Source organism: Puniceicoccus vermicola (genome assembly GCF_014230055.1).
GTDB lineage: Bacteria > Verrucomicrobiota > Verrucomicrobiia > Opitutales > Puniceicoccaceae > Puniceicoccus > Puniceicoccus vermicola.
This window is the reverse complement of sequence record NZ_JACHVA010000018.1, coordinates 1-41,805: the sequence shown is the minus strand read 5'-3', so window position 1 is coordinate 41,805 and position 41,805 is coordinate 1. Positions and strand designations below refer to the sequence as shown.

Sequence of the window (41,805 nt, the reverse complement as noted above, 5' to 3'; positions counted from 1 at the left end):
TCGATGCTTCTATGGTGATTTATGGGTCAAGTCATAATCGCGATAATGTTATGTTTATTTTGAGCGATTGATCTTAGTGGTTTCCGCATTTGAGTATCCGGGGCTATGTAGCCCTCGGGACCAACTTCTATCCGTGCCGGTCTAGCCGGTCACCTGATGCCAAATACGCCTGATCGCAGGCTTGAATATGCGGTTTCATGATGACGCCAATCTACAAGAACGAGTGGGATTTACCATCTCCAGCATCGAAACGGGCCATCAATCCACCAAAGTCAGATAAAGCTCAGATAGTTTGATTGGTAAAAGTTCTCAGGCAGTCTCTTTGAGGAGAGCCCCAGCGGGGAGTTCGTCTTTTTCCAAGTACTTCCACAGAGCCACCAGTAGCTTGCGCGCCAGAGCGACGATGCCGATTCTTCGGCTGCGTTTTCCCCTGGCGAAGTTGTTGTCGAACCATTTGGCCAGATCCGACTGGGGTTGGTTCCTCAGCCACGACCAGGCCAGCTCGATCATCAGGGCCCGGACCTTGGCATTGCCGGCTTTACTGATGCCTTGTTCGTTCTTGCTGTCGCCGCTGTCGTAGGGGGAGCCATCCAGACCGGCGCAGGCGCCGACTTGCCGGACGTTGCGGAACTCTCGCCAGCTGAAGAACTCCTCGCTTAAGGTCATGGCGCTGATGACGCCAACGGCCTTGAGCCGGGTGAGCTTGTGGGCCTGTCGCTCGGCCTTTGTTTGGGGCTTTGCGATTCGGGCAGTCCGCGCACGTTCCAGAGCCTTGAGTTGGGTGCGGGCAAACTCCACGCGTTCGTATTCGCGGGCGATCTCGCTGCGTATATGTTCCGGGAGGGGGCGGTTGTCCCAACCGAGCAGCGAATCGAGCCGTGTATCGAGCTTGCTAAGTGAATCGAGGCGAAGTCCATGCAAAACAAGCAGGCTTTTGATCCGGGCTGTGCCCGCACCGATCTCCTTCTTCAGTCGCTTGATCTCTCGCTCGCGCCGACGCAGGTCTTCCTGCTCCACGCTCGGCACGCGCACGACAGACCAGAGCGTATGCTCACCGCCGTGGTAGCGAATCAGCTGACGCAGCAAGGCCTTGGCGTCCAGGCGGTCAGTCTTGGCTCGGCGTTTGCGGCGGTTCACCTCAATGCTGGCGGGATCAACGATGACGTTGTTGATCCCCAACCCCTCCAGCCAGCGGTGGATCCAGAAACCGTCCCGGCCCGCTTCGTAGACACTGAAAACCTCAATGTCTTCGCCTAGCTGCCACTTGTCCCGAGTCGCCTTCAGGGCCGATTGAAAGGCCAACTGATCACGAGCCTCGATCGTGATCAGCCGTATCTTCTCTCCCGTCGAGAAGGCCAGCTTCCATTTAGTATTGCTCAGTTCCAGCGCCATGTATAACTTCATTTTTTGAATCTTTCTTTCAGGTTCATTTTTTCAGGTCCGGGTCCTCTTAACCCGGGCCTGTTTAGTATCCGAAAGAAGAGGCCCCAAGAAAAGCAGATCCCTCGGATCCGCTCATAGCATCTACGGAGGGGGATTGATCCTCTTACCGAACCTCAACCGGGAGGGGAGTCAGGTCGCTGCTTCTGGAGCTGCTTCCGACATGGGCGATGAACTCGCCTGGCTCGACCACCCACTGCATTTCCGAGTTGAGGATTGCCAGCGATTTGTAGGGCACTTCCAGTTCGACGGTCGCTTTTTCGCCGGGTTGTAGGAAGACTTGGCGGTAGGCCTTCAGCTCGTAGGGTGGGCGCACGACCGAAGCGACTTTGTCTTCGATGTACAGTTGGACGATCTCACGACAGGCGACGTTGCCGGTATTTGTGATGTCGACACGAACCTTTAGTGTTTCATCGGTGTCCAGAGTCGGGTTCACGACTTCTGGATGGGTGTAAGAGAATTGGGTGTAGCTGAGGCCGAATCCGAATGGATAGAGCGGATCTTTTGTCTCCGGAGGCAGGTCGATGTAGTGATCGGGGCCATGCCAGCCGCGCGTTTGGTTGTAATTTACGGGGAGCTGGCTTGCTGACTCGGCGAAGGTGAGGCTGAGTTTGCCGCTGGGGCTATGGTCCCCGAAAAGCTGTTCGGCAATAGCGACTCCACCTCTAGTGCCGGGAGTCCAGGCGCAGAGGATCGCGTCTGCGTGCTGACTCGCCCAGTGAAGAGACGGTGGTTTGGCGCAGACGAGAACGAGGACGAGCGGTTTGCCCGTAGCTTTGAGGGCTTTGAGGAGTTCTTGTTGACGACCGGGAAGATCGAGGGTGGCGCGATCGGCCTGTTCGCCGGCGAAGAAGCGGTTGTCTCCAACCACAGCGATGACGACCTCTGCGTCCTCAGCAGCTTTGACGGCGGCTTCGATCTCATTGAGCTCATCATCCTCGATGTTGCAGCCTTGGACGTGATCGACCGTAACTGCATCTCCGCCGCGCTCGCGGATCGCCTCGAGGATGGTGACCTCGGCCGGGATGGGATTTTCCAATCGCAATTCGGGCTTCGAATCCTTCATCCAGCTGTAGGTCCAGCAACCCAATTGAGCGAAAATATCGTTGGCGTTTGGACCGACGACGGCGACCCGCCGGGTCTTGGGAGAAAGGGGTAGCGTTTGATTTTCGTTTTTGAGGAGGACCGTGGAGTCACGAGCGACCTGAAGAGCCTTCTCCATGTGCTCTTCACTCCCGAAATGGGTGGCGCGTTTTGCGAGGTCCGGATAACGCTTCTCGTCAAAGAGGCCCAGCGCGAATTTCATTTTGAGAATTCGTGCGCACGAAATATCAATAGCCTCCTCCGAGAGCGTTCCATTTCGCACGGCTTTGAGTACGGCCTCGGGAAACTCGCGGGTGTGCATCGGCATGTCGTTTCCGGCCTTGAAGGATTCCACGCAGGCAGTCTCCATGTCCTCGCAGACCTTCTGGAGTTTGACCGCTTTCTCGATGTTGTTGAAGTCGGAGACGACGAAGCCTTCAAACCCAAGTTCATCGCGAAGGAGATGACGCAATAACCAATGATTGAGAGAGCAGGGAGTTCCGTCGATGGCCTGATAGCCAGCCATGACCGTGGGGCATCCCTCTGCAAAAGCCCGTTCGTAGGGAGGAAGGAAATCGCGCCGAAGTTGCCGTTGCGAAAGTTGAGTTTCCGTCGAATCGCGTCCGCCGATGGTCTGGGAGTAGCCGATGAAATGCTTCAGGCAACTCATGACGCTTTCCGGATCGGATAGGTTTTTCCCTTGGAATCCGCGAATCATGGCCGCGGCCATTTCGCCGACGAGGAAACCGTCTTCTCCGAAGGTTTCTTCGACTCGGCCCCAGCGGAGATCGCGGACGACGTCGACTACCGGGGCGAAGGACCAGTGGATCCCGGTATAGGTCATCTCGGTGGCGGTGACACGTCCCACAGTTTCGAGATGGTCTTCGCTCCAAGAGCAGGATAGCGCGAGGGGCCCGGGGAAGACCGTGGCCCCTTTGGAACTGAGGAGACCGTGACCGTGCGGGCAGTCCAAGCTGAAAAGAACCGGGATGCGCAGACGGTGTCCATCACCCAGCTTCTTTTGCAACCGCAAAGAGTTTTCCTCGTAGACGTTAATCATGGTGCCTACGTGTTTTTCAACAAGCCATTCCTCATCCACATTACCGGCCATCATGCAGAGCTGGCCGATCTTTTCTTCCAACGTCATGCGAGGGAGTAGATCGTCTAAACGGGCTTGTGTGGAAAGATTTGGATCTTCGTATGGATGCATGAAATAGGGATGGAAGATGGTTTGAAGCGGGACAATTCAAAGTCGCCTTAAGGACCGAGGGTCCTTTCGGTCTGTTTTTTTATCAGATCGCGATACGACTAGGCGCTAGTGGGGGATCTCGGGTAGGAGGGAGTCGAAATCACTTCCGAAAATGAGATCAGAAAGTGATCTCCAATTGGTTCTCCGCTTCCCAAAGATCTTTCGTCGTCAGGGGACCGCTTTCGCATTCGACTCCGTTGAGAGTCCGGGATGCGGTGCCGGTCCGCTTCCATTGAATCCGGACCTTCCGTCCCCGATAGTGGCGGACAACGGAAGCACTGTCCCAATCCGCGACTGGAAGAGCGTCAGCGATCTCTAGGCCCTTCATGGTCGCGGTGACACCCATAATTCCCTCGACTGCGCAACGAAGCGCCCAGCCGGCAGCACCGGTTCTCCAAGAAAAATAGGAGCGGCCTGACATTTTGCCTGACTCAGGGGCGGCGTAGGAATTGGTAATCGAGTAGGGCTCCTGACGGGAGATCGACGGGGGATTGTCCGGATTGATCGGCAGCGTGCTCATAAGTGCCTCCAAGGATTTCTCACGCTGGTCTGCAAGGCTCAATGCATAGGTCATGAACATGGTGCCATGGCAGTAGTTGCCGCCGTTCTCAAGATAGCCAGGTTGAGTCGCACTGAGGTGGCCAATGCTCGGGTCGAACTGGCGGTAGGGCGGGGTGAGAAGCCGGAATCCATGGGTGGTCTGCAGTTTGGATTCGACCGCTTCAATCAGGCTCGGGAACTGATCCGGTGTGGCGATGCCGGCGATGATGCTCCAAGCTTGCGGCAGGAGGTAGATGGAGCCTTCGCTGTTTTCCGGAGCGCCCACGGGCTTCCCAAAATCGTTGAAGGCGCGGGAATACCACTCGCCGTTCCACGCCTCGCGACGAAGGGTCTCGGTGATCTCTTCTCTCTTGGTCTTGTATTCGAGAGCATCCTCTTGGTACCCACATTGCTCGGCAATCTCGACCATTTTGCGGAGTGACTCGGCGAGGGCCATTGTAGTCCAAACGCTCTGTCCCTTTCCTTCCTTGCCGGGTCCGGTCAGGCGATCGTTCCAGTCTCCGTAAGGCATTAAGCAGAGTCCTTTGTCGCCTCGGTTGTTCCAGAGGTAGTCGACGCAGCGTCTCAAGTGTTCGTAGCAAGTTCCGCGGTCCTCGGATTCAAAGAACGGCGACTCCATTTGGAGGAGATCGAAGTCTCCGGTTTCGGCCAGATAGGCGTGGCTGGCAAAGATCAACCAGGTGCCTCCGTCGTTGTAGGCATCCCGATCGACCGGTCCCCACTTGCGAACCGTTCGACCGTCGGCGTACTGGTAGGGGAGGCAATCGAGAATCATTTGTCTCGATCGCTCTGGCTTGAGCAGGGCAAAGGCCCACGCATCCTGATTGCTGTCACGGAATCCCTTTTCCCAGCCACGGTTCCAGAAAGCGCAGTAGTGGAGCTGGTGTTTGAACCAGGTGTTGACGAAAAGGTCGAATTCTGTATTCGGAGTTTGAAGGTTCAGCGACTCGTAGGTGCTGGTGAAGCGTGACTCTTGTTGATCCTTCGATTGTTGGATTTGTTCACGAGTCGTGAGTTCCATGGTGGAAAGATCATAACCCTGAGCGTCCGGAAGGCCGAGGGTGAAGAAGCTCTTTTCGGACTCTCCGGCCGGAATGGTGCAATCGATATGAGCGGCGAGAATTGGTGCCTGGACCGGATTCAAATGAGTGGGCCATTCTTCCAAAACGGCGTCGGGGCGAGCGAGCGAGCCAGTCAGTCCGGTGAAGTCTTCCGTCTCGAAGGCGTAGCCGTCGAAGGGAACGCTGGCTTCGAGGAAGGCGGCATGGTCATTGCGAGGATCCGACAGGTTGCGGGTGATGATGCGGCGGTGGTCCGAGAGGACTTCTCCTTCAAAGCGGTCTGCCGACCCGAACTTATTGTCGACGCACCGCAAGTTGATATCACAGAAGAAAACCAAGCGCCATGGCTGTGCGGTGTCGCGCAGGTTCTTGAGACTCAGTTCGAAATACTCGCGGGGCAGGGTGGAGTCGACAGAATGCACCACGCTGACTTCGAGGCCGCACTGGGTAATCTTGGTGGTGCTGTAGGAGAGTCCCGTCGTGTGCTCGTAAGCCTCGAATCCCTTATTCGACAGCGGCGCGATACTCGGGCTGAAGGTCTCTCCCGTTTCCAGATTCTTCAGGTAGAAGTATTTGTGCCCGGACCAGTTCAAGAGAAGAATCGTTCCATCCTCGTACCGTTTGTAGCTAATTCCTCCCGATAGCTGAGTCGGCTGAGCATTGTATGTTTCGTTCCAGAGGATGTTTTTCCAGGGACGAGGCGTGTGAGGGGTATCCAAAACGAACTCGTTGGCGGATACATTGAAGTATCCCCATGGCTTGACCGGAATGCGTGGGTTCCGGGCGGTTTCGGAACGAGATTCTTCAGCGACTTGAAGCATAGGAAATGGTCTTATTGTCTGTGACGTTGAATTAATTGGATGAGCGTTCCGAGCCTTCCAGTAGGGCAGGCTCAGTCGATCGCTCTTCGGATAGGATGGTTGTTCGAGAAGAAGACTCTCTATTCCTGGACTTCGACCAGGGAGAGCCAGCTTAGGTCCATGTAGCCATTACAGTGAATGCGTACGGGACCCTGTTTGACGGTGAAAACGCCTCCGATGTTGGGTAAGATCCCTTCTGGTTTGCCGATCTGGTAACCTTCGGTCTTACCGCTGGCGTCGGTGATTTGGAGGAGAAGCTCGCCCTTGCTGACTTGCTTGGCGCGGCCCTCGACTTCGTAGGTGCCGGGATCCAGGTCTACAGTGAACTCGGTGTTCGCATCGAAGCGAGTGTAGTCGGAGAAAAGAGGGTAGCGCGCGAGATGTCCGACCGTTCCATCCTGACGGGCTGGTTTGCTAAACCCGTTTTGAGCCCCGGCTTCGTAGGTGTCTTCCGAGGTGTAGGTCTCAAAGGGACGAATGATCCCATGCCCCCGCAAGAGGCCCGGTGAATCTTGGGAACCGAAATCGAGGAGTGCGTAGTTCATGTCTTTGGACGCTTCGATCATTCGCATCTCGGCGGTTTTCAACTGAACGGCTTGGTCTTTGAGCTCGAGCAATCTGCCGGAAAGCTCAATGCCACTCAGGTAGATCGGGAAGTCGTTGACCTCCCAAGGCGAATCGAGAGTCACCTCCGACTTGTAGCCGAAGGCATCGGTCTGCGTGACTTTACCCAAGGGCAGGTCAACCGTGCCTCCATTCTGGATCGCCCATGCAGTGAGAACGGGGCCTTGGTCTGTCTTCCACAGGTAGAGGCGGATGTTCTCATCCGGATAGGGAAGCTGCAGGCAGTCGTTCCGGTCGGCTCCGTGGAGCTCTCGGATCAGAGTTGCAAAAGTCAACCAAGAGGGTTGCGGGAGCTCGTCGTTCGCGAGCAATCCAGCGCCGCCATGCATGCTTGGGTCGGAACCTTTCTCACGATACCAGAAGATTTTGTCCACACCATTGGCCATCGACATCATCAGGGCTCGCGGCAGTTTGGCCGCCTGCATTCGTAAGGTTCCGCCAATCGGGCCGCCTACGTCGTAGCCTGTTTCGGTCAACCAGATTTCCGTCCCAGGCTTGAACTGATTGCGCCAGATGTTCAGCGCCGCAAGGTCGGATTCGATCCGAGGGGTGCCTTTCATGCTTTTACCGGTGCGCTGAGCATTGGGATCCTGGGCGGCGAGCTCAGGCAGTTGTTTGCCCGTGTAGAAGTGAACGTTGATGATGTCGGTATAATCGAGAGGGTGGCTGCCATCCTCGTAGGTATAGGTGCGTAGTTGATCCACAAGGTCCAATCCGAGTCCAGCGTAGCTGGAGTGGGAAATCATGGTGTCAGGATCCGCTTTCTTGGCCGCTTCCGCTGCCGGACGGAACATTTCGAAGTATTCCGGCTGCGTGCCAACCCAGAATCCCCATTTCGGGTTGTTGAGGTTTACCTCGTTCCAAAGCTCCAACATGTTGAGGGTGCCTAAGCCGGATTTCTTGTTTTTCGATTTGAGTTCCGACTCGGGATGCTCGACGGATCCATAGCGGGCGATCGTTTGGAAGACCGCGTCTGCGTAATTCGCATAATCGGCCGGTGGATAGGCGAGTTTGCGGGAGCGTTTCACGTCACTCGGGGCACTTGATGCCCACCAAGGCGTTTGGAAAAAGTAGCCGACGGTTTGAAAGCCTGCCTCTTTGTAGCTGGAGAGGGTTTCGTCCATCTTGACGTGCCAGGGACCCACACTGCCATCAAAGGCGAACTGATCTTTTCCCAGGTTAATGAAGGCCCATTTGAGATTTTCAAAGCGGATCCAACCGACACCTAGACGACGGTTCATGTCGATGTAGTCTAAATTGGATACGTTCATCCCGAAGCGGGAGTCCGCGTTGATCTCCGGTAACGCCTCGTGGAGAACCAATTGATGGACGGTGACCAGATAGTATTGGTCCTGCCCCTTCTCATGAATGGAGGCCCCTAATAGGTAGAAACCAACATCCAGAGTCTTTTCGGATTGCAGGTTGACGGTTTTCGTCTCGTTTGCGCCGACTTCGACGGTGAGGTTCGTCTGGTCGAGCACCGGACCGGTAGAGGGCAGGGTGATCGGACTCGAAGAGGATTCCACTTGGCTCGGGACGCTGAATTGTGGGTCCGGCTGGATGCTGAATTGGATGTTCAATTTAGCCGGCTGACTGCTGTCGTTGACGATCGTCAGATCGCGGGAGATGGGTTGGTTGGGATCTGACGAACGATCTGGTGAAATCGAGAGCTGGAGTTCCGCCTGCAGGGCGGTGTGGCTGATGAGCAGAAGCCCCATCAGGCAGAGTGTTTTTTGGATCAATTTCATGAGAATAACGTTATAGCAAGAAGGGATGAGAGATTTGGAGGATGGGTTCAATGCCAATCATTGGCTTCTCGTGACTATCCGTCGCTGCGGATCAGGTCAGAGATGAGACGGATTTGAATATTGCCCCGGGTGCGGTCGTCGCTGGGGAGAATGAAGACGAGATAGCGGAAGTTTTCCGAGAAAGTCCAGCTGGAGGCGTAGAGGCGTTTGGGTTTTGAGTCGACGCTTTCGATTAGTTGGACCGTGACTTCGAAGTCCTTCTGTTCTTTGACTTGTGCAAAGGCTGAGGCTCTAGGTTTCAGAAGGAACTTCTGATCGTCAATTTTCCCGGCAATTGTTTTTTCGGTAAAATTGAAGATTCGATAACTGCCGGGGCCTGCTGAATCTACGCTATTGTCGATGGCGTCGATCCGGTAAGAAGTCGAATTTGCATCGGATTTTGAAAAGAGCAATAGGGGGTCTGGTGGTGCTTTTGTCGCGTCAAAAGAACCGATGACTGTGCGGCCACCGGGAGCTTTGGGGTTCGCGGTGTAAAATTGAATCGGATTCGGACCCCGGTATTCAATCCAATCGGTGGAGGCGTTGGAGAAAATTCGGTACAGTTCTCCGTCTTCCGGTTGGAGGTAAACTCCCCGGTTGAGAGGGTAGTTCAAGGCGAGCGCCCGAAATTTGAAGTTGATTTCACTTGAACTCGTCTGGCTGTGAAGGCCGTGTGCAAATACGAAGATGAAGATCGATAAGGTTATAATTCGCATCATGGTTAAATTTCGTCTTTTTCGAGCCAACGCGCAGAAACGACCACAAATTGCCGCCCGAAATTGATGTTCGTTGGATTCGAGAGGTTCGGGATCTGGGTCTCGGCCGCATCGTTGTTCTGGTTAACATAGTCGGGAATTCTTTGAACGACCGCCTCAATGACTGCCTCCGAGTCGACAATACCCGTGATCGGGTTCGTTGAATTGCCGTAAGAGCGAACGACGAAGGTGTCGGAGCGTGCGCTGAGGTAAGGAGCGATCGGAGTCAGCACGTCGGCTTGAGTCAGGTACTCGGGAATTCCAACCTTCGTCTCTGCGGTTATGTTACCGGTTTGAAAATAGCTTTCCACATCGGTATAGGCTTTTTCAGAATCAATCGTATTATTCAGGCTGGTGCAATCGATTGCATCTTGGATCGCGCCTTTTTTCGCGTTGTCATTCGTCGATATCTCTCTGTTGACGAAATCCGAAACACTTAAGAACGGACCCCTCTCGCGAATCTCATTGACAATAGCGGAGGCGAGGGAGCGCCGTTCCGCATTCGACAGGGCTCGGGGGCCCCGCCAGGAATCCCTATCCGTTCCGTTGGGCAGGGTGGTGCGAGGAAATATCGTTTCGGTATTGTTCTCGGTGCTATAGCCTCTCCCAGGATCATTGTAAGTGTAGTCTATTCCTTGCGTAGAGGCCAGGAACGCATCCCAAGCATCGACGGATAGACTGTTTACGTTGAAGCCCCCTTCGAGGCCAAAATATTTGGCGGTCTTGGAGAAACCATCGACCGCGTCTAGATCACCGACCAAAGAGGTAGCGATTCCGGGAGAATCGTCGATGTATGAAAATCGCTCGTTGTTCAGTCTCAAGGTATGGTTGTTGCTATTGGCGTCATCGACGAGATTTTCCAAGGTCGTCGTAAGGTCGAGGATTTGTGTCGTGTCGCCTTCAAGATCCATCTCAGGGGTTAATGACGAAAAGAAATAGTCGTCGAAGAGAGCCTGGTTGGAGAAATAGGAAATGTCGTAAATCGTGTATCGTGGCTGTGGCAGGGCGCTGGTCATGGTTTCGTCGAGACCGAACGAACCGCTTGCCCAGGAATTCCCGATTGCCTGGCCTGGCATGTAAGCAGTGGGGCTGACGTTCGCATGCTGTAGAGATGCGAGAGATTGCAAAGGATAAGTAGGAATTTCGGAGACTGTTACGTGATTCTCAGATCCCGCCGAGTAACCGTTGCCGAAGAATCCTTGGTCGCCGAGGTTGTCGAAGCTGGAATAGTTCGACATCGGGGCCATCTGAGCCGTGTATGGTGGAGTTTTGATTCCGTGCGAGAATTGGCTATCAACGTGGACGGCAAACGGGGACATGGAACCGATGAACTCGGTGGGGGAGTCGACTACGTTTAAGTCAGGTAGAATTGGGTTTTGATAAACGCCGTAAGAAAGAAAAGGTAATTTTCGATTTGGATTCGAACCGATTTCTTCAGGGTAAATGAGGAGCGGAAATGGACCGGCAGTTCCAGATTGACCGTACAGCCAATTGCGGATCGGAGCGATGTTTCCGCTTTCTTTGGGTCCGCGAAGTTTGAGGTAATTTCTTTGAATCGGGGTGTCGGTATTGGTGATATGCCCGTAGGTTGGAAGTCCAGATTCTGGAATATAAGAAATGGTCGTTTCTATTTTTGTTTCTTTCGCGTCTCTTCGGTTTGTCCCCCCATTTGCCAAAGAGAATCCGCCCCAAGGGTAGAAATCGAGCTGAAAGGGATCTGTGGAGTCCGCTGGGATTTGATGAATCAGACCTTCAGTTTTCCAATTGTTTGTTGTTTCCGTTCTTCTTCCGAGGATGACTCCTCCGGCCTTATTAAATCCTCTTTCGAGAAGTATTGTCGGGAGAGTATAGGTTTCTTTTGGAGATCTAGGTAGGCTAGCCCAGGGAGTCGGGGAAGAATTTGGATCCGAAAAGTAGAGCACTTCCCCTGGTTCCATGCGGATCGTTTCATCGCGTCCTAAAATAAACTGAAGATTAGTGAGATTGCCTCCTCCGATGTTGGCGAACGCGGAGAGCTGTCCAGCCATCTGCACTCGGTCGAGATTCTCTTTCTCGAAGGGGAGTCGTTTACCGTTGGCGGCGATATCGGGAGGAGCCAGAGAAAACAAGAAACCAAAGTTGGATTGGTTTTCGATTCTGATTCCTCCGTTGAATTCAACGGCTACGTTGTAAGGGTTCCAGAGGATGACGACTGGTTCCAGAACTAACGAAATCGCATCGGTCGTTCCTCCTGTTTTCTCGAACTCACCTCCTTCTTTCGCTGCGTCTCCGTCTTTATTGAATTGGCCTTCTGGAACATAGCGATACTTATCGACGCTCTGATCCTCATAGAGGGAGAAAACGTAGATAATCCGGTTGACGAGAGGGATGACGCTGGGGCGGGTCAGGCGTGTGACCGGGTCTTGATGGTTGTATCCTTTGGGTTGAACAACCGTGCTGACAAAAGTATCTGCTTCACCGGTGGTTTCAAAATCGCCTCCTCCGTCGGCTTCCATCGTCCACATGTATCCTCGGTCTCCACCTTCTGTCGAAAAGTCTAGGGCACTTGGGCGAAAGGGGCGCATGGGAATGGAGGGACTTGTATCGTTGTCTTCGATATCTTTGTAGAGCCGATAGAAATTACGAAGGTAATCCCATGTGGGGCCTCGCACGTATGCGCCTGAGTTGGCTCCGTAGCGCAAGGCTTCCTCTTTGAAGAGATAGCTTACTTGGTCGTTCGTTACCGGATCGATATAGGAGGCTCCATCGGTGGGAGGAGTCGAAATCCAGTCCGAGAAAGCTGGATCGGTAGAATTCCCGGAGTAAGGAGTCCGGGCAAAATCAGCATCGCTGAGCTCGAAGAGAAGGCTAAGATCTTTCTTCAGGCCGCCGTCTCGGGTGTTGGTTTGGAGAGTGTGGGAATTGAAGGAAATATCGTGATAGAAATCTTGAAAAGGTTCCTCCCACAGATCGTCGTTATTCAAGCGGATCCCGGCAAGGATCATTTCGTCAGAGCTTCGGGATTTCCAAACATCGTTGGCGAGTGCTGGGTCGTTTCCCGGTTGGAGAGTTTCGAGGCCGGTTAGTACGTTGACTCCGTTGTGGGCGGGAGCGGATAACAAGCTACGCGTTCTGACGTTGGGGGAATTTCCCGGATAGGGATTTTCTCCCCTTTCGGCTCGACCGGATAGGGTGGTCATCGCCTTACGCCCTTCGTCACCCACCCAGTAAGCGTATTCGCCGGTATTTCCAATCGTTACTTTGGGGGCTGCGACAAAGTCATTGATCGAGTTAGCCGAGCCCTGACCGACGAGAACTGCCGTGGAGTTCGGATCGATCGGAGTTCCATCGGGATTGAGTAGATTGGCGACCGTAGGGATTGCGTCCGCAAAATTGGGAGCATCATAGCCAGAAACCAGCCAGCCGAGATTTTCTCCGTAGGTCGGGTTGTTGCTTCCGTCTGCGTTCAATTCTTTGGTATCCCAGATCCCGGTCCAGTGGTAGGGCGCTGCGGTCGCCGCAAGGCTATCGTCGAGAAAAAGGGGCGACCCACTGGTGCGCTGGTCCACGCCCAGTTGTTTTTGGAGGTTGCCGAGCGCAATGGTCAGGCCGCAGAGAGCATTTTGACGGGCCTCATTGCGAGTTTGGGCTTGGGAAAGGTTCTCCATGCCGATTCGAGTGGGGACGGCGAGACTCAGGAGAAGGAGAAAAATCAACGCCATGAGGGAGAGGGCGATGATCAGGGCAAATCCATGATTCGGGGTGCGTGATCTGCGCCCTGTCGTCGATTGATTGGGGGTAATCATAAGCGTAACCGTAGGTTTGAATTCCAGTAAACCGAGGATGTGCGAGATGCCAAGAGAATGGGATTAAGGGATCGCATCGAGGGAATACTATAACGTTTAAGTAATGGTCGGTGATTCGTCAACGAAATGCCGTCGATTTCTTTGTTAAATCACTCTAAAAAGAGGGCTTGGCGGTTTCTCGTTGTGCTATAACTTTTGCGGTGAAAAGGGGGAAATTGGAGTGCGGTGCGGATCTTGCCGCGTCCCTCTGCTTTTTGGGAGGGACACGGTGATCCGGGAAGTTCCGGGTTCAACTTCTACTCGGCGAGTTCAATCGTTCCCCAAGAGGCCGGGATCCCGATGGTTTTCTTATTTTTCAGTCGCGGCCAGTAGACTTCGCGCGGACCTTCGGTGCCTTTTACGTTCAGGTTGAAGTTGAGGCCCATGAAGGCGCCGGATTGGATCTCGAATCCGCGGATCTCCTCCCACGGGATCACGAATTCCATCGTGTAGCCGTTCTCTGTGACGCTGGCTGCGGATTCGGTGAGCGGAATGTCGTAGCGAATCTCGTTGATCTCATCGTTGCGTTTCCACTGGCCGAGGTAGACTCGATTTTCATCGGGTTGTGCGACCGCCCAGAACTGATGGTCGCCCGGTCCGAAGGTTTTCGCCGATTTGTCGTTCTGCGAGTCGATGAATAGCTCGAGGGAGTCGGCCTGCCAGAAGGAGCGGGGTCCCGTCACTTGGACTTTCGATCCTTCAACGTCGACTGCGACCCAAAGGCCTCGCTCGCTCCAGCCCATCCAGATGTCGGTGAGCGGATCCCCGTAGCTGGATCCGACAATCCACTCGGACAACTTGTTCGCTTCCGGCCATTTTGCGGAATCGCCGTGGAACCATCCGGAGTCCTCGATCTTGTGGATTGCCATGAAGGGAGGAATGATGGATCGCGTGATCTCGAAGTCTTTATCTTTGAGGGTGACTTCAGGAACGCGGTCCCACTCCGTATCGGTCTTCCACTCGAACTTCAGTGCGACCTCGCGATCTTCCAGAGGTTGCAAGTTCTCAATCGTGCTGTTCGGAGTGATTGCGTGCCATCCACTGGGGAGCGCCATCGATATCGTCGGACTTTTCACCGAGTTGGTTTGGTTGACGACATTTGCCATGACCTCGACCTCCCCCTGCTGGTTCGGCATGCCGCCGACCGTCATCAAATAAGGCTCGAGAACGTTTGCCCGCAGGTAGAGAGAGGTGAGGGCTTGGCCGTTTTCCGCCACATCGACACGGAGGGGTTCAATCCCGGCTTTCGCATCGGCGGCAGCGTGGAAGGGGATCGTGACCGTGCCATCACTTCCCGGGGATGCGTTATAGGTGAAGGTGTCCTGCTGAGGAGTCCATCCATCGGGGAGGACGGGCGTGAGGGTAACCTTCTTGGCCCGGTCGCTCGTATTGTGGATCCGCACGATGATGTCCGAATTCTCGTTGGCGACGGTGGCCATAAAGAGAGGGGACTCCAGCGAATAGGTGGCCCGGCGCATGAGATTCGAATCCGGTTGCAAGCCGACGGCATAGACTGGAGCGATGTCGAGGACCGCCTTCGTTCCATCAAGCGGATTGGCAAAGGCATCGTAGACTTGCGGGCCGGATCCAAAGTCGACCTCAATCGGTTTTTCACCTTTGGCGATTCTCCAGACGGCGGCAATGTATTCTCCGTCTTCCCGGAAGACGTAACCCTGCGTCCCGGGTCCGACGTTGAAACTTCCGACGTAGTCGAGATTGGGAAGCAGGTGCGTCAGCCCGGCCATCGTGCAGAGGGAGGGCTTGGGCTCACGGCGCGCAGTCATCAGACCGCAGGCGTCGAAGAACTTCATCGGAGTCGGAGAGTCGAAATGCCAGAACCAGAAAGATTTATCGATTCCGGCTGCGGCAAACATCATGTAGGCCCGGGGGGCGTAGGCGGCTTGTTGCTCTTCGGTGACGACTTGCCCGGCTGCGGTGTCCCAGCCAAATTCGGTGATGAACACCTCGCGGTCTTTTCCATCGGAATCGGCGACCTTTACGAGATCGTGCAGTTTGTCGAAGAAGAGACCGGACTCGCGGCCGAGGCCGCCGGTGTTGAAATTCTTCACATTGATTTCCGGAGCGTCCACCCCCGGATAGTGATGGACGTTGACCACATCAATGTCCGCGAAAGATCCGTTTCGGATCGCCTTTTCGACCAGATCCGGGCGAATGCCCGAGCGACCGTTTTCGACGGCTTTCAATTCTCCGAATCCGAGGAAATGAACGGCTTGGCCGAATACTTCATGGTAGCTCTCATAGTGTGCCCAATCGAGCTTGGCTTCCGCTTCGCGAACTTCGGGATCGAGTGCGTATTCATTATCCAGCTCCCAGTATTTGTATTGAGGGAAGCCGTTGAAGACCTCGGCCAGGTGGGCCACCCATTCCCGGTCGGCCGGGATGTTTCCCTCGACCTCGCCGTCGACGATTTCCGGTTTCGGAATCGAGTGAGCCAGGACCGGCAAGACCTTTGCCCCTTCGTCTTCATAAATCTGGACGATCCCCGGATAGCCGGGCCAACCGCTAAAGTTGCGATTGTTCTTCTTCGCCTTTTTGAGCCATTGAAAGTCGAAGGCGTAGTCGCGATACCAAACGATGCCGGCATTGCGGAAAGGGGTGATGAAGAGGCCTTGTGCTCCATGGACATTCATGCCGTAAGGGGAGGCCATCTTGTCCGCATCCGTCAGGTCATGCGGCTTCGGGCCTTCCGCAAAAATCAGATAGGCCTCGGCGGGCTCGAATCCCTTGTTCTCGATCAACACTTCCGCGCGGTGAGGGCCATACTGCTCGACCGGTGGCGTCCATTTGAATTGCTCGAAGGAGTCCACGGTTTGCTGGATCGTTTCGGAAAAGATAGTCGTTCCTTTCGGGTCGGTCACGGTGACCGTGGCTTTGACCTGTGCGGGTTGCGGCCGCCAGTTGCGGATGTTGAGAATCAGCTCGGCATCGGTTCCGGCAAAGAAATGTCCCGGAGCCGTAGAACTGAAGTTTGCGGCAAAGAGGGGTGTTTCGGGAGCTTCGGTGTTGCTGCCTTTTCCCGAGGGGTCCGGCTTCCAATCCAAGTAGACCCCGGTAACCGGATTGACGCGCGAGAGGTCGGTTTCCACCGCCAAGCCCCGGAGTCCGACCCGGACGTCCGTCTTTTGCATCCGGGTTCCCCAGTTGTGGAACATGAAGCCCTGGAGTTGCACCGGCTGAGGGATGTCTTCCGGCACGGGAATGGTGACGGTCTCCCAGCTTTCGGAGGTAAACTTCGGGAAGTCGATATTGTGCCATTCTCCATATGCGTCCACGAGGGTAAGTTTGGATCCTGCCCCCGGGTTGCTCATGTTGACGAGAACATCCACGGACTTCAATTTTCCCGGAATCGCGATCGGGTTCTTCGCTTCGATACGGTGGTATTCGAACCCTTTGCCCGAGTAATCGATTTCGACTTCCATGCCGTAGTCTTCGAGAGGATTGTAGTCGGCGGGAGCCCGGTTGTCGGCGCTGGTCTTCCAGTCTTGCGGCGAGAATTGGGTGATGGCCTTGCTGCTGCTCTGTGCGGCTAAGCTTGTCGCCAGTCCTCCTAGCATGAATACGCAGGCCAGGAAGGAGCTTGAGAGTTGCTGGAGTGGTGAATTTTTGCTCTTCATTTCAATCGCTCGGAGTTCTTATTGATTCAGTTCTTCGACCTGTAGCCGGAAGAAGATCGTTGAGGTGGTCTCAACGCTTTGCTTCGCGCGCACGGTTACGGTTTCAAAATGGTCGCCATGGTCGATGGCGGGAGGAATGGTTTCGAGATAGTCCGATCCGGTGACCCAACTGTCGGGGGAAAGGTCGGGACTCATTTCCACGGTGTAGCGTAAATCGCCGACCGTGTAACCGCTCTCGGCATTGCCCGTACCTCCTTGCCTGCGTCGATAGCTGAACTCGAAATAATGCTCATTGTTTTCGGTCGCCATCGCGCAGTCGGGAAGATTGCCGGAGCCGGATTGGTTCGGTGGGCTGCCCTGGGCGAATTCGAGAAGGTTGGGGATCCCATCATGATCCGGATCCGCCGAGGGATCTCGATCCGTGTCGGGTAGATCTCCGAGATGTTGGTCCACCCATTCACTGTAGTTCGGGACCGGGGAATTCCCGGTCAACGGCTCGGTCTCATAGAGCGCCTGGATTTCACTCGGAGCGAGCACGCGGTCGTAAAGGCGGACTTCATCGATCTCTCCGGCAAACCCGGTGCCGTAGCCCGTGTTCAGAATGCCGATCGTGACCGGACAGTCGAGGACCGGAATCGTGTTGATGCTGATGGTGGTGGATGCGACCTCAATACCGTCGCTGTAGAGTTTGAGATTGTCGGTCGATGCCGAACCATCAAATGTCATGACGAGGTGTTTCCAGACGTCTACTTCGTTCAGGGAGTAGTCGGTGGTGAAACGCTGGCTCCCGATGTCGAGGTTCAGGTTCGAATTGGTGTGGGAGAAAATGCTGAAGCAGCGCTGGTTTGCGCTCAAACCTTGGCGTTTCGAGATCAATCCGCGCGGTTGGGAATCGGCGATCGAGGGGCGGACCCACAGGGATACACTGAGAGCATCGCTGCTGTAGGCGTCTTTGTGGGGCGCTGCAGTCCAGTCGTCGTTGCCGTCGAAATGGATCGCGCGACCGGCGACCGATTCATCGGTAGGACTTGCATCTCCCCCGAAAGCGGCGTCGTTGAAGCCCGTTGAGTCGAAGGCTGTCGTTTCGTTGCCCGAATCGAATTTCCAGCGGGAAAGAAGGTTGTTTGCCAGGCTGCCTTCAAAGTCGCTCGTCGTTTCGGTTACCGAAGCGCTTGGGGACTGTCCCGCAGCGTTGGAAGCTGCCAGCCAGAAATAGTATCTCGTGTTCGGGGTGAGATTTTCGACGAGAATCCCACGGGTATCCGGATCCAAAATGAAATTGGGGCTGGAGGGTTTCTGATCGGAGGTGCTCGAGTAAAGGTGGTAAGCGCTCTCGTTGTCAGCGTTGTCTTGCCAGCTCAGGGAGAGGCTGGTTGCCGTAGGTCCGTTGGCGGTGAAGAGAGTAGGAGCGAGTGGGGGAACGAGAATATCCGTCGTCTGCGAGGCGGTGATGGCGTCCGACTGCCCCCCGGCGTTCGAGGCAGTGATCCAGAAGAAGTATTCGGTCTCTGGCGCGAGATTCTCGACCTTGAAGTTGTTCTGAGTGCCGCTAATGCGGGCCTGCGGGGCTGGAGGTTGCTCGTATTCCGTACTCCAGTAGAGAAAATATTCGTCAATCATCCCGGTCGCCCCGCTCCAAGATAGGGTGAGGCTGCCTGATGTCACATCGGAGATGTTTACCTCTGTGGGGGCCACCGGAACTTCGGGAGGGGCATAGCTTTCCAGAACCGCCATTTCATAGACTTTTGCGCGATGCTCGTATTCCGGCAAGTCGGTGCGATTCGGGTCGGTGATCTTGAGGCGGACGAAGCGGAGGAGGGTGGGGTCGAATTTGTGCTGGCGGCTGAATTCGTAGTTTTCGTCCTCTTCGGCAAGGGAGAACCATTCGCTGCCGTCGAGGCTGCCTTGTAACTGATAAGCGGCGACGGTTTCGTTGAGCGTGTACCAAGTGCCCGTGCTGTCGCCGGAAAAGTCGCCTTCGACCTCAAACCATCCGGTTTCCTTATTGTAGTCCCGATCATTGAGGATGGTGTAAGGACCGCCGTCGTTTCCGTGGGTATCTTTCAGGTAAATTTGGTGAGCCGGGATCTGTCCGTTTTTCGCCCGCCGGTTGTGGAAGGGGGCGTAAACGCGTATGCGGCCGGCGGTGGGGGAGGCTTCGATCGAGGTGATTCGCCCCTTGGGCGCGACAGGTTCGATCGCGGCGCTGGTCGACCAAGAGAAACGAAGAAAGACCTGGTCTACGGAGAAGACATCACCGAGATCGAGTTGCACCCATTTGTCGTCATAATTGGAGGTGCTTGAAGCCCAGTAGGAGTTGGAGTATCTCTTTACGCGCTCGGAAGGTTGACCCGATTCTTCGTCACCGGCTGTGGCAATGGTCTCGGTTCGGTCGCTGAGGTTCACCCGTTCAGGTTTGCCGGGGACCTGTCGGGTTTTGCTCAGGAACCATTCGTACAAGTTGGGATTGTGGTAATAGTGTCCGAGGTTATATTGTTTGTAAGATTGATGGGCATAGCCGGGATACATCGTCACCCGATGTTCGGCTTCCGGTAGGTGGATCCGCAGAGCGTTGTTGGCGGTGAGAACTTTTTCGGGGGTGTGCTCAGTGCCGTCATCCAAGCCGCTCATCGACCAGACAGCTACGTTGTCCTCGGCGATTTTGCCGTGTTGATTGGTCACTACCGAGCGGCCAGCTACGACCGCGGCCGCAGCGAAGCGGTTAGGGGTATTGGCATCTCCGGTTAAGACATTCCAGGTGCCCTGGCCGCCAAAGCTGAATCCGGTTAGGTAAACGCGATCCGGGTCGATCCGATACTCGGCGGCGACTTCGTCGAGGAGGGCGATCACGTCTTCCGCTTTCCAGTCGCCGCGGGATCTGCGGACCTGGGGGGAAATCAGGATGAAGTACTCATCCTGGTCGTTGACGGTGAACTTCAGCGGGTTTCCATTTTCAACGTGGTGAGTCGGGGTGTTCCGAGCATTCCTCAGTCGATAAAGCTCGCTGGTCGTGCCGTAAGAGGAGTCGGCACAGCGCTCCCCGAAACCGTGAAGGTAGATGATCGTGGGGAATTCTCGGGCGGGTTCGTCTTCGTAGATTTCGGGGAGGTGGAGGAGGTATGGCATGCCGCCATCCACCGCGGAGACTTTCGCGATGTTGCTCGCTCTCAGCGGACCGGCCGTCAGGACCAGAAAAGCCGCCAGTGCGGAAAGGAATATTTTGAAGCGGGGTGTCAGCATGGAGATTTCGAAAACCTCGCCCTCTGAAGGCTATTCTCGGGGTTCCTGGAAAGGTCGTCAGAGGAACGAATTGAGCGGGGATATAACGATATAGTTCTCCATTGTGAGAAGAGACCGGTGGGGGTCGATTTCAATTTGAGAGCGATTAATGCACACGGTGCATTGATCCGGAATGGGTATTTTGGATCCGAATTGATGGAAATCTGAGAAGGAAGTTTCCTTCGGGGGCGGAAAGAGATTCGTCTTTTTTGAAAAGTATAACGATTTATCTTTCACTTTTGCAGTCTTTGGATTTTCGCGGATGTGGACGAGCGTGACGTTCGGTCCGGGATACGGATTCGTCGAATGATTGCCGAGGGGCAGGGTGCGGGAGCTGGAAGCTCCCACTACTTTGATTCGACGGTTGGGACAAAGGTAGTGGGAGCATCCTGCTCCCTCCTTTCGGGTTGGTTGGCAGTCTGTGCTGGGTTGCCGGGATTCGGGCGGCGGTTCGAATCAGGCGGCTGCTCGACGGATAATTGCCGAGGGGCAGGGTGCGGGAGCTGGAAGCTCCCACTACTTTGATTCTAAGGTGGGGACAAAGGTAGTGGGAGCATCCTGCTCCCTCCTTTCGGGTTGGTCGGCAATCTGTGCTCGGTTCTGGGATTCGGGCGGCGGTTCGAATCAGGCGGCTGCTCGACGGATGATTGCCGAGGGGCAGGGTGCGGGAGTTGGAAGCTCCCACTACTTTGATTCGAAGGAGGGGACAAAGGTAGTGGGAGCATCCTGCTCCCTCCTTTCGGGTTGTTTGACAATCTGTGCTGGGTTCCGGGATTCGGGCGGCGGTTTGAATCAGACGGCCCGGCAGCGACGGGAGCACGGCCCTCCTGGGACTGGGATTATTCCACGCGTAGACGGAAGAATAGGAATTGCTTGTTCGCAGCGCTCATGCGTTGCCGCAGGATCCGGTCGCCAGAATTTGGGTCCCAGTCGAGAGTTTCGATTGGCGTATCGAGCGGTGTCCAGTCTCCGTTGCCAAGACTTGTGCTGTACTCCACCACGGCCTGAAGGTCTTTGGCGTCGCCACTGCGATTCCAAGTCAGGCCAGCCCAACGAACCCCTTCGATCCACTGCAGGGTAAGGCGGGGTTCGTTCTGCTCATGGCGGTGTCCCGACCGGGGTTCCGTGTCAAAGTAACGCTCGAAGAGGTTGGATCTCCCGTCGTGGTCGGGGTCGGCCTCGGGGGCGCTGGTGGCAGCTTGTGCTTCGTCGGTCGAGGCGAAATGGCGATAGCGCCAATCGTCTTCCGGTTTGTCCAATACGGTGAAATCTGCGGTAGAGGCATTCCCCAATGTGTATTCCGGCGTGGCGACCAAGTGGACCGCCCCTGTCCGCGAACCTTGGGGAAGGTCGTCGCGGATCGGGAAAATCCAGAGATCGATGGCCCGTTCCCCTGTGGGAATGGTGACGCTTGCCGGAAGGGGATCATAGTGGGTTCCGGAAACGGCGGTTCCGTTCGCTTGGATCTCCACGGTGAGAGGGGAGGCGTAGGATTCGCTTTCCCGGAGGATTTGCAGACGTGCGGGTGTGCCCCTGAGTTCATCCGCATAGGGATGGGAGGAGAATATTTGGACCGTGGTTGGGTGTGTGTCTTCGGAATAGACGAAGCGTACGGCATCAGCGATGACGTATCCGTCTGCGCCTTCATTGCTGAGAGTCAGGGCGTCGGACGTTCCCGCGTCGAAGTTCCAAGTGCCGAGCCAGTTCCATTGACCTCCATCCACCTGTTGATTGATGCGCATGTCGTCCGTTCCGTGCGCGTGATTTACGGTGACCAAGGCGTTGCTGGCGCGATTGTCGAAGGCCGCCCACTGAAGATAGACCTCGTAGAGGCCGCTATCGGTCAAGAGGGGCGAGAAGGTTGCGCTCTTGCCGGACCTGGTGTTGTTATCATGAAGGTAGCGGGTGTTGTAGGCTCCCGGGGCGCTGGAACTGGTCAGCCAGTTTCCAATGAGACGGAGATGATCCGTATCCGCGTTGTCGACGATCACTTCCGTTTCGTGGACGACTGTATCTGCGCCCAGAATTTGACGGTCGGCGATGAGTCGCATTCGCAATTCCGCATAATCTACCTCCTGAACGGAAATCTTCTGATCGATGGCCAGGCCCGCAGCCGTTGAAGCGGATTGCGAAAGGACCATGAAGCACGGTTCCATTCGCATTGAGCAAAAAGCGACATGACTGGCGGAGATGCTCCACGGAACGAGGAGATTGGTCGTATTGTCGGCCGGGGGAACGAGGGCGCGGTAGGGGATGCCCCACGGGATGTGGTCGTGGCCACCCGTGTCTCCCTCGACTCGGACCGTACCGTCGGCACCGACAAAGCGACGGCTGTGATGGGCGTCCGCTCGGTAGTTGGCCAGACCGACAGGGTCCGGAACGGGAGTGTTGCCGTCGTAGTGGTCCTGCGTCGTTACGTGGTCGGAGACCATACGTCGGGCCTCCCGGACATAGAGTTCGTGGGGCCAGCCCTGGGTTTCCGGGTGTTCCCCGATGGGAAATCCAAAGGCGTTGACGCGATCGATGGCTTCCTGGATGGCGTCTTGCTGGCTGGGGGAAACGGAAGGATCGGAGGTAAGGGCGGCGTAGGCCGGATCGGTCTTTACATACCAGAGCATCCCCAACTGCCAATTGACATGGCTCTGGTAAATGAGCTCGCGGGTGGCGTAGTCGGCTTCCCACCACGGGATGAAACCGCCTTCTCCGTCGGGCCAGCGATTTCCTCCGATGTGGTCGGTGGCGACTCCGCGGTCGAAGAGGTGATGGTTGTTGACGTCATTGGCAATACGGCGAACGGATGCATCCCCTCCGTTTTTGTGAAACCGATAAAGGATCTCAAAGTTGGCGGCGTCGTATCCATCGGGTTTGAAGATCGGTTGCTTGTTTGTCCAGGTCGTGAACATCCGGAAGTTGTAGGCTTGGACGTGCTCGTCGGCCTGGCCGACCTCGCCCTCGGTTTCGCCTTCGATAAGGTTGTCGATCAAGCCGCTCTCCGGATCGCCGGGGATATTGTAGGCGTCGATTTCACCCAATGGTACGGAAGCCCGGCGGCCGGCGAGAGATTCGCCATATTGCGCTTGGGATTCCCGGCCATAGGTATAGGGGACTCCGGCCATCGCCATGAGATCGCCTTCGTAGGTACAATCAAGGAACATCCTTCCCCGAAAGATGCTGCCGTTTTCCATGTGGATGGCCACGATTCGGGTTCCCACCTTTTCGACGTGATCGAGTCTCTGCTCAAAATACGTGGGAATCGGCTCATCCCATTCGGCGGCGGGAACCGGATCACTGAGCATCGATTCAAACGTCGCCTCGGCTTCCGACGGGAGAAACCCGCTGTCTCCAACGACATCAAAAAACTCGCGGGTAATGCCCCCTTGCACCTCGGCGTTTACGCCATCGGTGTGGGTAAGACCTCCGGAAGTCATCCCACCGACGTGTCGGCCAAAGACAACCAGCGCGACTGAATTTCCCTGCCGGACCGCTTGCACGGCCGCAACCACACCACCCGAAGTTCCGCCATACACGATGATGTCGGCCTCCACATCGACCTGTGGTGCGTCCGGTGCGGGGTAATAGTACTTGAGGCCTGGATTAGGGGTCGACGCCGATGGGTAGGCTGCGAGCGGGAGTACGAGACCGATTGCGAGTATGAGCAGGCGGGGAAACACGGGGATGACGGATAGGGATCGAACGGGGGGAGTATCAGCAGGATTTTGTTTCCCAGGAGTCAGGCGCGGCGATAGAAGAGTGATGCACCAGTTGCATCATGGTTCGATGAACGGGAACTATGCGCGCCGACGACCTCGGCCTCGTTTGGTTCTTATTCTTTCAATTTCGGCAGCCCGGCCGAGCGGATGACGCGGGTCATCTCCTGATGCCAGTCTTTGTCGCGCCACATGCCGCGGAACTGGGGGCCGCAGAAGTTGCTGGTGGCCATCGCGATCCAGTTTCCTTTGCTCGCGGCATGACGAATACCGACTTCGCCCGCCCGTTTGACCCACTCCCAATCGAGTAGGGGCCAATCCTTGTAGTCGACGATGCTCCAGCACTCGGTGGTGATGAGCGGAAGTTTTAGCGCGTCCGCCTCCGCGCTCACTTGATCAATGAACTTCCTGAGCAGTGAGTCCCAATACTCGGAGTCAGACTCGTAAAAACGCTGAGCATTCAGCGCAACATTCTCATAGCCTTTACTCTCGAAACGCTCGTATTGATAACCAATGCGATTGTAGAATTCGTGCTGGTTGGCTTGTGACATCCAAATATGGGGTTCCAGAAAGTCGAAGGCTTCGGAAACCAGCTGCATCTGATTCTCCGACAGTTGGAAGTTCCCAACGTTCGAAAAGGTATAGGGGATATCCGGGTAGTCGCGGCGAAGTTCCTCGATCGATTCCAGCATCCACTGGAGAGAGGAAGGAGAATTCCACAGGCCCTGTTCCGATGGTTTGGGCATGAAGAATGGCGCCCAGCAGTCAAGAGGCCATTCATTGCAGAAATCTACGTAGAGAATATTGTCCAAGAGCCCTTCTGCGGCGATGGAATCCAGAAGTTGTCTCCAGATGCGACTATGGCTGCGCGAAGAAACGACGGGAATCCGATCCAGTTCTTCGACTCGTTGAAACCAAGTGGAGAGCCCTACGTGAACATTGCGCTCGGAGCATCTCCGGATGAAAGTATTCAGGTTGGGCTGCACTTGGATGCGGTTGCGGGCGGGGGAGCCCCAATCCTGTTGATTCCAGCAGGGAATGATCGTCCAGACGGCTTCTGCATCCGTGGCGACGAGGTGCGGGAAAGCGTCGATCCGCACGGCGTTGTAGCCGCGCTCCACCAGCTCATCGAGGGCGAGGTCCCAGTCCTCGTAGCCGGCGCCGGGCCAGCGGCGTTCCAGCCAGGAAAAGTCCCACATGGTAATGGCGAGCGGTTCTTGGAGATTTTTCAGTTTCATGCGAGAAGCGGCGATATTGCGAAAGGGGAAGGAAGACATCGCAGCGAATTAGGAGGTCGGTTTTGCCGCTTTGCGTTCTCCACAAAGACGGAAGTTCAGGCCATCCGCTTGGAGAAACCAGGCGGGCAGGGCCGACCAGGGATGGCAGCGGGTATCGCGATCGCTCCCTTCGAACGTTTCCCACCACGTGGTCGTTTCGGGATCGTCGGTCATGACGGACCAAGCCTCCCGAATCAGCGGCATGACTTGATCCGAATGACCGGAAACAATCAACGCTTCGGCGAAGTAGACCCAAAAGTAAGGGGTGCAGCGGCAGATGTTCGGATGTTTCCAATCACGGATCAGGCGCTCCATCAATTGGTGGGCGTCGTCGCCGCCGGTGATCCCGGAGAGAACCGCCAAGACTTGCGTCTGCGCACTCCATCCTTTGAGCGCGTTGTCTTCCTCGTTGAAACAATCGGCGTAGTAGCCGCGTTCTGCCTGCCAAAAGCGTTCGTGGCAGAGTTTCCGAATACGCTCGGCGTCGAGTCGTTGGACGTCGAGTCTGTGGGCGTATCCGAGGGCCTCGGCCGACGCGGAGAAAGCATCGATGGCGATCGCGAGGAAGGCGTTGAGGGCGAGCTGGATGCGTGACCGCTCGATTCCCGGGTGCGAGAAGGTGTGCCAAATGGTCGGGTGGTCGAGAAAGACCACTTCGAAGCGTCCGCCATCGTAATTCTCGATTGCCAGAGGGTCGACTTCGATCAAACCGGACTCGGCAATTTGGTCTTGGGCCCAGCGGAGCGTCCGTTCGGCGACGGGGAGAAGCTCTTCGACGAGATCGCGCCGTTCCGGATGAAGGCGGCGATAGACATCGACCCCCCAGACAAAGATGAGGCAGAAGTCGATGAGGTAATGCGGCGGGTTGAGGCTGGAGAAGACCGCCGAGGGCATGAGGCCGTTCTCGTGCTGGGCTTTGGCGACAATCCGGAGGTAGTGCTCGAAGAGGGACGGCTCGTCGAAGAGTTGATCGATCCAGAGAGCGTTCCAAAGACCGTCGGCGATGAAGAGGGCTTGTTCCCGTGTCGGGCAATCCACGTTGGTCTCCTGGGTCGCAACCTGGAGGGTCCGCATGCTCACGTCCCAGAGACGTTGCATTTCCGGATCCGTGGAATCGAACGTTAAACTCGGTCGGATATCGGCTTCCCGTCGCCAAACGCCAAACGACTGTAAGTGCATCGGAGACGTATCGGGACGAAGAACAATCAGAAGGTAACGGAACCCGTTGTAGTTGAGTGTCCGAAAGTTCGGGTTCCGACCCGAGGCGAACCACCGAGTCGCATACTCGGCGTTGCCGCGGAAGGCCCATGGGCGTCCGTCGCGCAGGAGTTCGGCGCCATAGTGATCGACGATTCCGGATGCGGCTTCGACGGAAAACTCGGTCTGCCCGACCATTTCTTCCCCGAGGTCGAACATCAGGGCCAGCCCTTCTTCGCCCGCGGGAATGCGAATGCCCCGACCTTGGTCCCAGTCAGATTGATACGGAGCGATTTCTTTCGGCTGCCAAGCTTCCTCGTCGAGAATCTTCGCGAGTTGACCTTCCCCCTCGTCGGTGATCGGAGCGCGGTTGGACACTTTGGCCACCGCGCGAAGGCGCGTGGCGGGCACGGAATATTCCCGGAGGTCCGGGGTCATGCGCGGGGAAAGGGTGCTGCCGGGACGCCCGACCCGCGTGGCAGTTGTCCAGGAGGAATCGTCGAAGTCCGGATCGAGCCACCCTTCGGGATGTTTTGCACTGTCGAATTGCTCCATCCATCCCGTTGCCCAGGTCCGCCGGAGTTGGGTGGAGATCCAGCCTCCCTGTGGGCAGTGCTTCCAGGCTTCCGGGACGATCTCGATAGGCATCCAGGAACCGTCTCGGAGTCCGATCAAACGAGCCCATAGGCCTGCGGGAGCCAAGGCGTGACTCTGGGTGCGGACACCGTAGGAGTGGACGATGACCGCGAGGTTGAGGACCCCCTCGCTCGCCTCGACGGAGTAGCTGTTGTAGGTGCTGTCCGGCCAGATGGAAGGGCAGGGGCCTTGTCCGAGATACTCTCCGTTGGCGTAGAGATAAAAACGGGTCTGTGCGGTGATCTGGACCGCGATCTTCCCGTAGTCCTCGAGCCCAGTGATTCTTGTCCGAAAGAGAACCGTTTGGTTCGGATGTTCTTGGTCGGCCCAAGTCCACTGAACGGATTCGGGGGGCGGGCAGGTGTCGATGAATTCTTTCATGGGTCGAAACAGGGAGACAGGAAGACGGAGCTTTCCGCCTTCGCGATGGTTTTGATCAGGCGTGGTGCTATCAGGAAAAAGAAAGGTTGAAGGCTAGATTAACTATAACGATATAACAATCCTAATTTGACACTATAAATTTCAGTGATTGCGGTTCTTCTCTCTTTCAGCGACTGCGGATGATGGAAGGGAGCGGGACTGAGAAATGGAAGGATCTTGTTGATTTTCAGGGGAAAAAGAGTTTTTTTCGGTTGGGTCAGATTGGAATATCCGAACTGACGGATGACATGTAACGTTTTAGGTATGCCCAAGAAGAAATCTGCTCAGTCCGGAAGTGGACGTCCCACGATTCTCCAGCTCGCAAAATTAACCGGCTTCTCGCAGGGGGCGGTTTCCCGGGCCATCAACGGGCAGGGGGGGATCAGTGACGCGACGCGCGAGCGTATCCTCAAGGCGGCTCGGGAAATCGGGTATGCTCCCAATCCATCCGCCCGGAATTTCAAACGGGGATACACGAAGCGGATCGGGATGATCCTTCCGGACCTCGCGAACACCAATTATTCGGAGCTCTACGAGAATTTGGATCAAGTGGCCTCGGAGGCGGGCTACTCTTCGATGCTCGCCCTGGCTCACCGGTCTCCCGAGCGGGAGAGAAATTTGCTCCTGCAGCTCTCCGCCGGGGAGGTCGACGGTCTCGTCGTCAATCCCGTCGAGAACTTGGAGAATGTGGACGTCTATCAGAAGCTCAAGGCGTGGCGGTTCCCGCTCCTGTTCATCTACCGGGGATATGAGGATCAATTCGATAGCTTGGGAGTCGACTATACTTTCAGCCTGCGGAAGGCCATGCAGTATCTGAGGGACGTCGGGCACACTTCGGTGGCGTACTTGGGGCCAAACCGTCCGGATTTGCCTCCAGTGGGGAAATTGGTCGAAGTCATTCGTATCCTCGATGAGCTCGGAATGAAGTTTGACGAAGAACTGTCGGTGTTGGGAGTCGATTCCGCTGCGGAGGCCGGTCAGGAAGCCTTCCGAAAATGGAAGGTGCTGAAACGCAGGCCGACGGCGGTCGTGACCTACAACGACCAGACGGCCATCTCTCTCTTTTCCGAGGCGAAGCGGCTGGGGCTGAGTGTTCCCGGAGAGCTTTCCATTCTCGGCAGTGACGATATCGATGCGGCCGAACCGCTCGAACTCTCGACTCTGCGAGTGGATCGATCTCTTATGGCTCGATCCGTCTTCGAAATGTTGGACAACCGAATCAAGAATTTCGATTCGCCGATCCGTCTCCAAAGTCTGCGTTCGGAGTTCCTCTTGCGCAGCTCGATGGGGCCTCCGACGAGGAAGTAATTCACCGCTTTCGCAGAGTGGATGCGAAATAATGCTTTCCCTGCGAAGCAATTTCGATACTATAACGTTATTGTCATTTTGAATCCGAATCTTTCCCGCGAATCCCCTTTGCATTTATGAAAGTCATCATGGTCATGTTCGATTCCCTCAACCGGCGGTTTTTGTCGCCCTACGGTTGCGAGTGGACTCATACTCCGAATTTCCAGCGCCTGGCCGAGAAAACGTTGCGCTTCGACACCTCCTACGTGTGTTCGATGCCCTGTATGCCGGCTCGACGGGATCTTCATACCGGCCGTCCGAACTTTTTGCATCGCAGTTGGGGGCCGATGGAGCCCTACGACGAGTCGATGCCGCGGATTCTGAAGGAGAACGGCGTCTACACGCATTTGATCACCGACCACTACCATTATTTCGAGGACGGCGGATCGAACTACCACACGAAGTATTCGAGCTACGAAGCATTCCGCGGGCAGGAGGGAGATCCCTGGATCGGACAAGTGCGCGACCCCGAAATTCCGGAAGATGCGGAAGGGAGGCACGGTCTCAAGGGCTACGCACCGGCCCGGCAGGACTGGATCAACCGTCGGGAGATGCAGGAAGACGACAAGCAACCTCAGAGCGGTGTCTTTCGGGCGGGACTGGACTTTATCGATCGGAACAAGGGGGAGGACAATTGGTTCCTCCAGATCGAAACCTTTGATCCGCATGAGCCCTTCTTTTCGTTGCCGAAGTACAAGGAGCTCTATTACGAGCCTCACTACAAGAACTACAACGGCCCGCATTTTGACTGGCCGAATTACGAACGGGTCCAAGGACGTCTGGATCTCGCCGAGCACGGGCGTTACGAGTATGCTTCGCTGGTCTCAATGTGCGATGAGAAGCTCGGAACTCTCCTCGATAAGATGGACGCGGAAAATCTCTGGGAGGATACCATGCTGGTCGTGTGGACCGACCATGGCTTCCTTTTGGGTGAGCACGATTGGTGGTCGAAGATGATGATGCCCTGGTGGGAGGAAACCGCGCGGACTCCCTTCTTCGTCTGGGATCCACGTACTGGAACGCGGGGTGAGTCCCGTGAGTCTCTGGTCCAGCCTTCGATCGATCTGGCTCCGACTCTTTTGAGCTTCTTCCATCAGGAAATTCCGGCCAGCATGACCGGGCACGACCTCTCGCCGGTCATTGAGTCGGATCAACCGGTGCGCGAGTCGGCGATCTTCGGCCAGTTCGGGAATCAGGTGAATGTCACGGATGGCCGCTATGTCTACATGCGTGCCCAGCAGGAGCGGTTGGGGAAGATCTCCGAGTATACGCTCATGCCCTGTCATATGCGTTCTCCGTTCGGAACGGATAGCTTTTACAAAGGGCGGATGTCCTTGGCGGAACCATTCGATTTCATGAAAGATTGCCAGGTCATGCAGATCGACTGCACGGGGATGGGATGGTCGGACGAGTCGTCCTGGGAGCGCGATTCCGAGACGAAACAGACCGTCCTCTACGACCTGGAGCTGGATCCGAATCAAGAATCTCCAATTCAGGATGAGGAGGTCGAATCGAAGATGTTGGCGCTGCTGGCGAGCAACATGAAGGCCTGTGACGCGCCGCGGGATCAGTATGTCCGGCTCGGCCTGGAGCCTCCGATTGCCTCGCACTAGGAATCTTTTTGGATTCTGTTGTAGATTGGCCAGCCTGTCCGCCGAAGTGCCCGCAATCGCGGGACGCAGGACGGATGAGGCCGATGGACGTTAGCTTGGGTTGAGGATTCTAACGACTCTGCCTCTCCGTGGGGGGAAGGGCTCCCCCACTTCCGCCGTCAGTCGCCAAAACCTCCCAAACTTCGCCAATCCCAGTAATGCCTCGGGGGCCCTCAATCCACGCGACAGCGGCCGAGCCGAGACAGGACCAGCAGCCTTCTCCCGGAGCGCGGTGCTTCAGCCCGCGTTAGTCTCCAGCGCGCGGGAGCAAGGATGCTCCCACAACTTTGCCGATCCTACGCAGCCGACTAAAGTCGGTACAACCAACCCGTTCCCACCTAGAAATCACCAACGTCAAAAAAATTCCGTCATCCCGTACGCGCATGACTTCAGTCGTGCGCATTCCCACGCCTGCCCTCCCCGTAGGGACTTCGCTTGCGGAGTCCGCCCGCGGGTCGGATAGGTTCCGTGCCGCGCTCATCCGCCTCACGGCGGGATGCTACGAATATTCTGAGGCGACAAGATTCCCGGAATCCTCGCGTCTACCTCTGGATCCGCATCAAATTCGTCCGGTAGTCCCGGGGAGTGGTTCCGCGGGCTTGGCGGAAGCATTTGTGAAAGTAGCTCGCGCTCTCGAAGCCACAATCGAGCGCGATCTCGTAGACGGAAAGTCGGGTGGTGGCGAGGAGGAGACAGGCGCGTTCGATGCGTTCCTGGTTGATCCATTCGGTCGGGGTTTGGCCGAGGTGTTGCTGGAAGCTCCGGGCGATGTGCTCGCGGGATCGACCCATGATGCGGGTGAGGGCGGGGAGGCCCTCGGTCACGACATCGCTCTCGGTCGCCCGGGAGAGGCCGTCGGCCATCCAGTCGGGCATGTTGGGTCGCTGGAGGGTCGTGGACTGACGAGGTTGTAGGAGGCGGGCCAGGCTCAGAAGCAGCCAGGATGCGTTGCGCGCACTGCGGTCCCCGGCGACTTGAGCCACCCATTGGGTGAAGTCTTCAACTTGTTGCTCATCAAGTTCCACGGACTGGACGGGATCCCCTTCGCGCCAAAGTCCCGGAGTGAATTCGGCAAGGGAAAACACTTTCTCGAAGGTGCTGGCGCGGAAGGCCAGGTTGAGGAAGACCAGATTTTTAAGACCGTAGATCGCATGCGCGTGTTCGGGGCGGAGAAAGTAGAGGGTGTGGCCCCTCAGCGGAGTTTCTCCTTCGGGGAGTTTGTGGGTGCCGTTCCCGTCGAGGACGAGAAAACATTCGTAGAAGTCGTGTCGATGCATGGCCGGAGCCCGCATGCGCTTGAGTTCAATCGTCGCCACGTGCAGATGCTCCTCGTTGGGGCAGATCTGGCGCCAGAGGATGGTTTTCATGATATCACAATAGAGCACTTTTATGCTATTGGGAAGGACGAACCCGAGAACGCTTTCTGATAGTCTGGTGGCATGACTACCACAACCAACCCACGCCTCACTCCCGAAGAAGTCGAACACTACAAAACCGAGGGATACGTCATCCCGAAGGGCAAAGTGTTTGCGGACGATAAATTCGAAGCCCTTTCGGATTATTTTGATGAAAAGCTGGCCGCTTGGCCGAAAGACGAGCGTCCGGAGCAGATGGACACGCCTCACTTTGCGGATCCGAAGCTCCTGGACTGGGCGCTTGCTCCCGAGGTCGTGGACCTGGTCGAGCCGTTGCTCGGGCCGGATATCATTCTTTTCTCCACCCACTTTATCTGCAAGCCGCAAGGGGATGGCCGTCGGGTGCCCTGGCATGAGGATAGTGCCTATTGGCGCCGCATGCTCGACCCGATGGAAGTCGCGACCGTGTGGTTGGCCATCGATCCCTCGACGAAGAAGAACGGCTGCATGTACGTCATCCCGCGGACTCACAATACCGGGAAAATGGGATTCTCCGATTACGAGGGAGTCGATGTGACGAAGAGTGTTTTCGATACCGAGATCGTCAAGAGCCAGCGGAAGGACGAGTTGGCCGTGCCTTGTGAACTCCAACGGAATCAATGTTCGTTGCACGATGCCCGCACTCAGCACGGAAGCCCTCCCAATACCTCGGATATGCGTCGTTGTGGCTGGACCCTGCGTTTCATCCCGGCCTCTTCCAAATTGAACGAGGACTATCACGACCGTCACCTCATGTACATGGCCCGGGGGAAGAATCTTTTGAATCAACCGATGGCCGATCCGACGAAGAGTTACGCGCACATCAACGAGCTGCGCCGGCAGTTGGGGGTCAAAGCACACTGATCGCATGAAACTTCTCTTCACCAAATCGAAATGGGAAATGTGGGACGACCCGCTGGAAGATTTTCTCCAGCGGGCCGCAGCCGACGGTTTCGAGGCGGTGGAGATTTACTTACCGGCTCAGCCGGAAAGCGCTTCCGAGATAGCAGCCCGTGTTTCCGATCACGGGCTGCTCTTGGTGGCCCAGATCATCACCGAGGGCGAGACGCCCGAGGATCATCTGCGGTCACTGCAGGAGCGTTTTGCCAAAGCTGAGGAGTCCGAGCCGTTGCTGATCAACAGTCATACCGGTTGCGATGTGTTCGGCTTTGCCGAGAACTGCAGGATTTATCGGGAGGCTTGTCGGCTCTCGGAGGAGTCGGGGATTCTCTTCACGCAGGAAACGCATCGGGGCCGTCCGACTGGTAGCGGTCCTATGACCCGCGACCTGCTGCGGGAGATCCCGGAACTTCGTCTGAATGCAGACTTTTCCCATTGGTTCTGTGTGCACGAGAGCGATCTCCGCAACCAATCGGAGACCGTGGAACTGGCCATCCGGCACAGCTCCCACATTCATGCACGGGTCGGATTTTCCGAGGGCCCGCAGGTCCCGGATCCTCTGGCTCCGGAGTATCGCGATTGGACAGACCTGCACTTGGATCTTTGGAAACGTATTCTCGATGTGCGGAAGAAGGCGGGCGCTTCCTTTCTCACGATCACTCCGGAATTTGGCCCGCCGCCCTACATGCCGGTCGAACCTTTTACCGGGCGACCGCTGGCGGATGCCTGGGATGTGAATGTTCGCTTTCGCGATTACTTGAAACCGATTTTAACCTCAAATGAAAACCCTGTCGGAACTCTCTCCTGAACATTGGCTCGCCTCCGAGGCTCTCTTTCGGAAAGGCATCCTTTACGCCTGGGAGCTGACGGAGCAGCATCGCAAGAATGAGGGAAACTCCCCGGAGGATCGTGAGGCGGCGGTTCTGTCCGTTCAGTTCCGGGGGATGTTTCAACCCGTGGAAAGCGGCGATGTTTTCGCGGGCAGAGTCCTCTATCCATTGGCGGGGCTGAGCCCGGAGCCCGTCAATCTGGGGTATTATTGTTGCTTCCAAGCACTCGAAGAGGGGGCCAAGCTGTATCCGGCCTGTGCCGAAGCGGCTGCCGAAATCACTCGCTATTGGCGGGGGAAAACCACCGTGGAAAAGGTCCGTGCCTCTTATCCGCAGTGGGTCTCGGAGCGTCTTCCTTCCGATGCGTGGACCGAGGACAGCGGAGTGGCGTTTCCGCTCTACCGCATGGCGGGCTCGTCTTTGGACTTTCCCAAGTTGTTGCGTTTGGGGCTGGATGGACTGGAGACCGAACTCTCGGGCAGTCCCTTTGCGTTTGTGGTCGGTCATTTGCGGGAGACGATCGATTCTTACCGGGCATCGGTTCCTCCGGAGATCGAAAAAACGCTGGCGGCGATTCGCCATGAGCCTCCTCGCCATTTTCGGGAAGCCATTCAACTCTTCTGGCTCTACGCCCTTCACTCGGGAACCTGGAACTACGGGCGCCTCGACGTGGCGTTGGGGCCCTTCCTCCAGGCGGATTTGCAGCAGGGGATTTTGCGCCGTGAAGAAGCGTTGGAGCTGGTCTGCGGTCTTTGGCGGTTGATGCATGCTTACGACAATATGTATGACAATCGGCTGATCGTAGGAGGGCGGGGGAGGCCCGACGAAGAGGCGGCGGATGAATTCGCCCTACTCGCGATCGAGGGGACCCGGAAAGTCCGGCTCAATCAGCCTCAACTCTCCCTGCGGTTTTACGACGGTCAAAACCCCGAGCTGTGGGAGCGTGCCATCGATGCGATTGGGGAGGGGTGCACCTTCCCGATGCTCTACAACGACGAGGTCAACATTCCGGCGGTGCAGAAGGCTTTTGGGGTCAGTCTCGACATGGCCGAGCAATACACTCCCTACGGTTGTGGCGAGTATGTCCTGAGTCACTACAGCGAAGGTTCTCCGAATGGAGTAATCAATTTGCTCAAAGCCTTGGAGGTGACTCTGCACGGCGGGCGGGACCCCAATACCGGACGAAAGGTCGTTGAGGATTTTCCCGCGATCACAGACTACCAGGACTTCGATGCGCTTTGGGAGGGCTATTGCCGGGTGGTCGATCACCATGTGACCGCTTTGGCGCTTCAGCAGAAGTTGGAGTATGACGTCATGGCCCAAGAGGCTCCTCTGGCCTTTATCAGCGCCTTGACTTCGGATTGTGTGAAGCGAAAGAAGTCTGCCTTCGGGGGTGGGGCACGCTTCCTCGGAGGATGTTTGGAAACCTACGGCAACACGAATGCCGCGGACAGTTTGCACGTGATCGAGGAATTGGTCTACCGCCAGAGGCGATTCACTTTGCCCCAACTCGTCGAGGCGATGGATGCCAACTTTGAAGGTTTTTCCGAGATTCAGGCCGCCTGTCGCCAAGTCAGTAAATATGGCAACGATGAAGGGCTGGCCGATGCCATGGCTCGCAAGGTTCATGAACACATTTGTGCGGAAACCTCGAAGCAGGCGGAACGGGTCGGGTTGGACAGCTATTTGGTCGTGGTCATCAACAATTGGGCCAATACCGTGCTCGGTTGGAAGACATGCGCGAGTGCCGACGGCCGTAAGTCCGGACAGCCGATGGCCAACGCCAACAACCCCTCCTCGGGGAGCGATCTCAACGGGGTCACGGCCTTTTTGAACTCGCTGGTAAAACTGGATCCTTCCCTCCATGCCGGGGCGGTGCAGAATATGAAATTCTCGAAAGAATGGTTCGGGGCGATGCGGCCGAAGTTCGATGCGCTGCTGCGGACCTATTTCCGTCACGGAGGAGCGCAGGCCATGGTGACCGTGGTTTCCCGGGACGACATGGAAGCGGCAATGCGCGAACCGGAAAAGTGGGGACACCTGATGGTGCGCGTCGGGGGATTCAGCATTCGCTTCGTGGACCTTCCGCGCCCCGGACAGTTGGAGGTTTTGGCGAGAACTCTGAACTAGCATCATGAAGACTCAAGAGTCAGTGGCGGATTCCGGAATCGTTTTCGACATTCAGCGAGCCTCCTTGCATGACGGACCGGGGTTGCGGACGACGGTCTTTCTCAAAGGGTGCCCGTTGCGTTGTGCCTGGTGCCACAACCCCGAATCCCAGAAGCGGGAACCGCAGGTCGGTCGATCCGGAAAGCTGTATGGGAAGCGGATGTCCGTGGACGACGTCATGGATGTGGTTCGCGCGGATCGGTCCTATTACGAGTCATCGGGTGGGGGAATGACCGTTTCCGGCGGGGAGCCCACGGTGCAGTTTGAATTTTGCCGGGCGCTTCTCCAAGCCGCTCGCAACGAGGGGATTCATACCTGTCTCGACACCTGCGGCCAAGTCTCGCGCGAGCGGCTCGAGGAACTCCTGCCGTGGGTGGATCTCTTCCACTTCGACCTCAAGCATTGGAATGCCGCAGGACATCGCCAGTGGACCGGAGTCGATGGTCGCTTGATCCAGCAAAACCTGGACTGGCTTCTGGAGCAGGGCGCTCGGATTCATTTGCGATGCCCGATCATTCCCGGAGTGAACGACGACGCCGAACACGCAGCCTTTCTGGACCGCTGGGAACGCCATCCCGGAATCGAGTATTTGGAGCGCCTTCCGTATCACTCGATCGGCAATGCCAAATACGAAGACCTCGGGATGGCGGTTCCGCAGTTCTAGCATCCCGTTATATTCCTCGCTCTTCGCTCAATTCCAAGATTGTCAAAAATCTAGACCTGACAAAGTCGCCCTCACTGCGGCCATGAGAAAGATCATCATCCATCTTCACTCCATCGCAAAAAATCAAAATCAAAATTTATCCCTTGCATGAGAGACACAGTTGCTGACGTCATTCAGTCTGACTAAAAAGCATGAAACATTGGGCTGACCCCATTTGCCTCCTCTCCTCTTCCGATAAAAGCTTGGTAATTACTCAAACTTTTGTTCTCGCTCTTCGTCTCTATGTTGTTCCCGCACTCTCTCGCGTTCAATTTCTCTACTCAATCTTGCGAACACTTTTTTGGCTGCGGCAGCGATGTCAGTTCTTTCATGCTGCGTAAGCTCCTCGATAGCTCTAACCCTAGGCTGCATAGCGCTGACACGGCTGCCCGACCAAGAAGATGGAGCGACGCGATCTGCGTAGGCGTGAAGGACTTTTTCGGGCTCTGGTGCCGCTTCAAGAAATTCTAAAGCAGATTCTATTCTGAAAGAGTCGCTCCCGTTGCTTTCATTCTTTTCCCAAAGCACTATTCCGTAAGCAATCAGTTCCCAGACGACTACATCGTTCTGCTTCCGACACCAACTGATCAGAACACTGACATCGACCTTGGACAGCGGAGACCGCCTTATTCCACCGCGATGGATGAAGAATTTTCGTCGATGCTGTTGGTCCTCTGTGCCGAGGAGCAAACGATTCAAGAACGCTTCCGGCATTAGCTGTGCCGTTGTTGCTATGGCGTCGTCGAAAGAATGAGTGTATCCATAATGCTTATCTACGAAGGAGTAGATGGTATCTATCCATTGGCTCTTCACCGTTTCATTGCCATCGAAGCTTAGCGCAGCCCTGACTACTTTCTCAATTTGGTAGTCTTTGCTCTCTCCAAAATCGTTCTGATCTGCTAACAGCGATTTAGTTGCCGCCTCCAAGCCTAGTTTCCGAAATTCGGGTCCCAGAGTGTCCTCAGCAGGGTCTTTACTATGTAGCTTCATGCTCAACGCTTCAAGCAACACGTCACTGCCGTTGGTTCTGGTGATTAGCCGTGTTGCAAGTTCCAACAATCGTTCGGATGGCAGGTTAGCATAGTTATCCCGCCATAGGATCGACTCGAACATGGTTGGGTTGGTGTCTTCATAATCAAGGAGGGCCATGCATCGATTCAGGTCGGCTTCAGTGAAGTCGCCCCAAGGATGAAGGCCCACAAGAACTCGCTTCAATTCTGGGTGTTGTGCACATTCATCCAGAAACTTGCGCGAAAGCTCAGGATCATTAGCAGCGACCTCCTCGATAAAGCCACCGATCACCGCAAAGTCGTTGTTCGAACCGGATGAATTAGCGAGGTGTTCCAGCAAGCCTTGCCAACCTTCGAGATAATTGTGGACCCCCTTCGCGAGGCCGACACCGAAGGCTCTGCGATAGGGCATCCAGTCGTTTGAGAACAATTCAGCTCCTAACTCATCGAGGGTATGGTCTGAAGCTGCAAAGCTCTCTCCTAAGTCTGTTGCCTTTGTAGCCAACCGATCTTCAGTCGCACGGTATTTGTCATCACTGCTGTTGTCGAACTCGTCGTCAAGTGCCCAGTAATCATGCTCTTTGCTTAGCACGTATGTTTTGATCTTCGCAATCAGGTCGCGAGGCTCCAGGTCCCGATCCAGGTCGGCCAAGTCTTGGGGAAGTGGTTCCGGCTCAGCTTCACCCTTCTCCCTCGTGTGGTCGAAGTAGATGATCGAACGAACGGCCTTCCAGCCTGCTCCCCAAGGCTCGTGATCATGGATCGCCCGTGCTGCTTCGACCAGCTTAGCCCGCATTGCTTCCTGATGCCAAAGACCTCGAAACTGATTCGCCAGGACCTGCCGTGCACGGCTCTTGATGTCCTCGTCGTCAGCGTTCGCAAGCCGCACTGCCAGATTAATGAAAGCAGTGCGCCATTCGACAAGTTGCTCATGGTTGGGGTGGTATCCGTAATCCCTCGGCCTTGCGCCAAACTCGTTCAGACCGAAGCCCGTCCATGGCGGTCCATCTAGTGCCGTGGATAGAAGCTTCAGTCCCAAGGAACGCCGTCCCGCATCTTCGGAACTCAGACACCTCTCTACGATGGCGAGGCGTTGTTTCATGGAAGCATGGGTGCCTGAAAGATAGGGCTGAAAGAAGCCAGAAATCTTGTCACTTACCGCATCATAATTGTTTTTTTCATCTTCACGGTCCGCAACGCGGATCAGCACCGACATGCAGCGGTCAAATGCGTGGGCCTCGTAGGCCAGAGACTGAAGCAGGTTGAGGATCGTGGTCCTTCGGGGATTGTGCTTCGGCTCCATTCCTTGAAAGTCTGGCGAGGTGAGTTCTGCTTCGATCCGATCAAGCAGTGCATCTGGTGCAACGGGCCCAATGTAGTCCAGCATCCTCAATCCATTCTCATCAAGGTCCGAAATGCGGCCAAGCAGGCCATCCGGTTGCAGCCAAGCCTCAACAATCTCTCTGGCAACAGGGTGATCATGCATCAAGCCAAGTCTGTGGGCGAACGACATCAGAAGGCGACCGTTTCCTGATACTTCAAACGTTGATCTCAGGGTCTCATCGGGGATGCTCTTCAACGCATAGCCTGCCAACCTGTTTGCGACTGCATGGGGCAATACCGCCCTCCAATGGGCTCTCCTTTGCACGACATGTCGGTCTGCCAGCTTCTTGGTAGCTCTGAACAATTGAGCCTTTGAGTGCCCTGAAATCGAGCCCAAGATTTCTAGTTCATTCTGACCGACCTCCGGGTCGGAAATCGAGAATGAGTATACCAACGACAGGGTTTCGGCCTGTTCGCGTAGGTCACCGTCTTCTCCCTTCCGTTGTTGGAATAGGCGGTTGAACAATTCTGCGTCTGACAATTGGGCGAGGCTCTCACCTTGTTCAACTCTTTCTGCAATCGCCAAGGCTACCCTGGAATTGCCATCAGCAAACTCGGCGACACGCCGTGCATTTCCTTGACCAATTTCGGGAAAACGGCGCACCAAAAGTTCTTCGGCGACTTCCGGTCCATTCGCTTCGATGTGGATCACTTCAGTGGTTTGCGGCTTGTCGTCTCTGATATCGTATTCAACCGTGATCAGGCGGACATCACTACTTGCAGCAGACACTTTGGCTGCCAATGCCGAATGCAGATCAGAGGGACAATTGTCGAGGACCATCACCGCGCGACGACCTTCGGCAATCAGACGATCCAGCATAGCAGATGCGGACGGATCGGGGTCTTGTCCCGTATCCACATAGACAGCGATAGTCCGGTCAAGTGAATCGTTACCGACAGTTTCGTCAAAGAGTGCTTGGACAATCCGTGTCTTACCCACACCCGAAAGTCCCGTGACGCGGATCGCTTTGTTTGATGTGCGTATCAGCCGACGCATAGGTTCTATTGCGTCTTCGATTGAAAGCTCATGACCTTTCTCAGTCGGCACGTGGACGGTCACGCCTGGAGCAGAAATGAGAGTGTCAAGTGATCCTTTGGGCGGGTTGCTCCAGGCTCCATAAGGTTGCCATCCCGAATAACCCTGACCAAGCTTACCTTTCAGCCACAGCAAAACCGACGGGCACTGCCGCACCCATTGGACCAGCTTTGAACGGTCGAAGAAATCGAGGTGGATGTTATCCTCGTTTGGATCATTGGCGACCGCTGCCCGCATGGCATCGAGGCGATCTTTCTTCATAGGTGGTGAACAATCGTCGGAGAGGCTCACGATGATGTAACTGCCGCCAATCTGGGCTTGGTTTGCGATGGTCGGGTTTAGTTCTCCATCCTTCAGCATCTCCGCTGCAATTGCGGACTTTGGCATAGAGTCTTTTTTGCACTGAAAGATCGTATCGGGACGAACGAGAAAGCCCGTATCGAAAGTAGGAACTGAGACCTGCACATGGATGTCGATGCCTCCATCGGAAACTTTTATGGAGCCTGACCAACTGACACTCGCAGGACTATGTCCATGTGATGCAACCTCAGCCTCACAGAGCCGAGCAATCAATTCTTCGAGAAGAGTGTCCGACAACCGCAGTAGATCGTCTTTCTCAACATCAAAAATCGCCATAATATTACTCAAAAATAATACGTTGCTAGATTAGTGTAGTCCCACCCATTATCCAGTTCCAAAAGAAGGGCTGGTAACGTCTAGGTGCTGCGCGAGTCCGAGGTGCGAGAAGTTTGAGAAAACCGGGGAACCAAAGATACGCATCCTCAAATTGTAAATTTATATGCTTCTTTTCTTTCATGTGATCTAGGGGGCGGGGGCTTTTCGTTTGATGCGATCGAGAATCTCGTCATTTCGAAAAAGTCTATTATTATGATGAAATTTAAATCCAACCGGATGATAGTAGATCTGTTTTGAAGCTTGGTTTAAGACATTTGCGTTTATGTGACCCACGATTTTTGAGGTCACTTTGGACTCGTCAGGTGATCCCTCAAATGATCCAACCATACAAATTCTTGAACTAAGCGGAAAAATTACTTCAGTATTTGGCATCCCGAACCCAGGAGAACTCTTGATCATTAGGGGTAGGTTGCGAGGGTCGTACCAATTGAGGATTACAGGCCGGTCGCTTGTGATAAAGAATCCGGTATCTTCATTTGCTCGAAGAAAACTCCATTTTCTACCCGCCATGGTCCGGGCAATTGGCTCAATCAATGACAGCTCGAGATCTATTGTGCTACTTTGATCGGGAGAAATTGCGTACCGTTCGCTCTCGATAAACTCCTTCATCTCTAGGAAATCCCAATCGTCAACATCTATGCCGTCTGATCGCATTTGTTTCAGCTGGGATTCGAAACGCTCCGGGGTTTTGACGCATTCTCGCAGGATTGCCTTTGAGAGGCTTGCTTCAGCCTCACGAATTTTGCATCTGCTTCCAGGGTTTCTGGCTGCAAAAAGGCTCATCATAGTTCGGAGTACACCCATTTCCTTCGCTGTCGGTGATCCATTCGTTTCGATCGACCGAACTGTTGGACGAATATCGGTTTCAAATTTGGAGAATTCCTTCTCCAAGAAGTGAGGATCCAACGTGGTCGAATTGATCCGATTGAAATCGCGACTTGCACCGACATTTCGTATGTTGGTGGCTTCAATCTCTTTCTCGTTTTCAAAATCAAAAACTGATACCTGCTTTCTCTTTCCGTTACCCCGCGCAAACCCCGCTAGGTAGGCTTGAGAAATGAAGTGGTGATTTCTCGGATTTTCTGATCGCTTCATGGAAATCTTCCTCAGTCTTTAAGATCGATTATAACGTTACTGTTGGTCGCTTCGAAAATCCAACATTTTGTAAGCGTTCATTATAATGGAGGGTGTGACTCCAATGGCACTTAGATAAGGCGTTTTTCTGAACGATCTGTGTCACTTTTTGCGTCTGCTTGGGGAAACAACCATTTGGTGTCTAGGTTTGGTCAT

Annotated in this window: 20 protein-coding genes; 6 read left to right on the top strand and 14 right to left on the bottom strand. The window is 55.5% G+C overall.

All coding sequences use genetic code 11. The annotated features are described in order from the left end of the window. Positions 1–309 precede the first annotated feature (309 nt). The 11 genes from H5P30_RS01365 to H5P30_RS01315 all read right to left on the bottom strand — a co-directional run bounded on the left by H5P30_RS01365 (position 310) and on the right by H5P30_RS01315 (position 27,356). On the bottom strand, positions 310–1,404 hold the full coding sequence (locus tag H5P30_RS01365) for an IS110 family RNA-guided transposase (RefSeq protein WP_185691013.1): 1,095 nt from the start codon (positions 1,402–1,404) through the stop codon (positions 310–312). A gap of 142 nt (positions 1,405–1,546) precedes the next feature. Continuing rightward, entirely contained in the window at positions 1,547–3,733 is a 2,187-nt protein-coding gene (locus tag H5P30_RS01360; RefSeq protein ID WP_185691172.1) for a glycoside hydrolase family 3 N-terminal domain-containing protein, read from the bottom strand. A gap of 157 nt (positions 3,734–3,890) precedes the next feature. After that, positions 3,891–6,215, bottom strand: coding sequence for a GH36-type glycosyl hydrolase domain-containing protein (locus H5P30_RS01355; RefSeq protein WP_185691171.1), 2,325 nt, complete (start codon positions 6,213–6,215; stop codon positions 3,891–3,893). Between the two features lie 119 nt (positions 6,216–6,334). After that, a complete protein-coding gene (locus H5P30_RS01350; RefSeq protein WP_185691170.1) occupies positions 6,335–8,626 on the bottom strand; it encodes a glycoside hydrolase family protein in 2,292 nt (763 codons plus the stop codon). 74 nt (positions 8,627–8,700) lie between these two features. Next, positions 8,701–9,384, bottom strand: coding sequence for a hypothetical protein (locus H5P30_RS01345; protein WP_185691169.1), 684 nt, complete (start codon positions 9,382–9,384; stop codon positions 8,701–8,703). Between the two features lie 2 nt (positions 9,385–9,386). Further along, on the bottom strand, positions 9,387–13,205 hold the full coding sequence (locus H5P30_RS01340) for a hypothetical protein (protein ID WP_185691168.1): 3,819 nt from the start codon (positions 13,203–13,205) through the stop codon (positions 9,387–9,389). Positions 13,206–13,501: 296 nt separating this feature from the next. Continuing rightward, positions 13,502–16,879 carry a sugar-binding protein gene (locus H5P30_RS01335; protein ID WP_185691167.1) on the bottom strand — a complete coding sequence of 1,126 codons (3,378 nt, stop codon included), beginning with the start codon at positions 16,877–16,879 and terminating at the stop codon, positions 13,502–13,504. Positions 16,880–16,897: 18 nt separating this feature from the next. Further along, positions 16,898–20,119, bottom strand: a complete 3,222-nt coding sequence (locus tag H5P30_RS01330; protein WP_185691166.1) for a fibronectin type III domain-containing protein — start codon at positions 20,117–20,119, stop codon at positions 16,898–16,900. 878 nt (positions 20,120–20,997) lie between these two features. Continuing rightward, positions 20,998–23,829: an FAD-dependent oxidoreductase gene (locus tag H5P30_RS01325; RefSeq protein ID WP_185691165.1), complete on the bottom strand. Its 2,832-nt coding sequence runs from the start codon at positions 23,827–23,829 to the stop codon at positions 20,998–21,000. A gap of 152 nt (positions 23,830–23,981) precedes the next feature. Then, on the bottom strand, positions 23,982–25,103 hold the full coding sequence (locus H5P30_RS01320) for a cellulase-like family protein (protein ID WP_185691164.1): 1,122 nt from the start codon (positions 25,101–25,103) through the stop codon (positions 23,982–23,984). A gap of 48 nt (positions 25,104–25,151) precedes the next feature. Next, a complete protein-coding gene (locus H5P30_RS01315) occupies positions 25,152–27,356 on the bottom strand; it encodes an alpha-L-rhamnosidase-related protein (RefSeq protein ID WP_185691163.1) in 2,205 nt (734 codons plus the stop codon). 303 nt (positions 27,357–27,659) lie between these two features. Between H5P30_RS01315 and H5P30_RS01310 the strand changes: the two genes are divergently transcribed. After that, the gene (locus H5P30_RS01310; RefSeq protein ID WP_185691162.1) at positions 27,660–28,703 is read left to right on the top strand and encodes a LacI family DNA-binding transcriptional regulator; all 1,044 of its coding nucleotides are present in this window, start codon (positions 27,660–27,662) and stop codon (positions 28,701–28,703) included. A gap of 116 nt (positions 28,704–28,819) precedes the next feature. Then, complete coding sequence (locus H5P30_RS01305) at positions 28,820–30,355, top strand: sulfatase (protein WP_185691161.1); 1,536 nt, start codon at positions 28,820–28,822, stop codon at positions 30,353–30,355. 581 nt (positions 30,356–30,936) lie between these two features. Here H5P30_RS01305 and H5P30_RS01300 read toward each other — a convergent pair. Beyond that, positions 30,937–31,761: an AraC family transcriptional regulator gene (locus H5P30_RS01300; RefSeq protein WP_185691160.1), complete on the bottom strand. Its 825-nt coding sequence runs from the start codon at positions 31,759–31,761 to the stop codon at positions 30,937–30,939. 72 nt (positions 31,762–31,833) lie between these two features. Between H5P30_RS01300 and H5P30_RS01295 the strand changes: the two genes are divergently transcribed. The 4 genes from H5P30_RS01295 to H5P30_RS01280 are packed head-to-tail and all read left to right on the top strand — an operon-like array spanning position 31,834 to position 36,351. Continuing rightward, a complete protein-coding gene (locus tag H5P30_RS01295; RefSeq protein WP_185691159.1) occupies positions 31,834–32,652 on the top strand; it encodes a phytanoyl-CoA dioxygenase family protein in 819 nt (272 codons plus the stop codon). A gap of 4 nt (positions 32,653–32,656) precedes the next feature. After that, on the top strand, positions 32,657–33,496 hold the full coding sequence (locus H5P30_RS01290; RefSeq protein WP_185691158.1) for a sugar phosphate isomerase/epimerase family protein: 840 nt from the start codon (positions 32,657–32,659) through the stop codon (positions 33,494–33,496). Then, positions 33,468–35,648 carry a pyruvate formate lyase family protein gene (locus H5P30_RS01285; RefSeq protein WP_185691157.1) on the top strand — a complete coding sequence of 727 codons (2,181 nt, stop codon included), beginning with the start codon at positions 33,468–33,470 and terminating at the stop codon, positions 35,646–35,648. The genes H5P30_RS01290 and H5P30_RS01285 overlap by 29 nt, the downstream gene beginning before the upstream one ends. 4 nt (positions 35,649–35,652) lie before the next feature. Then, positions 35,653–36,351 (top strand): glycyl-radical enzyme activating protein, encoded by a 699-nt coding sequence (locus H5P30_RS01280; protein ID WP_185691156.1) that lies wholly within the window; start codon positions 35,653–35,655, stop codon positions 36,349–36,351. A 249-nt stretch (positions 36,352–36,600) separates the two neighbouring features. Here the strand turns inward: H5P30_RS01280 and H5P30_RS01275 are convergent, their stop codons facing one another. Next, on the bottom strand, positions 36,601–40,455 hold the full coding sequence (locus H5P30_RS01275) for a hypothetical protein (protein ID WP_185691155.1): 3,855 nt from the start codon (positions 40,453–40,455) through the stop codon (positions 36,601–36,603). Positions 40,456–40,641: 186 nt separating this feature from the next. After that, entirely contained in the window at positions 40,642–41,610 is a 969-nt protein-coding gene (locus H5P30_RS01270) for a DUF4238 domain-containing protein (RefSeq protein WP_185691154.1), read from the bottom strand. Positions 41,611–41,805: the final 195 nt, after the last annotated feature.

Coding starts and splice junctions, on each gene's coding strand:
- H5P30_RS01365 (WP_185691013.1), bottom strand. CDS start 1,404: ATGAAGTTATACATGGCGCTGGAACTGAGCAATACTAAATGGAAGCTG.
- H5P30_RS01360 (WP_185691172.1), bottom strand. CDS start 3,733: ATGCATCCATACGAAGATCCAAATCTTTCCACACAAGCCCGTTTAGAC.
- H5P30_RS01355 (WP_185691171.1), bottom strand. CDS start 6,215: ATGCTTCAAGTCGCTGAAGAATCTCGTTCCGAAACCGCCCGGAACCCA.
- H5P30_RS01350 (WP_185691170.1), bottom strand. CDS start 8,626: ATGAAATTGATCCAAAAAACACTCTGCCTGATGGGGCTTCTGCTCATC.
- H5P30_RS01345 (WP_185691169.1), bottom strand. CDS start 9,384: ATGATGCGAATTATAACCTTATCGATCTTCATCTTCGTATTTGCACAC.
- H5P30_RS01340 (WP_185691168.1), bottom strand. CDS start 13,205: ATGATTACCCCCAATCAATCGACGACAGGGCGCAGATCACGCACCCCG.
- H5P30_RS01335 (WP_185691167.1), bottom strand. CDS start 16,879: ATGAAGAGCAAAAATTCACCACTCCAGCAACTCTCAAGCTCCTTCCTG.
- H5P30_RS01330 (WP_185691166.1), bottom strand. CDS start 20,119: ATGCTGACACCCCGCTTCAAAATATTCCTTTCCGCACTGGCGGCTTTT.
- H5P30_RS01320 (WP_185691164.1), bottom strand. CDS start 25,103: ATGAAACTGAAAAATCTCCAAGAACCGCTCGCCATTACCATGTGGGAC.
- H5P30_RS01315 (WP_185691163.1), bottom strand. CDS start 27,356: ATGAAAGAATTCATCGACACCTGCCCGCCCCCCGAATCCGTTCAGTGG.
- H5P30_RS01310 (WP_185691162.1), top strand. CDS start 27,660: ATGCCCAAGAAGAAATCTGCTCAGTCCGGAAGTGGACGTCCCACGATT.
- H5P30_RS01305 (WP_185691161.1), top strand. CDS start 28,820: ATGAAAGTCATCATGGTCATGTTCGATTCCCTCAACCGGCGGTTTTTG.
- H5P30_RS01300 (WP_185691160.1), bottom strand. CDS start 31,761: ATGAAAACCATCCTCTGGCGCCAGATCTGCCCCAACGAGGAGCATCTG.
- H5P30_RS01295 (WP_185691159.1), top strand. CDS start 31,834: ATGACTACCACAACCAACCCACGCCTCACTCCCGAAGAAGTCGAACAC.
- H5P30_RS01290 (WP_185691158.1), top strand. CDS start 32,657: ATGAAACTTCTCTTCACCAAATCGAAATGGGAAATGTGGGACGACCCG.
- H5P30_RS01285 (WP_185691157.1), top strand. CDS start 33,468: ATGAAAACCCTGTCGGAACTCTCTCCTGAACATTGGCTCGCCTCCGAG.
- H5P30_RS01280 (WP_185691156.1), top strand. CDS start 35,653: ATGAAGACTCAAGAGTCAGTGGCGGATTCCGGAATCGTTTTCGACATT.
- H5P30_RS01275 (WP_185691155.1), bottom strand. CDS start 40,455: ATGGCGATTTTTGATGTTGAGAAAGACGATCTACTGCGGTTGTCGGAC.
- H5P30_RS01270 (WP_185691154.1), bottom strand. CDS start 41,610: ATGAAGCGATCAGAAAATCCGAGAAATCACCACTTCATTTCTCAAGCC.